The organism is Streptomyces sp. NPDC049627, from assembly GCF_044465645.1.
GTDB lineage: Bacteria > Actinomycetota > Actinomycetes > Streptomycetales > Streptomycetaceae > Streptomyces.
Window position 1 is genome coordinate 394803 of record NZ_JBITLW010000008.1, and the last position, 49206, is coordinate 444008.

The 49206-nt window shown below is 70.4% G+C and carries 38 protein-coding genes and 1 pseudogene (1 of these 39 cut by a window edge); 12 read left to right on the forward strand and 27 right to left on the reverse strand.

Annotated elements, in window-relative coordinates:
* From ACIBU0_RS23900 to ACIBU0_RS23910, 3 genes are all read right to left on the reverse strand, one after another.
* Window positions 1-320: the 5' portion of an ABC transporter permease gene (locus ACIBU0_RS23900; RefSeq protein WP_398821537.1), read on the reverse strand. The gene continues 505 nt to the left of window position 1, outside the view; only the first 320 of its 825 coding nucleotides appear in the window; the start codon lies at window positions 318-320; its stop codon lies off the left edge, out of view.
* 136 nt (window positions 321-456) lie between these two features.
* The gene (locus ACIBU0_RS23905; protein WP_398821539.1) at window positions 457-1431 is read right to left on the reverse strand and encodes an ABC transporter ATP-binding protein; all 975 of its coding nucleotides are present in this window, start codon (window positions 1429-1431) and stop codon (window positions 457-459) included.
* Between the two features lie 212 nt (window positions 1432-1643).
* Window positions 1644-2864 carry an NYN domain-containing protein gene (locus tag ACIBU0_RS23910; RefSeq protein WP_398821541.1) on the reverse strand — a complete coding sequence of 407 codons (1221 nt, stop codon included), beginning with the start codon at window positions 2862-2864 and terminating at the stop codon, window positions 1644-1646.
* Window positions 2865-3111: 247 nt separating this feature from the next.
* Between ACIBU0_RS23910 and ACIBU0_RS23915 the strand changes: the two genes are divergently transcribed.
* Entirely contained in the window at window positions 3112-3276 is a 165-nt protein-coding gene (locus ACIBU0_RS23915; protein ID WP_398821543.1) for a hypothetical protein, read from the forward strand.
* A 98-nt stretch (window positions 3277-3374) separates the two neighbouring features.
* On the opposite strand, the gene dnaE is transcribed toward ACIBU0_RS23915, so the two are convergent.
* Entirely contained in the window at window positions 3375-6914 is a 3540-nt protein-coding gene (gene dnaE / locus ACIBU0_RS23920) for a DNA polymerase III subunit alpha (protein ID WP_398821545.1), read from the reverse strand.
* 169 nt (window positions 6915-7083) lie between these two features.
* On the opposite strand from dnaE, the gene ACIBU0_RS23925 reads away from it, so the two are divergent.
* From ACIBU0_RS23925 to ACIBU0_RS23945, 5 genes are all read left to right on the forward strand, one after another.
* Window positions 7084-8409 (forward strand): DUF2252 domain-containing protein, encoded by a 1326-nt coding sequence (locus tag ACIBU0_RS23925; protein WP_398821546.1) that lies wholly within the window; start codon window positions 7084-7086, stop codon window positions 8407-8409.
* 89 nt (window positions 8410-8498) lie between these two features.
* Window positions 8499-9197: a hypothetical protein gene (locus ACIBU0_RS23930; RefSeq protein WP_398821547.1), complete on the forward strand. Its 699-nt coding sequence runs from the start codon at window positions 8499-8501 to the stop codon at window positions 9195-9197.
* Window positions 9198-9272: 75 nt separating this feature from the next.
* Window positions 9273-10112 (forward strand): thioredoxin domain-containing protein, encoded by an 840-nt coding sequence (locus ACIBU0_RS23935; RefSeq protein ID WP_398821549.1) that lies wholly within the window; start codon window positions 9273-9275, stop codon window positions 10110-10112.
* 100 nt (window positions 10113-10212) lie between these two features.
* On the forward strand, window positions 10213-11874 hold the full coding sequence (locus tag ACIBU0_RS23940; protein WP_398821551.1) for an alkaline phosphatase D family protein: 1662 nt from the start codon (window positions 10213-10215) through the stop codon (window positions 11872-11874).
* A 319-nt stretch (window positions 11875-12193) separates the two neighbouring features.
* On the forward strand, window positions 12194-13186 hold the full coding sequence (locus tag ACIBU0_RS23945) for a zinc metalloprotease (RefSeq protein WP_398821553.1): 993 nt from the start codon (window positions 12194-12196) through the stop codon (window positions 13184-13186).
* 16 nt (window positions 13187-13202) lie between these two features.
* Here the strand turns inward: ACIBU0_RS23945 and ACIBU0_RS23950 are convergent, their stop codons facing one another.
* On the reverse strand, window positions 13203-13772 hold the full coding sequence (locus tag ACIBU0_RS23950) for a dienelactone hydrolase family protein (protein ID WP_398821555.1): 570 nt from the start codon (window positions 13770-13772) through the stop codon (window positions 13203-13205).
* Between the two features lie 94 nt (window positions 13773-13866).
* Here ACIBU0_RS23950 and ACIBU0_RS23955 point away from each other — a divergent pair, with 94 nt between their 5' ends.
* Complete coding sequence (locus ACIBU0_RS23955) at window positions 13867-14997, forward strand: mechanosensitive ion channel family protein (RefSeq protein ID WP_398821557.1); 1131 nt, start codon at window positions 13867-13869, stop codon at window positions 14995-14997.
* A gap of 55 nt (window positions 14998-15052) precedes the next feature.
* Here the strand turns inward: ACIBU0_RS23955 and ACIBU0_RS23960 are convergent, their stop codons facing one another.
* The 6 genes and pseudogenes from ACIBU0_RS23960 to ACIBU0_RS23985 form a co-directional block, all read right to left on the reverse strand.
* On the reverse strand, window positions 15053-15793 hold the full coding sequence (locus ACIBU0_RS23960) for an SDR family NAD(P)-dependent oxidoreductase (protein ID WP_398821559.1): 741 nt from the start codon (window positions 15791-15793) through the stop codon (window positions 15053-15055).
* Between the two features lie 38 nt (window positions 15794-15831).
* A pseudogene (locus ACIBU0_RS23965) lies at window positions 15832-17417 on the reverse strand (Na+/H+ antiporter).
* Window positions 17418-17504: 87 nt separating this feature from the next.
* Window positions 17505-17996, reverse strand: a complete 492-nt coding sequence (locus ACIBU0_RS23970) for a GNAT family N-acetyltransferase (protein WP_398821561.1) — start codon at window positions 17994-17996, stop codon at window positions 17505-17507.
* Window positions 17993-18937: an RluA family pseudouridine synthase gene (locus ACIBU0_RS23975; RefSeq protein WP_398821563.1), complete on the reverse strand. Its 945-nt coding sequence runs from the start codon at window positions 18935-18937 to the stop codon at window positions 17993-17995. The genes ACIBU0_RS23970 and ACIBU0_RS23975 overlap by 4 nt, the downstream gene beginning before the upstream one ends.
* 43 nt (window positions 18938-18980) lie before the next feature.
* Window positions 18981-19577, reverse strand: a complete 597-nt coding sequence (gene lspA / locus ACIBU0_RS23980; RefSeq protein ID WP_398821566.1) for a signal peptidase II — start codon at window positions 19575-19577, stop codon at window positions 18981-18983.
* A 94-nt stretch (window positions 19578-19671) separates the two neighbouring features.
* Window positions 19672-21057, reverse strand: a complete 1386-nt coding sequence (locus tag ACIBU0_RS23985) for a TraR/DksA C4-type zinc finger protein (protein WP_398821568.1) — start codon at window positions 21055-21057, stop codon at window positions 19672-19674.
* Window positions 21058-21659: 602 nt separating this feature from the next.
* Between ACIBU0_RS23985 and ileS the strand changes: the two genes are divergently transcribed.
* A complete protein-coding gene (ileS, locus tag ACIBU0_RS23990; RefSeq protein ID WP_398821570.1) occupies window positions 21660-24803 on the forward strand; it encodes an isoleucine--tRNA ligase in 3144 nt (1047 codons plus the stop codon).
* Between the two features lie 314 nt (window positions 24804-25117).
* On the opposite strand, the gene ACIBU0_RS23995 is transcribed toward ileS, so the two are convergent.
* The 16 genes from ACIBU0_RS23995 to rsmH all read right to left on the reverse strand — a co-directional run bounded on the left by ACIBU0_RS23995 (window position 25118) and on the right by rsmH (window position 42994).
* Window positions 25118-26236: a DivIVA domain-containing protein gene (locus ACIBU0_RS23995; RefSeq protein WP_398821572.1), complete on the reverse strand. Its 1119-nt coding sequence runs from the start codon at window positions 26234-26236 to the stop codon at window positions 25118-25120.
* A gap of 55 nt (window positions 26237-26291) precedes the next feature.
* A complete protein-coding gene (locus ACIBU0_RS24000) occupies window positions 26292-26579 on the reverse strand; it encodes a YggT family protein (protein WP_004001943.1) in 288 nt (95 codons plus the stop codon).
* 51 nt (window positions 26580-26630) lie between these two features.
* Window positions 26631-27272 carry a cell division protein SepF gene (locus ACIBU0_RS24005; protein ID WP_031483359.1) on the reverse strand — a complete coding sequence of 214 codons (642 nt, stop codon included), beginning with the start codon at window positions 27270-27272 and terminating at the stop codon, window positions 26631-26633.
* A 128-nt stretch (window positions 27273-27400) separates the two neighbouring features.
* Window positions 27401-28120 carry a YggS family pyridoxal phosphate-dependent enzyme gene (locus ACIBU0_RS24010; protein ID WP_398821575.1) on the reverse strand — a complete coding sequence of 240 codons (720 nt, stop codon included), beginning with the start codon at window positions 28118-28120 and terminating at the stop codon, window positions 27401-27403.
* Window positions 28121-28126: 6 nt separating this feature from the next.
* Window positions 28127-28855, reverse strand: coding sequence for a peptidoglycan editing factor PgeF (pgeF, locus tag ACIBU0_RS24015; RefSeq protein WP_398821577.1), 729 nt, complete (start codon window positions 28853-28855; stop codon window positions 28127-28129).
* A 10-nt stretch (window positions 28856-28865) separates the two neighbouring features.
* On the reverse strand, window positions 28866-30065 hold the full coding sequence (gene ftsZ / locus ACIBU0_RS24020) for a cell division protein FtsZ (RefSeq protein ID WP_398821579.1): 1200 nt from the start codon (window positions 30063-30065) through the stop codon (window positions 28866-28868).
* Between the two features lie 287 nt (window positions 30066-30352).
* Window positions 30353-31147 (reverse strand): cell division protein FtsQ/DivIB, encoded by a 795-nt coding sequence (locus ACIBU0_RS24025; protein WP_398821581.1) that lies wholly within the window; start codon window positions 31145-31147, stop codon window positions 30353-30355.
* A gap of 26 nt (window positions 31148-31173) precedes the next feature.
* Complete coding sequence (gene murG, locus ACIBU0_RS24030) at window positions 31174-32265, reverse strand: undecaprenyldiphospho-muramoylpentapeptide beta-N-acetylglucosaminyltransferase (protein WP_398821583.1); 1092 nt, start codon at window positions 32263-32265, stop codon at window positions 31174-31176.
* A gap of 6 nt (window positions 32266-32271) precedes the next feature.
* Window positions 32272-33630 (reverse strand): putative lipid II flippase FtsW, encoded by a 1359-nt coding sequence (gene ftsW / locus ACIBU0_RS24035; RefSeq protein ID WP_398821585.1) that lies wholly within the window; start codon window positions 33628-33630, stop codon window positions 32272-32274.
* A 113-nt stretch (window positions 33631-33743) separates the two neighbouring features.
* Window positions 33744-35168, reverse strand: a complete 1425-nt coding sequence (murD, locus tag ACIBU0_RS24040) for a UDP-N-acetylmuramoyl-L-alanine--D-glutamate ligase (protein ID WP_398821587.1) — start codon at window positions 35166-35168, stop codon at window positions 33744-33746.
* Window positions 35150-36223: a phospho-N-acetylmuramoyl-pentapeptide-transferase gene (gene mraY, locus ACIBU0_RS24045; RefSeq protein WP_398821589.1), complete on the reverse strand. Its 1074-nt coding sequence runs from the start codon at window positions 36221-36223 to the stop codon at window positions 35150-35152. Before mraY ends, murD begins: the two co-directional genes overlap by 19 nt.
* Entirely contained in the window at window positions 36220-37635 is a 1416-nt protein-coding gene (gene murF / locus ACIBU0_RS24050) for a UDP-N-acetylmuramoyl-tripeptide--D-alanyl-D-alanine ligase (RefSeq protein ID WP_398821591.1), read from the reverse strand. The genes mraY and murF overlap by 4 nt, the downstream gene beginning before the upstream one ends.
* Before the next feature lie 4 nt (window positions 37636-37639).
* Window positions 37640-39169 (reverse strand): UDP-N-acetylmuramoyl-L-alanyl-D-glutamate--2,6-diaminopimelate ligase, encoded by a 1530-nt coding sequence (locus tag ACIBU0_RS24055; RefSeq protein WP_398821593.1) that lies wholly within the window; start codon window positions 39167-39169, stop codon window positions 37640-37642.
* Window positions 39170-39383: 214 nt separating this feature from the next.
* A complete protein-coding gene (locus ACIBU0_RS24060; protein ID WP_398821596.1) occupies window positions 39384-41360 on the reverse strand; it encodes a peptidoglycan D,D-transpeptidase FtsI family protein in 1977 nt (658 codons plus the stop codon).
* Complete coding sequence (locus ACIBU0_RS24065; protein ID WP_398821598.1) at window positions 41357-41959, reverse strand: hypothetical protein; 603 nt, start codon at window positions 41957-41959, stop codon at window positions 41357-41359. The genes ACIBU0_RS24060 and ACIBU0_RS24065 overlap by 4 nt, the downstream gene beginning before the upstream one ends.
* Before the next feature lie 78 nt (window positions 41960-42037).
* The gene (rsmH, locus tag ACIBU0_RS24070; RefSeq protein WP_398821600.1) at window positions 42038-42994 is read right to left on the reverse strand and encodes a 16S rRNA (cytosine(1402)-N(4))-methyltransferase RsmH; all 957 of its coding nucleotides are present in this window, start codon (window positions 42992-42994) and stop codon (window positions 42038-42040) included.
* A 441-nt stretch (window positions 42995-43435) separates the two neighbouring features.
* Here rsmH and ACIBU0_RS24075 point away from each other — a divergent pair, with 441 nt between their 5' ends.
* From ACIBU0_RS24075 to ACIBU0_RS24090, 4 genes are all read left to right on the forward strand, one after another.
* Complete coding sequence (locus tag ACIBU0_RS24075) at window positions 43436-43984, forward strand: beta-class carbonic anhydrase (RefSeq protein ID WP_398821602.1); 549 nt, start codon at window positions 43436-43438, stop codon at window positions 43982-43984.
* Window positions 43985-44268: 284 nt separating this feature from the next.
* Complete coding sequence (locus ACIBU0_RS24080; protein ID WP_398821604.1) at window positions 44269-45309, forward strand: AAA family ATPase; 1041 nt, start codon at window positions 44269-44271, stop codon at window positions 45307-45309.
* Window positions 45309-46682, forward strand: a complete 1374-nt coding sequence (locus ACIBU0_RS24085; protein ID WP_398821606.1) for a DUF58 domain-containing protein — start codon at window positions 45309-45311, stop codon at window positions 46680-46682. Before ACIBU0_RS24080 ends, ACIBU0_RS24085 begins: the two co-directional genes overlap by 1 nt.
* On the forward strand, window positions 46679-49063 hold the full coding sequence (locus ACIBU0_RS24090) for a DUF3488 and DUF4129 domain-containing transglutaminase family protein (RefSeq protein ID WP_398821608.1): 2385 nt from the start codon (window positions 46679-46681) through the stop codon (window positions 49061-49063). Before ACIBU0_RS24085 ends, ACIBU0_RS24090 begins: the two co-directional genes overlap by 4 nt.
* The last annotated feature ends 143 nt before the right edge of the window (window positions 49064-49206 follow it).

The window sequence follows — 49206 nt, forward strand, 5'->3', positions numbered from 1 at the left end:
AGCTGCCCGAAGTACTGCGCGAGCAGGTTCAGCGCGACAAAGGCCACGACGAGCACCGCCGACCCGGCCACCACGGCCTGTGCCTCGGCCCCGCCGTCCACGACCCCGCGCATCAGGATCATGATCCCGATCGACTGGAAGGTCGCCACGAACAGCAGCGGAATCCGCGCGACCCGCGCACGGGACAACTGCGCCCGGTACACGGCGCACAGCGACGGCCACAGCCGGGCCCGCGGCCCGAGCTCGGCCGCGGCCGGAGCGGCCGTCTCATCGCCGGCCAGGGCGCCTCCCGGCAGAACCTCGGCGGGTACGACACTCACGTGGCGCTGCTCCCTTTCACACGGCGGATCACTGGGGAGATGGCCCTGTTCCGTACGGACGCGGACACCGATACGGAGACGGAGACGGAAACGGGTACGGATACGGATACGGATACGGATACGGCAGTCTGCGCGCTCACGCCTTCACCAGCCCCTGCTGTGCGGCCCCGCCCAGCGCCAGATACACGTCCTCCAGGCTCGGCGTGGCCAGCGTGAAGTCGTCCAGCGCGGCGAAGGCGGCCCCGCCGGTGACGGTGGCGACGACCGCGCGGGCCTCCTCGGGGGCGAGCCGCAGCGTCCAGCGGCGCCCGGACTCCACGGCCCGGTCCTGCAGCGCGGCGACCTCGGGCACCTCCAGGGGCGCCCGGTCCCGCCACAGCAGCTCGACGCGGACCTCGCCCGCGACCCGTTCCTTCAGCCCGGACGGCGTGTCACAGGCGATCACGCGCCCCCGGTCGAGCACCGCTACCCGGTCGAGCACGGTCTCGGCCTCGATGACGTTGTGGGTGACGAGCAGCACGGTCGTCCCGAGCTCGGCCCGCCGCCGGTCCACGGCCGACCACACGGCCCGCCGCGCCACCGGGTCCATCGCGGTGGTCGGCTCGTCGAGCACGAGCAAGGGCCGCTCCCCCACCAGCGCGGCGGCGAAGCAGGCCAGCCGCCGCTGCCCGCCGGACAGCTTCTTCAGCGGCCGCCCGGCGATCGGCGTGAGCCCCAGCTCGTCGAGTACGGCGTCCCGCTCGGTCCGCGCCTGCCGCGCGTCCAGGCCGCGCAGCCGCCCGGTCGTCTCGGCGGCGAGCGACACGGTCAGCTCGTCGAGGGCGGTCGACTCCTGTCCGAGGTAGGCGAGGATGCGCGCGGCCCGCTCCGGGTGCCGCACGATGTCGTGCCCGAGGATCTCGACGCTGCCGCGGTCGGGCCGCATCAGCCCGGTGAGCTGCCGGACGAGGGTCGTCTTGCCGGCGCCGTTCGGTCCGAGCAGTCCGAAGATCTCGCCGCGCCGGATGTCCAGCCGTACGTCGTCGGTGGCCCGCACCTCGGGCGTCCCGGGCGCTCCGCGCCGCGCCCGCACGGCCCGGTAGGTCTTGGTCAGCCCGCGCACGGCGCACACGACATCACCACTGTGCCGAAGTGCCTGTGCCGCGCGCGTACTCACAAAGGACGAGACTACGGTGTCCGGCCCCCGGCTCCGCCCTCGGGTCGGCCACTCGGCACAAATCGCCTGGCCGCGGTCACAAATCTCGCTGTCGGGTAAATCCGCCGCGACGCGCTCGGCCAAGACGGCGAAGTCCGGCGGTGCCGGACTCACGCAACCCGCCCGATTCACTCACCCGCAGGCGCGTGCTCCGCCGCCGTCCGCACATCGATCTCCCGCCAGAACCCGGCCCGGATCGCGTACCGATCATGCTCGTCGATCTGGTCGTCCTTGTGCGCGAGCAGCCCGAACCGGGCCGCGTACCTGAGCAGCTCCCCGTCGATCCGATGCGGGATCCGCGGGTACATCCCGGACAGCCGCTGCAGGTGCCCCTGGTCCCCCAGCCGCTCCATCCACCGCCGGGCGAACACCTGCCCCACCTCGTAGGGATCGCCGCCGACCGTCGTGATGTCCTCCTCCCGGTCGGCCCACCGCTGCTCCGCCGTGGTCAGCTGCGCGAGCGTCGGCATCGAGGCGGCCTCGGGCGACTCGGCCGCGACGCCGGGCCGGTCGACCCACCCCTTGTCGGAGGACCAGCGCAGCGTCGCGCTCGCGGGGTGCTGGGCCGGCTGCACGCCGGGCGCGCGCAGGGCGGCGAGGTCCTTCGGGGTGGGCACGCCCTTGGGCGCCGGCACCCGCTCCTGCGTGCCGTTCTCCGAGGCGGCGCCCGCCGGGGCGTGCCGGCCCTCGTCGGCGGACCGCTCGGCCGGCGCGGCCAGCGCGGAGTCGGGCAGCGGCGCGGACAGGATCGCGGCGATCTCGGGGCGGGGCGCGGGCGGGGGCGCGCAGACTCCGGTGAGCTCCTTGGCGCGTACGGCCTTGGTGATCCACGTACGGTCCAGGACGCGCCGCTCGTCGGCCTCGGCGACCAGGTCCTCGGACTGGTTGTAGTCACCGTCGGCGGCCTGCACGGCCCACAGGTGTACGGCCACGCCGTGCTCCTTGGCAGCCATCATGCCCGGCAGCAGATCGCCGTCCCCGGTCACCAGCACCACGTCCGAGCAGGCACGGTTGCGGGCCAGTTCGGTCAGCTCGGCGTGCATGGCGGCGTCCACGCCCTTCTGGGCCCAGCGGCCGTCGCTGCGGGTCAGCGCGCCCAGCCGGACGGTGACCCGGGGCATCACGCGCAGCCGGCGGTGCTCGGGCTGCGGGACGCGGTCGGGGGCGCCGTCGAACCAGTAGATGCGCAGCAGGGGCTGCTGGGTGTCGGACTCGGCGCGTTCGCGCAGCCCTTGGATGAGGGCGGTGTGGTCGACGGTGATCCGGGACCGGGAGGGCTCCCCGGCGAGGAGGCTCGCGGCAGCCCCCAGCAGATACCCGGCGTCCACCAGGACGATGCAGCGGTCCACGCGACTCACCCTCTTCCTGGGAGGTTTGCTTCGGGCTTCCTTCGAGTCTGCCCGACCGCGCGGGGGTTAACGGGGCGAACTCGATCTTCGGCGTGGCGTTTCGGGGCATCGCCGCCGTGGCGCGCCATGCCTCACGCCCCGACAACCGCTGTTACACAGGGTAATTATCCGAAATGCGTTCTTTATCAGCCTATGTGAATCTGGTCGCGGCCCTGGCCCCTAGATCCCCCACAGGAGGCAGATCACCATGGCCAAGAACAAGAAGCAGGACCGAAAGCAGCCGCAGGCCGAGCGTGCCCAGCAGCAGGCCCAGCCGTCCTCGATGGAGACGCAGGTCGAGCAGCGCATCGCGCCGGCGACCCCGGGCGACATGGCCCGCAAGGGCCGGCAGAAGCGCTTCGGTCACAACTGACATCTGCATAACGGGTTGTTGAGACCCAGGCACATGAAGAGGGGCGCGTCCCGTGCGGGACGCGCCCCTCTCGCGATCGGCTCGGTGGCCGCTGCCGGTCAGCCCGCCAGGCAGGACGGTCCGAGCAGCACCTTGAGGTCACCGAACAGCGCCGGGTCCGGCTTCACGCGGTGCCGGTCGAGGCGCAGCACCGTCGTCTTGGTCGGGCCCTGGAGCTTGATGCGGACCTCGCTCTCGCCCTTGTGGTGGCTGAGGATCTCGCCGAGGCGGCTGACCATCGGCGGGGTGACCCTGGTGGCGGGGATGGTGAGGATCACGGGCGCGTTGGTGCCCGCGTTGGACAGGTCGGGGACCTGTAGCTCCATCGCGACCAGGCGCGGCACGTCCTCGCGCTTGTCGAGGCGGCCCTTGACGAACACGACGGCGTCCTCGACGAGTTGGGTCGAGACGAGCTGGTACGTCGCCGGGAAGAACATGCACTCGATGGAACCGGCGAGGTCCTCGACGGTGGCGATCGCCCAGGCGTTGCCCTGCTTGGTCATCTTGCGCTGGAGACCGGAGATGATGCCGCCGATGGTGACGACCGCGCCGTCCGCGTGCTCACCTCCGGTGAGCTGGGCGATGCCGGCGTCGGCCTTGTCGGACAGCACGTGTTCCAGGCCGAAGAGCGGGTGGTCGGAGACGTAGAGACCGAGCATCTCCCGCTCCTGGGCGAGGAGATAGGTCTTGTCCCACTCATCGTCCGTGAACTGCACGTCCAGTCCGAAGCCGGGTTCGTTGCTCTCTTCCTCGCCCATGCCACCGAAGAGGTCGAACTGGCCCTCGGCCTCCTTGCGCTTGACCGCGACCACATTGTCGATCATCGGCTCGAAGTGCGCGGTGAGGCCCTTGCGGGTGTGGCCCAGGCTGTCGAAGGCGCCCGCCTTGATCAGCGATTCCGTGGTGCGCTTGTTGCAGGCGGCCGCGTCGATCTTGTCGAGGTAGTCGGGGAAGGAGGCGTACTTGCCCTTGGCCTTGCGGGCCTTGATGATCGACTCGACCACGTTCGTGCCGACGTTGCGCACGGCTTCGAGGCCGAAGAGGATCACGTCGTCGCCCTGGGCGGCGAAGTTGTGCACCGACTCGTTGACGTTCGGCGGGAGCACCTTGATGCCCATGCGGCGGCACTCGTTGAGGTAGACGGCCGACTTGTCCTTGTCGTCCTTCACGGACGTCAGGAGCGCGGCCATGTACTCGGCCGGGTGGTTGGCCTTCAGGTAGGCGGTCCAGTAGGAGACCAGGCCGTACGCGGCCGAGTGCGCCTTGTTGAAGGCGTAGCCGGCGAAGGGCACCAGCACGTCCCACAGGGCCTGGATCGCTTCGTCGCTGTAGCCGTTCTTGCGGGCACCGGCCTGGAAGATGACGAAGTTCTTCTCCAGCTCCTCGGGCTTCTTCTTGCCCATCACACGCCGGAGGATGTCGGCTTCGCCGAGCGAGTAGCCCGCGATGATCTGGGCGGCCTTCTGCACCTGCTCCTGGTAGACGATCAGGCCGTAGGTGACGTCCAGGACTTCCTTGAGGGGCTCTTCGAGCTCCTTGTGGATGGGCGTGATCTCCTGCTGGCCGTTCTTTCGAAGGGCGTAGTTGGTGTGGGAGTTCATGCCCATCGGGCCCGGGCGGTACAGGGCCGACACGGCGGAGATGTCTTCGAAGTTGTCCGGCTTCATCAGGCGCAGCAGAGAGCGCATGGGGCCGCCGTCGAACTGGAAGACGCCGAGGGTGTCGCCGCGCTGGAGCAGTTCGAAGGTCGTGGGGTCGTCCAGCGGGAGGCTGAGGAGATCGATGTCGATCCCCTTGTTGGACTTCACCATCTTGACGGCGTCGTCCATGATCGTCAGGTTGCGCAGGCCGAGGAAGTCCATCTTCAGCAGGCCGAGCGACTCACAGCTCGGGTAGTCCCACTGCGTGATGGTCACGCCGTCGGTGTGCCTCACCCAGACCGGCACGTGCTCGGTGATGGTCTCGCTGGACATGATCACGCCGGCGGCGTGCACACCCATCTGCCTCACCAGGCCCTCCACGCCGCGTGCGGTGTCGATGACCTTCTTCACGTCCGGTTCGTTCTCGTACATCCCGCGGACCTCGCCGGCCTCGCTGTAGCGCGGGTGCTGCGGGTCGGTGATGCCGGACAGCGGGATGCCCTTGCCGAGGACGTCGGCGGGCATGGCCTTGGTGATGCGGTCGCCCATCGCGTACGGGTAGCCCAGCACGCGCGCGGAGTCCTTGATCGCGTTCTTGGCCTTGATGGTGCCGTAGGTGCCGATCATGGCGACCTTGTCGGCGCCGTACTTCTCGGTCACGTACCGGATGACCTCGACGCGCCGGCGCTCGTCGAAGTCGATGTCGACATCGGGCATCGAGATGCGCTCGGGGTTGAGGAACCGCTCGAAGATCAGGCCGTGCGGGATGGGGTCGAGGTCGGTGATGCCCATGGCGTAGGCGACGATCGAGCCGGCCGCGGAGCCTCGGCCGGGGCCGACGGCGATGCCCTGCTTCTTGGCCCACATGATGAAGTCGGCGACGACGAGGAAGTAGCCGGGGAAGCCCATCGAGATGATGGTGTCCATCTCGTAGTCGGCCTGCTTCTGGCGGTCCTCGGGGATGCCGCCGGGGAAGCGGCGCTCCATGCCGCGGCGGACCTCCTCCTTGAACCAGGTGACCTCGGTGTAGCCCTCGGGGATGTCGAACTTGGGCATGAGGTCGCGCTTCTCGAACATGCCGGTGGTGTCGACCATCTCGGCGATGAGGAGCGTGTTGCGGCAGCCCTCCTGCCAGGCGTCCGAGGAGTCGATGGCGTACATCTCGTCCGTGGACTTCAGGTAGTAGCCGGTGCCGTCGAACTTGAAGCGGTCCGGGTCGGAGAGGTTCTTGCCGGTCTGGATGCACAGCAGGGCGTCGTGGGCGCCCGCCTCGTGCGCGTACGTGTAGTGCGAGTCGTTGGTGACCAGGGGCGGGATGCCGAGCTTCTTGCCGATCTCCAGCAGGCCGTCGCGGACCCGGTGCTCGATGTCGATGCCGTGGTCCATCAGCTCCAGGAAGTAGCGGTCCTTGCCGAAGATGTCCTGGTAGTCGGCGGCCGCCTTGAGGGCCTCGTCGAACTGGCCGAGGCGCAGCCGGGTCTGGACCTCGCCGGAGGGGCAGCCGGTGGAGGCCACGATCCCCTCCGACCACTGGGAGATCGTCTCCTTGTCCATACGGGGCCACTTCTGCAGCCAGCCCTCGGCGTACGCGTCCGAGGAGAGGCGGAAGAGGTTGTGCAGGCCCGTCTTGTTCACCGCCCACATCGTCTTGTGGGTGTAACCACCGGAACCGGAGACGTCGTCGCGCTTCTGGTGCGGCTGGCCCCACTGGATCTTGCGCTTGTTGCGGCGCGACTCGGGGGCGACATACGCCTCGATCCCGATGATCGGGGTGATTCCGGCCTTCTGCGCGGAGTGGAAGAAGTCGTACGCGCCGTGGAGGTTGCCGTGGTCGGACATGGCGATGTGCGTCATGCCCATCTCGTTGCACGCGTTGAACATGTCCTTCAGCCGCGCGGCACCGTCCAGCAGCGAGTACTGGGTGTGGACGTGCAGGTGCGTGAACGGCGGCTTTGACACGGTGAGTCCTCCAAGGGAAACGCTCGGCGACGGGGTGGCGGACACTTCTGGGATCAGCGTCGAAGTCTATGCCTCGGGACTGACACACGACGGGCACTAGCGCGTACCTTCATGCGTTGGACACGGCAGAGAGCTGTCGTACATGTACTGCACCAGGAGGCACCCAGCGATGTCGGTCCCCCAGCTCAACGACGAGCAGCGCGGCGACGAGATCCTCGCCGTCTTCGACACCGCCTTCGGCGAGCTCCTGGCCGCCGACCCGGCCGCGTTCCGCGTGAAGTTCCGGAAGATGGCGGCCTCGGCCTTCGCGTTCTACCGCGGCACGGCGTGCCTCTTCTACCACGACCTGGACGCGGAGAAACGGGGCGGCCCGTACCTGGACGAGCGCACCTCGCGCGTGTGGATCCATGGTGATCTGCACGCGGAGAACTTCGGCACGTACATGGACGCCACCGGCCGGCTGATCTTCAACGTCAACGACTTCGACGAGGCGTACGTCGGCCCCTTCACCTGGGACCTCAAGCGCTTCGCCGCCTCGATCGCCCTCATCGGCTACGCCAAGGCGCTGGGCGACGAGCAGATCTCCGAGCTGGTGCGGATCTACGCGGGCGCGTACCGCGAGCGCGTGCACGCCCTGGCGACCGGCGCCAAGAGCGACGAGGTGCCGCCCTTCACCCTGGACACCGCCCAGGGCCCGCTCCTGGACGCCCTGCGGGACGCCCGCGCGCTGACCCGCTTCGGGCTGCTGGACTCGATGACCGAGATCCGCGACTTCGAGCGCCGCTTCGCACCGGGCGGCGGCTCCATCGAGCTGGACGCGGCCACCCGCTACAAGGTGCTCGCGGCCTTCGACGGCTACCTGGAGACACTCCCGGACTCGTCGCTGGCCCGCCCGGACTCGTACCGGGTGAAGGACGTGGTCGGCCGCCGCGGCATCGGCATCGGGTCGGCCGGGCTGCCGTCGTACAACATCCTTCTGGAGGGCCACACGGACGCCCTCGAGAACGACGTCGTGATCTACATCAAGCAGGCCCAGACCCCGGCCGTCTCCCGGCACATCACGGACCAGGCGCTGCGCGACTACTTCCAGCACGAGGGTCACCGCACGGTGATCTCCCAGCGCGCCCTGCAGGCGAACGCCGACCCGTGGCTCGGCTGGACCGAGCTGGACGGCGCGGGCCAGCTGGTCGCCGAGGTCTCGCCGTACGCCGTGGACCTGGACTGGGGCGACATCGACGACCCGGAGGAGATCGCCGCGGTCGTCGCCGACCTCGGCCGGGCCACGGCCACGATGCACGCGGCGGCGGACGACACCTCCGGCGAGTCCCTGGTGCCGTTCTCCACCGAGCGGGCCATCGACGCGGCGATCGCCTCCGACGAGGAGGGCTTCGCGGAGCTCCTGGTCGACTTCGCGCACGGCTACGGCGCACGCGCGCGTGCCGACCACCAGATCTTCGTGGACCTGTTCCGCAACGGCCGGATCCCGGGGCTGTGACGGAAAGGCCACTCACGGTCGGTCCGTGGCCGGTCTCAGGCACCCTTTAAGGGTCTCTTACAGGACTACGTGACACACTCTCCTCCGCTATGGACATATCCGGGACCCAGCTGCGAGCCGTTCGCGCGGCGCTGTTCACGTCGCTCGTCGTGACGCTCAGCACCGCGTCGCACGTGCTGCTGTCCCGCGCGCCCCTGCCGCTGAACACGGTGGCCCTGCTCATGGCCGCCGTGTTCGCCGTCGCCTACGCCCTGGCCGGACGGGAGCGGACCTTCGGGCGGATCGCCGCCCTGCTGATCCCGCTGGAACTGGCCGCAGACACGATCCTCACCACCGGCCAGCGGGTCTGTTACGGCAGGGCGGGCGGCCCGGTCGCCGGTCCGCTGCGGTCCGTCGGCTTCGACGTGCTGTGCGGCGACAACACCGCTGTGAGCACTCCCCTGACCGGGGTGACCGGTGCCGACCCGCACCGTCTGGCCGCCGCCCTCGCCCAGGCCGATCCGGCGACGCCCTGGCTCCTGCTCGGCGCGCACATCGGCGTCGGCCTCCTCGCCGCCGCCTGGCTGCGGCGCGGCGAGCGTGCCCTGGCCCAGCTGCTGCGGGCGGTGACGGCGACCACGTTCCGCCCGCTGCTGCTGGCGGTCGCCGCGGTGACGGTGCGCCGGACCGCGCCGGTCCGCCGCCTGCCGCGCCCCGCCCGCCGTACGGCCGGCGCCCGCAGCCTCCTCCTCGTGCACTCCCTGGGACGGCGTGGACCGCCGTGCTCGCCCGCCCTCACCTTCGCGTGAACGGCACCTGAGCACCACAGCCCACCCTTACGTATCCCGCACACGACGTGTGCGGTCCCTATGGAGATCACCAATATGAGCAAGCGGAACAGCCAGTCGGCGAAGACGGCGGCCCGGGAGCGGCTGCGCATCGAGCGCGAGCGCGAGGCCAAGCGGGCCAAGGTCAGGCGGCAGATCATCGTCGCCTGCTCGGTCGTCGGCGTCCTGGCGGCGGCGGGCGGCATAGGTTACGCCGTCGTGCAGGCCAACAAGCCCGGCCAATGGGAGGCGGCGAAGGACGACAAGGTCGTCGCCCCGGCCCACACCACGGGCACGAACGGCACGACCGTCATCATCGGCAAGGACAGCGCCAAGAAGACGCTCAAGGTCTACGAGGACCCGCGCTGCCCGGTCTGCGCCTCGTTCGAGCAGGCCGCCGGGTCGGTCGTCGACAAGGACATCGAGGCCGGCAAGTACAAGATCCAGTTCATCGGTGGCACGTTCCTCGACGGCGACCAGCTGGAGGACGGCAAGATCGGCGCCAACGCCGAGGGCTCCAAGAACGCGATGAGCGCCATGGGCGCCGCGCTGAACGTGAGCACGGATGCGTTCCTCGAGTACAAGACCGCGCTCTACTCGGCGAAGTACCACCCCGAGGAGACGGACGACAAGTTCAAGGACGACGACTACCTCATCGAGATCGCGAACACCGTCCCCGCGCTCAAGAACAACGCCAAGTTCCAGAACGCCGTGAAGAACGGCACGTACGACGCCTGGGCGCTGGCCATGTCGAAGGCCTTCGACACCAACAAGGACGGTGTGAAGGGGACCCCCAACTTCGTCATGGACGGCAAGCAGCTGAAGACCTCGGGCCCCAACCAGCCGTGGACGGCGGAGGAGTTCACCAAGGCGGTGGACGCGGCCCTCAAGGGCTGACCCGGCCTTCGGCAAGCTGACCCGGCCTTCGGCAAAAGGGCGGGCGAACTTTCGCCTGTTCGCCCGCTCTTGTTCATACCGATCAGTAACCTGATCGGCTGTGACCAGTCGATACAGAGCATCCGAGCAGTTCAATTCCCTTACCCCGCGCCGCCGTACGGTCGTCAAGGCCGCGGCGGCGACGGCTGTCCTGGCCGGCCCGCTCGCCGCCGGCCTGCCCGCGGGCGCCGCCGAGGCGGCCCCCGCCTTCCTGCACGGCGTCGCGTCCGGCGACCCGCTGCCCGACGGCGTCCTGCTGTGGACCCGGGTGACGCCCATGCCAGAGGCCACCCCCGGCTCCGGGCTCGGCCCGGACACCGAGGTCAGCTGGGTCGTCGCGCGGGACAAGGCGCTGACGACGATCGTCGCCAAGGGCTCGACCACCGCGACCGCCGCCTCCGACCACACCGTCAAGGCCGACATACGCGGCCTGGAGCCGGCCACCGACTACTGGTTCCGCTTCTCGGCGGGCGGCACGGACTCCCCGGTGGCGCGCACCCGTACCGCGCCGGCGGCGGACGCGTCCGTGGCGGGCCTGCGCTTCGGCGTGGTCTCCTGCGCCAGCTGGGAGGCCGGCTACTTCGCCTCGTACCGCCATCTCGCGGCCCGCGGCGACCTGGACGCCTGGCTCCACCTGGGCGACTACATCTACGAGTACGGCACGGGTGAGTACGGCACGCGTGGCACGGTCGTACGGCAGACCGCGCCCACCCACGAGACCCTCACGCTCGCCGACTACCGCGTCCGGCACGGCAAGTACAAGACGGACCCCGATCTGCAGGCGCTGCACACCAAGGCGCCCGTCATCGCGATCTGGGACGACCACGAGATCGCCAACGACGCCTGGTCGGGCGGCGCCGAGAACCACACCGAGGGCGCCGAGGGCACCTGGGCCGCGCGCCAGGCCGCCGCCAAGCAGGCCTACTTCGAGTGGATGCCGGTGCGCCCGGCCATCGCCGGCACGACCTACCGCCGGCTGCGCTTCGGCAAGCTCGCCGACCTCTCCCTGCTCGACCTGCGCTCCTTCCGCTCGCAGCAGGTGAAGGTCGGCAACGGCGAGGTCGACGACCCGGACCGCACGCTCACCGGCCGGGCCCAACTGGACTGGCTGAAGGCGGGGCTGAAGTCCTCCGACACCACCTGGCGGCTGGTCGGCAACTCGGTGATGATCTCGCCGTTCGCGATCGGCTCCCTCACCGCGGACCTCCTCAAGCCGCTCGCCAAGCTGATGGGCCTGCCGCAGGAGGGCCTCGCCCTCAACCCCGACCAGTGGGACGGCTACACGGACGACCGCCGCGAGCTGCTGGCCCATCTGCGCTCGAACGCGATCCGCAACACCGTGTTCCTGACCGGCGACATCCACATGGCGTGGGCCAACGACGTGCCCGTGGACGCCGGCACGTACCCGCTGTCGGCCTCGGCCGCCACGGAGTTCGTCGTCACCTCGGTCACCTCGGACAACCTCGACGACATCGTCAAGGTCCCCGAGGGCACCGTCTCCACGATCGCCGCGCCGATCATCAAGGCCGCCAACCGGCACGTCCACTGGGTCGACACCGACCGCCACGGCTACGGCGTCCTGGACATCACCGCCGACCGCGCGCAGATGGACTACTACGTCCTGTCCGACAAGACGAAGCAGGACGCCACCGCGAAGTGGACCCGCTCGTACCGCACGCGCAGCGGCACGCAGAAGGTCGAGCGGACGTACGACCCCGTGTAAGAGCGGTGCCCCAGGGTCGTTTTCCAGCCAACCCTGGCCCGTTTGAGGGGCGTTAACCGGAGATCACATCGCTACGGCGGGTGGTGCGAGTCGCGGTCCGAATCCGGACACACCACCCGCCCGGGCGGCGGAACCCGTTACGCCGCGATCTCGAACTCCGGACGGTTGATCTTTCACGTACCCCGATCGCCCCTGTTTGCCGGGTCGTTGATTGGGCCTGAACGATTCTCTTCGGACATGAACATGTCCACGTAATGTCCGGGCGGCGGCCAGGAAGACCCCTGCGCCCCTCTCCCCAACGCATCAGCTAGGAGTCGGCATGCGTGCGCTTGCCCGGATATCACCCCATACGCGCAGACGCGTTCTCGCCACGACCGCGGTGGCCGGAACCCTGATGTTCGCTCCCCTCTCGGCGCCCACCACAGTCGTAGCGGCCCAGGCTCCGGCCGCCGACTGCGTCGAGGAGACCGGCAACTCCGCGGCCCGCGAGGCCCACCCCGGACACAGCGGCGAAACCGTCGCCGAACCGAACGAGGTCAGCGCCGCCAAGGCCAAGGCCATGGACGCCGACCTGCGCGCGAAGCTCGGCAAGCTGCCCGCCTCGGGCAGCCGCAGCCTCGCCGCGGCCGCCTCCACCACCATCCCGGTCTACGTGCACGTCATCCACGACGGCGCGACCGGCCAGCTCAGCTCCTCCGACATCAACGCCCAGTTGAACGTCCTGAACGCGGCCTACGCCGGCCAGGGAACCGGAAACGTCGACTCCGGCTACCAGTTCACGCTGGCCGGCACCGACTACACCGACAACGCGGCCTGGTACAACGTCGCTTACGGCTCCGCGGAGGAGAAGGCGATGAAGTCCGCCCTGCGCAAGGGCGGCGCGAACGCGCTGAACATCTACACCGCCAACCTCGGCGACGGCCTCCTCGGCTGGGCGACCTTCCCCAGCTCCTACAAGTCCAGCCCGTCCATGGACGGCGTGGTCATCCTCGACGCCTCGCTGCCGGGCGGCTCGGCCGCCAACTACAACGAGGGCGACACGGCGACGCACGAGGTCGGCCACTGGATGGGCCTGTACCACACCTTCCAGGGCGGCTGTAACGGCAACGGCGACTACGTCAGCGACACCCCTGCCGAGAAGAGCGCCGCCTACCAGTGCCCGACCGGCCGCGACACCTGCACCAACAAGACGGGCGTCGACCCGATCCACAACTTCATGGACTACACGTACGACTCCTGCATGTACCAGTTCACCGCGGGCCAGGTGACGCGCATGCAGCAGAGCTGGGCGTCGTACCGGGCCGCCGGCTGAGCCGTGCGGTGAGCCGCTAGAGCGAGTCGAGGAAGCCGAGCGCCACCCGCCAGGTGGCCTCGGCGGCCTCCTCGTCGTAGTCCGGCAGGCCGGGGTCGGTGTAGAGGTGGCCGGCCCCGGCGTATCTGTACACCTCGACGTCGGCGCCCGCTCTCCCCATCTGCAGATACCAGGCGCTCAGCCAGTCGTCCGTCTCGAACGGGTCCGGCTCGGCGACATGCAGCTGGACCGGCAGGTCGTCCACCGAGGCGTTCGGCGCGATGTCCGACGTGCCGTGCAGGAGCAGCAGGCCGCGGGCCTTCTCGTCGCCGAGCGCGAGGGTCTGGGCGATGGAGGCGCCGAGCGAGAACCCGGCGTAGACCAGCCCGCGCTCCGAGTAGGGCGCGGCGGCGAGCACGGCCCGCTTCAGCAGCTCGTCCTTGCCGACCTGCTCGTTGAACTCCATGCCCTCCTCGACCGTCTCGAACGTGCGCCCCTCGAAGAGGTCCGGCGTCCACACCTCGTGTCCGGCGGCGCGCAGCCGGTCCGCGGCCTGGCGCACCGCGGGCCTGAGGCCATGGGTCGAGTGAAAGAGCATGATGTTCATGAGGCCATCGTGCCAGCCGGGTACGACAACGCCGTGACCAGCGCCTCAGTAGCGCACATGTTCATGACCCCCCTCGGGTGGTTACGTTCGGGGGATGGAGACGATACTCCGACCGCTGATCGTGATCGGTGGCTCGGTCCTGCTCACCCTGATCATCGGGTGGGCCACCGACCGCCTGATGCGCAAGGCCGACGAACGGCACAGCGAGACGCCGCTGTGGGGTCTGCTGCGCCGCGCCCGCATCCCCTACCAGCTCGTGCTCTGCGCGGCCCTGCTCAGAGGGTCGTACGACGAGGCGGAGCTGCTGGAGGAGCACGAGGTCGGCATCGGCCGGGTGCTGACGCTGGTGCTGATCGGGGCGGCGGCCTGGCTGGCGATCCGCATCGCAGCTGCCGTCGTCGAGACCTCGTACAGCCGCTACGCGCGCATGCACCGCGATCCGGCCCGGGTGCGGCGGGTGCGCACGCAGGTGACGTTGATCATGCGCGTGGTGTCGGCGGTCGTCGGCGTGGTGGCCGTGGCGGCGATGCTGCTGACGTTCCCGGCGTTCCGCGCGGCCGGCGCCTCGCTGCTGGCCTCGGCCGGCATCCTCGGCATCGTCGCCGGTGTCGCCGCCCAGTCCACGCTGAGCAACATGTTCGCCGGGCTGCAGATCGCCTTCGGCGACATGGTGCGCATCGGGGACACGGTCGTGGTGGACGGCGAGTGGGGCACGGTCGAGGAGATCACGCTGACGTTCCTGACGGTGCGGACGTGGGACGAGCGCCGGATCACGATGCCGGTGTCGTACTTCACCGCGAAGGCCTTCGAGAACTGGTCGCGCGGCGGCGCCCAGATGACCGGCACCGTCTTCCTCCACGTCGACCACTCGGCGCCCATGGAGAAGATGCGCGAGCAGCTGCGTGACATCCTGCGCGCGTGCCCGGCCTGGGACGGCCGCGACTACGGGCTGGTCGTCACCGACTCCACGCCGAGCACCATGGAGGTGCGCGCCCTGGTCACGGCCAAGGACGCGGACGACCTGTGGACGGTCCGGGTCACCGTGCGCGAGCAGCTGCTCCGCTGGCTGGTCGAGCGGCACCCGTACGCGCTGCCGCGCGTCAACGCGGCGGACGCGGCGCTGCCGCCCGGCTTCCCCGTCCCTGGCTCCGTCTCCGGCCGCATCCCGGCCCGCCGCACCCATCAGCACGACCATCAGCCGGCGGCGCGCCCGGACCGTGCCTGACCTCCACCGACCGCCTCCGGACGTCCTTGACCGGCCTTGACCGCTCCTGGGCGTCTCAGTGACCGCGCTCGGCTCCGCCGTTGACCTGGATGATCTGAGAGGTGATGTGCCCCGCCGCGTGGGACGCCAGCCAGTGCAGGGTCGCGGCGACGTCCCCCGGCGTACCGGCCCGTCCGGTCGAGGTCTCGGCGATGAGCCGCGCGCGCCGCTGCTCGTCCATCCCGTCGCCGAAGAACTCGGTGTCCTCGACATAGCCGGGCGCGACCGCGTTCACGGTGATGCCGCGCGGCCCCAGCCTGCGGGCCAGATCATGGACGTACGGATGCAGCGCCGCCTTGGACGCCGCGTACGCCCCGCTGCCCGACCCCCGGAAGGCGGCGATCGAGCTGAGGAACAGCACCCGCCCGCCGGGGTCGGCGAGCCGGTCCTTGAGTGCCTCGGTGAGCAGGGCCGCGGTCAGGGTGTTGAGGCCGAAGTTGAGGGTCCAGTTGTGCAGGACGACGTCGAGGGGCTCGTCGCTGTCCACCTTGGGCTCGAGGTACCCGGAGCCTCCGGCGCTGTGGATCAGTACGTCCACGGTGCCGAACTCGGTCGCCACGAAGCGCTCCACCCCGCGCACGCCGCTCACCTTGCTCAGGTCGGCCGCGTAGGTGAGCGCCCCGGGCACGGCGGCCGCTTCCAGCACCTCGGCGCGCCGCCCGAGCAGCAGCACCTGATCCCCCTCCGCCGCGAACAGCTGCGCCGCCGCGAGCCCGATTCCCGTACCGCCACCACTGATCACCACATTGCGAGCCATGATCAGATCGTACGAAGAGACGGTGGCCGGCGGCACGATCACCGCATACTGCGCACGTCCAAATGCCGCAGCACCCGGTCCACCACCTCCGGATCGGCGCCCGGCTCACTGCGTGCCGCCAGCACCTCGTGGCGCGCCGCGCTCAGCAGCTCCCCCTGGATCCGCCGTACCCGCTTCAAGCGCCGCACCCGCTGCTGATGCGCCTCCCTGCGCTCCTCCTCGCCCATCTCCGGGCTGATCCGCACCCCGATCTCGAACGCCCGGCGCAGCATCTGCTCGGACAGCTCCTCCGGCAGCTCCTCGACGGCCTCGATCTCCTTCAGCCGCCGCTTCGCCGCCTTGGCCGCCCGCACCGCCAGTTGCCTCTCCAGCTCCTTCTCGCGCTCGCTGTCGGCGCGCACCCCGAGCCGTTTCACCAGCCAGGGCAAGGTCAGGCCCTGGGCCACCAGCGTCGCCATGATCACGCCGAACGCGATGAACACGATCTCGTCCCGGTCGGGGAAGGCGGCGCCCGAGTCCGTCTCCAGCGGAACGGCCAGCGCGAGGGCCACCGAGGCGACGCCGCGCATGCCCGACCACCACATCACGACGGTCTCGCGCCGGCTCACGGGGATTTCCTCGTCGTAGTCCCGTTTCGCGTGCATCCGCTGGGTGAGCCAGGTGGCCGGCAGCAGCCACAGCAGCCGCACCAGGACGACGACCCCGACCACCGTGGCCGCCCAGCCGAGCATCTCGCCCCACCGCCCGGACGCCGTCCGCACGGCGTTGTGCAGTTCGAGCCCGATCAGCCCGAACGCGACACCGGTGACCAGCGTGTCGACGATGTCCCAGAAGGCGTGCCCGGCCAGCCGCGTCATCACGTCGTCGGCGTCGGTGGCGTACTCGGCGAGGAACAGGGCGGTCGTCAGCACGGCGAGCACACCCGAGCCGTGGAGCTCCTCGGCCAGCACGTACGAGGCGTACGGCACGAGCAGGGTCAGCCCGATCTGCAGGGTGGCGTCCCCGAGCAGGTCCATCAGCTTGTTGGCGCCCCAGCCCAGGGCGAGCCCGACGGCCAGGGCCACCACGGCGGACAGCACCAGGTCGAGTCCGGCCTGCCACGGCGAGAACGTGCCGCTCACGGCGGCCGCGATCGCCACGTGGTACAGCACGATGGCCGTCACGTCGTTGAAGAGCCCCTCGCCCTCCAGGATGGACACCAGCCGCCGCGGCAGCCCGAGCTGCCCGGCGACGGCGGTCGCCGCGACCGGATCGGGCGGCGCGACGAGGGCGCCCAGCGCCACGGCGGCGGCGATCGGCAGCCCCGGCACGATCGCGTGGGCGACCGCGGCCACGCACACCGTCGTGACGAACACCAGCGCCACGGCCAGCAGGAAGATGGGTCGTACATTGGCCGCGAACTGCCGCCACGAGGTCCGCCGTACGGCGGCGTAGAGCAGCGGCGGCAACAGCAGCGGCAGGATCAGATCCGGCGGGACATCGACGTTCGGCACGAAGTCGAGCAAGGCGAGCACGACCCGAGCAACGTCATCAGCACCGGCGCCGGCAACCGGAGCCGGTCCCCCACCGGGACACTCACCAGGGCGCCGAGCAACAGCACGAAGAACAGGGCCAACTGATCCACGGTCAGCGCTCCGGTGCTAGCGGCGTCCACAGGGCAGACCTCAAGCCTGCCACGGCACCCTTCTCACCAGCGCCTACGGGCCCTCGCCTACAGAGCGCGCCGCATCGCCCGGTGCGGTATCCCCGCATCCGGGAACTCCGGTCCGTACGCCACGTACCCCAGCCGCTCGTAGAAGCCCAGCGCATGCGTCTGCGCGTGCAGGTCCACGGCCGTGAGGCCACGCACGCGTGCCGCCTCCTCGATGGCCCGCACCAAGGCCGCCCCGACGCCGAGTCCGCGCGCCTCCTGGGTCACGGCGAGCCGCCCCAGCGACCCCACGGACGGGTCACCGCCGACCTTGGACGCCGCCGCCTCCCCGTGCAACAGCCGCCCGGTCCCGAGCGGCACGCCGTCCTCCCGGACGGCCAGCACATGCACGGCACCGGCGTCGTAGGCGTCGTACTCGATCTCCTGCGGGACGCCCTGCTCGACGACGAAGACCTCCTTGCGCACGGCGAAGCACGCCTCGCGGTCGGCGGGGTCCTCGGCCACGCGCACGACGTACGACGAATCGGCCGCGACATGCGACGGAGCGCTCATGCCCAGGTCTCCTCGCGGACCTGGTCCAGGGCCTTCTGCAGGTCGGCGGGGTAGTCGCTCTCGAACTCGGCCCACTGGCCGTCCCCGGGGTGCTCGAAGCCGAGGCGTACCGCGTGCAGCCACTGGCGGGTCAGCCGCAGGCGCTTGGCGAGCGTCGGGTCGGCGCCGTAGGTCAGGTCGCCGACGCAGGGGTGGCGGTGGGCCGCCATGTGGACGCGGATCTGGTGGGTGCGGCCGGTCTCCAGCTTCACGTCGAGCAGCGAGGCCGCGCGGAACGCCTCGATGAGGTCGTAGTGCGTGACGGACGGCTTGCCTTCGGCCGTGACCGCCCACTTGTAGTCGTGGTTGGGGTGGCGGCCGATGGGCGCGTCGATGGTGCCGCTGGTGGGGTCGGGGTGGCCCTGGACCAGCGTGTGGTACCGCTTGTCGACCGTGCGCTCCTTGAACTGGCGCTTGAGCGACGTGTACGCGTACTCCGACTTGGCGACGACCATCAGCCCGGAGGTGCCCACGTCGAGCCGGTGCACGATGCCCTGGCGCTCGGCCGCACCGGACGTGGAGATCCGGTACCCGGCCGCGGCCAGCCCGCCGATGACCGTCGGTCCGCTCCAGCCCGGCGACGGGTGCGCGGCGACGCCGACCGGCTTGACGATCACCACCACGTCATCGTCGTCGTGCACGATCTCCATGCCCTCGACCGGCTCGGCGACGACCTGCACCGGCGCGGGCGCCTGCGGCATCTCCACCTCGAGCCAGGCCCCGCCGCTCACCCGCTCGGACTTGCCGACCACCGACCCGTCGACCGTGACCTTCCCCGCGGCGGCGAGCTCGGCCGCCTTGGTGCGGGAGAAGCCGAACATGCGGGAGATGGCGGCGTCGACGCGCTCGCCCTCCAGGCCGTCGGGCACGGGCAGGGTACGGATCTCGGGAATCGTGCTCACCCGTCGAGTATGCCGGACGGGTGAGACAGTCCCGAACGCGCGCTCAGTCCTTGTGGACGGTGCCGTCGGGGTCCAGCCCCCTGAACGACAGCAGCACGATCAGGATGCCGCCGCACACGATCGCCGAGTCGGCCAGGTTGAACACGGCGAAGTGCTTGGGCGCGATGAAGTCCACGACCGCGCCCTCGAAGACGCCCGGCGAGCGGAAGATCCGGTCGGTGAGGTTGCCGAGCGCACCGCCGAGCAGCAGGCCGAGCGCGATCGCCCAGGGCAGGCTGTACAGCTTGCGGGCGAGCCGGGCGATCACCACGATCACGGCCGCGGCGATCAGCGTGAAGATCACGGTGAACGCCTCACCGAAGCCGAAGGCCGCGCCCGCGTTGCGGATCGCCTCGAACTTCAGCCAGTCCCCGATGATCTCGATCGGCGGGTGGTGCTCCAGCTTGGCGACCACGATCATCTTGCTGACCAGGTCGAGGACGTACGCGAAGGCGGCGACCCCGAACAGCACGGCGATCCGGCGCCTGCCCCGGGGCCGCTCGGCCCCGGCGTCCTTCGCCTTCTCGTCGGACTGCTCCGGCTCGGCTCCCGCCGCCTCTGGGGTATTCGGCGTACCGATGATGCGCTCCGCCTCTGCCACGTGAGTCCTTCGACCTAGGTACCTGACTGAGGACGAGAGTACGACACGTCCGGCGGCACCCGGATGCCGGTCGGCACCGGCCTTCTTGTCACGGTCAGTACCGGCGTTCTTGCTTCTGCTTGCACTCGACGCACAGGGTCGCGCGCGGGAAGGCCTGCATCCGCGCCTTGCCGATCGGGTTGCCGCAGTTCTCGCACAGGCCGTAGGTGCCCGCGTCGAGCCGCTCCAGGGCGCGCTCGGCCTGAGTGAGCATCTCGCGCGCGTTGGCGGCGAGTGCCAGCTCGTGCTCACGCGTGATGTTCTTGGCACCGGTGTCCGCCTGGTCGTCGCCGGCGCCGTCCCCGGAGTCCCGCATCAGGCCGACGAGCGACTGCTCGGACGACGTGATCTCGTCGCGCAGCCGCATCACCTCGGACAGCAGCTCCGCCCGTGCCTCCTCGACCTCTTCCGCGGTCCAGGGGTCCTCGCCGGGGCGTACCGCGAGCTCGCCGGGCTCCACCGCCGCGGCGATGCGTGCCTTGGGAACGGCGGTCTTCGCCGCCGTGGCCGTGCCAGGAGTCTTCTTCGCAACCACTGTCGTGGCTCCCGTCTGCTCCGCGGCCTGCGCCGCGCCCGCCTTCTTGGACGTGCTCTTGGCGACCGCCTTCTCGGCCGCCCGATCCGCGGCCGCGCTCTTCCTGGCCGCGCTCCTCTTGGAGGTGCTCTTCTCCACAGCGCCGCCTTCCTCGACGCCCCCCGTCACACCGACGCCCTTCTCCCCGGCCGCCTTCCCGGGCACCGCTTCCTCGGCGACGGCCTTCTTGGCCGCACCTTCCTCGGCCGCCCTGCCCTTGGACACGGTCTTCGCCGCCTTCACGCTCGTCGCGGCCTTGGCGGTCTTCGCCGCCTTCACGGTCTTGGCCGCCTTCGCGGTCTTCTTGCTCGCCGCCTTCCTGGCGGCCGCCCCCTCGGCCGCCCTCTTCGAAGGGGCCCCCTTGGCAGCGGCCGGCTTCTTGGACGTGGCTTTCTCAGCGGCACCCTTCCCGGTGGCGCCCTTCCCGGTGGCGCCCTTTTCGGCGGCGCCCTCCTTGGCGGCGCCCTCCTTGGCGGCGCCCTCCCTGGCGGCGCCCTCCTTGGCGGCGGTCCTCGATACGGCCGCCTTCCCGCCGGCTGCCTTGAGAGCCGAGGTCCTGGTCGCCGAGGCCTTGGCAACGACCGCCTTCTTCGCACCTTCCTTGGTGGCCGCCTCCGCCGCCTTCTTGACCCCCGCCTTGACCCCCTCCTTGGCTCCCGCCCGCGCCCCTGTCCTCTTCTCGGCGTTCTTCGCCGCCGACTCGGCGGCCCCTGGCACCGTCTTCACCGGCTTACCGTCCCGCGCCCCCGCGGAGCCCCCCTGCGCACTCTTCTTCCCGCCCACGTCCTTGGCCGCACCGCCGGAGGCACTCGCATGGGTGGACCGGCCCGACGCCGACTGCTGTACGGCGGTCTTCTTCGCCACCATGCCGCGGCCCCTTCACATATTGTGATCTTGCTCGCGAATCGTGCTGGGACGATAAATCGACTTGAGTCCCGCGGCAACGGGGCACACCGCCCGATTCGCCCGCCTCGCGCATGTCGCGCGGCCGACCTGCATGCGTTGTGCCCAGCTCCCCGCGGGGTATGCCGCCGAGCCGGACGTCCCAGAATCCGAACACGCGTACCGCACCATTCGGGTCATCGCGGCCCGAACACGATCCGCGCCTCCATGCCCCGGAAATCCGGTCGGCCGCTGTCGGCGCGGCGCCGTACACTGGGCGGAGCGAACAGCGTGGATGGGGACGAGTAGCGACGTACGCAGCCCAGAGCGACCCGGGGACGGTGGAAGCCCGGGGGCGAGCGCGACGTGAAGATCACCCCGGAGCCGCCGGAAGAACACCGCAGCCGTAGGCCGCGGCCAGTAGAACCGGCATCGCGACCCCAATGAGGGGGCTCACCGACGCAGACCCGGCGTCGGAGGGCCAAGGAGGGTGGTACCGCGGGAGCGCGCCGAAACCGGCGTACGGAAAGACACGGCTCTCGTCCCTCCGGACGGAAGGCAGCAAGTCCGCCGGAGGAAGCTCGCTGATGACAACGCCGACGTACCGCCAGGTGCCCGCCCAGGTCGACCTGCCCGCGCTGGAGCACGCCGTGCTCGACTTCTGGCGCGAGCAGAAGGTCTTCGCCAAGAGCCTGGAGCAGTCCGAGGGCCGCCCCGAGTGGGTGTTCTACGAGGGCCCGCCCACCGCCAACGGCATGCCCGGCGCCCACCACATCGAGGCCCGCGTCTTCAAGGACGTCTTTCCCCGCTTCCGCACGATGCGCGGCTACCACGTGGCCCGCAAGGCCGGCTGGGACTGCCACGGCCTCCCGGTGGAGCTGACGGTCGAGAAGGAGCTCGGCTTCAGCGGCAAGAAGGACATCGAGGAATACGGCATCGCCGAGTTCAACGCCAAGTGCCGCGAGTCCGTGCTCCGCCACACCGACGCCTTCGAAGCGCTCACGACCCGCATGGGCTACTGGGTCGACCTGGGCGACGCCTACGTCACGATGGACCCCGAGTACATCGAGTCCGTCTGGTGGTCGCTCAAGGAGATCTTCCACAAGCGCCTGCTGGTCCAGGACCACCGCGTCGCCCCCTGGTGCCCGCGCTGCGGCACCGGCCTGTCCGACCACGAGCTGGCGCAGGGCTACGAAACGGTCGTCGACCCCTCGGTGTACGTCCGTTTCCCGCTCACCTCCGGTCCGCTCGCCGGCGAAGCCGCGCTCCTGGTCTGGACGACGACGCCCTGGACCCTCGTCTCCAACACGGCCGTGGCCGCGCACCCCGAGGTCACCTACGTCGTCGCGACCGACGGCGAGGAGAAGCTCGTCGTGGCCGAGCCGCTCGTCGCCAAGGCCCTCGGTGAGGGCTGGGAGACCACCGGCCAGACCTTCACCGGCGCCGAAATGGAGCGCTGGACGTATCAACGACCGTTCGAGCTGGTCGAGTTCCCGGCACCGGCCCATTTCGTCGTCAACGCCGAGTACGTCACGACCGAGGACGGCACGGGTCTGGTCCACCAGTCCCCCGCCTTCGGTGAGGACGACCTCAAGGTCTGCCGCGCGTACGACCTGCCCGTCGTGAACCCCGTCCGCCCCGACGGCACCTTCGCCGAGGACGTGCCCCTGGTCGGCGGCGTCTTCTTCAAGAAGGCGGACGAAAAGCTCACCGAGGACCTCCAGCAGCGCGGTCTGCTCTTCAAGCACATCCCGTACGAGCACAGCTACCCGCACTGCTGGCGCTGCCACACCGCGCTCCTCTACTACGCACAGCCGTCCTGGTACATCCGCACGACGGCGGTCAAGGACCGTCTCCTCGAAGAGAACGAGAAGACGAACTGGTACCCGGAGACCGTGAAGCACGGCCGCTTCGGCGACTGGCTGCAGAACAACATCGACTGGGCGCTGTCCCGCAACCGCTACTGGGGCACCCCGCTGCCGATCTGGCGCTGCGAGGACGACCACCTCACCTGCGTCGGCTCGCGCGCGGAGCTCACCGAGCTGACCGGCACCGACCAGTCGGGCCTCGACCCGCACCGCCCGTACATCGACGACGTCACCTTCGCCTGCCGCCACGACGGCTGCGGCAAGACGGCCACGCGCGTGCCGGAGGTCATCGACGCCTGGTACGACTCGGGCTCGATGCCGTTCGCACAGTGGGGCTACCCGCACAAGAACAAGGAGCTCTTCGAGAGCCGCTACCCCGCGCAGTTCATCAGCGAGGCCATCGACCAGACCCGCGGCTGGTTCTACACGCTGATGGCGGTCGGCACGCTGGTCTTCGACAAGTCGTCGTACGAGAACGTCGTCTGCCTCGGCCACATCCTGGCCGAGGACGGCCGCAAGATGTCCAAGCACCTGGGCAACACCCTGGACCCGATCCCGCTGATGGACCGGCACGGCGCCGACGCGGTGCGGTGGTTCATGGCGGCCGGCGGCTCGCCTTGGGCGGCCCGCCGCGTGGGCCACGGCACGATCCAGGAGGTCGTCCGCAAGACGCTCCTCACGTACTGGAACACGGTCGCCTTCCAGGCCCTGTACGCCCGTACGTCGGGGTGGGCGCCGAGCGCGGCCGACCCGGCTCCGGCCGACCGCCCGGTCCTTGACCGCTGGCTGCTGTCCGAACTGCACGCGCTGGTCGACCAGGTGACCCAGTCCCTGGAGGCGTACGACACCCAGCGCGCCGGCAAGCTGCTGTCGGCGTTCGTCGACGACCTGTCGAACTGGTACGTGCGCCGCTCGCGTCGCCGCTTCTGGCAGGGCGACAAGGCGGCGCTGCGCACCCTGCACGAGGTCGTCGAGACGGTCACCAAGCTGATGGCTCCGCTGACCCCGTTCATCACCGAGCGGGTCTGGCAGGACCTGATCGTCCCCGTCACGCCGGGCGCCCCGGAGTCGGTGCATCTGGCGTCGTGGCCGGAGGCGGACCTGTCGTCGATCGACCCGGAGCTGTCGAAGCAGATGGTTCTGGTCCGCCGACTGGTCGAGCTGGGCCGCGCCACGCGCGCGGAGTCGGGCGTCAAGACGCGCCAGCCGCTGTCCCGTGCCCTGGTCGCGGCCGCGGGCTTCGAGGCCCTCGACCCCGAGCTGCACACGCAGATCACCGAGGAGCTGAACGTCTCGTCGCTGGCGTCGCTGTCCGAGGTGGGCGGCAGCCTGGTGGACACCACCGCCAAGGCCAACTTCCGCGCCCTGGGCAAGCGGTTCGGAAAGCGCGTCCAGGACGTGGCGAAGGCGATCGCGAACGCGGACGCGGCGGCCCTCTCCCTCGCCCTGCGCGAGGGCACGGCGGCCGTGGAGGTCGACGGCGAGACGATCACGCTCGCTCCGGACGAGGTGATCATCACCGAGACCCCGCGCGAGGGCTGGTCGGTCGCCTCCGACTCCGGCGCCACGGTCGCCCTCGACCTCGAGATCACGGAGGAGCTCCGTCGCGCGGGCCTGGCCCGTGACGCGATCCGCCTGATCCAGGAGGCCCGCAAGAACAGCGGCCTCGACGTGGCCGACCGGATCGCCCTGCGCTGGACGGCGACGGACGCGGCGACGATCGCTGCGCTTGCCGAGCACAGTGGGTTGATCGCCGAGGAGGTCCTCGCCACAGACTTCGCCCAGGGCGAGGCGGACGAGACGTACGGTTCCCCGTTCACGGACGAGGGCCTGGCCCTGACGTTCCGCCTGCGCAAGGCGTAGCGCTCCGCTGGATTGCGCCGTCGCGGCTGCCGGGACACGTCTGCCTGGCGACTGCGGGTAGTCAGTGGCTGGTCGCGCAGTTCCCCGCGCCCCTCAGGGCGCGGCACGCGCCCCAAAGAGGCCCGGGCCCCAAGAAAATCTTGGTCGGCCCGGGCCTTCGGCGTTGTGTGCGTCGTACACCGCACCCAACCCCGAACAAACACCGCAAACCCCGTGAACACGCGTAGCAAAAGGGCGGGGCCCCGGATCGAAATCCGGGGCCCCGCCCTGAACGCTGCCGACGCCTACGGCGTACTACTGGCCGTGCGGGCCCGTCAGTTGTCGTCCTCGTCGATCAGGAACCCACGCATCGGCGAGGGAGCCTGACCCATCGGGGACGGACCCTGCGGCCGCACCGGTGCCATCGGCTGGGTCATCGCCGGGGACATCTGCTGCTGACCACCGTAGGACGGAGCAGCCGGAGACGGGGCGCCGCCCATCGTCTGGTTGCCGCCGTACGACGGGGCACTCGCGCCGGCCGGTGCCATGGAGGGCGCCGGGGACGGCGGGAGGGACGCCGTGGCCGGGGTGCGCGGCGGGGCGAGCGAGTCGTCCGACTGGGTCTCCAGCTGGCGCAGCTGGGACTCGAGGTAGGACTTCAGCCGCGTGCGGTACTCGCGCTCGAAGCCACGCAGGTCCTCGACCTTGCGCTCCAGCGTGGCGCGGGCGGACTCCAGGGAGCCCATCGCGACGCGGTGCTTCTCCTGCGCGTCCCGCTCCAGGGCGTCAGCCTTGGCGCGGGCGTCCCGCTCGAGACCCTCGGCACGCGAACGCGCCTCGCCGACGATCTTGTTGGCCTCGGAACGGGCCTCGGCGATCGCCTGGTCGGCGGTCTGCTGGGCAAGCGACAGAACGCGCGCGGCGCTGTCGCCACCGGGGCCGCCCTGACCGGGGCCACCCATGGGGCCACCCATCGGACCGCCCATCGGGCCACCCATCTGCTGCATAGGGGGCTGGCCCATCGGCCCCGGACCCTGGCCCATCGGACCGGGACCCTGCGGGCCACCCTGACCGCCGGGACCGGCGGGCAGCTGCGGGGCACCGCTCGGCAGCTGGGGCGGACCACCCATGGGGCCACCCATCTGCTGCTGCGGCGGGCCCGATATCCCGGCGGGGACAGGAGCCCCGGGACCGCGCATGCCCTGCTGCGGCATGCCGCCCTGCTGCTGGTCCTGCTGCTGCTCGGGAGGCTTGCGCATGTTCTGCTGGTTCTGGGCAGCAGCACGCGTGGCCGCGGCCAGCTTGGCGCGCAGGTCCTCGTTCTCGCGGAGCAGGCGGGTCAGTTCGGCTTCGACCTCGTCGAGGAAGGCATCGACCTCGTCCTCGTCATAGCCTTCTCGGAGGCGGACGGTCGTGAACTGCTTGTTCCGCACGTCCTCGGGGGTCAACGGCATCTCTTCACCTCAACGTAGTCGTCGGCAGTCGGCAAGACCGTATCTGTCACATCGCTCACATCGCGCTCCGCACGAGCGTGATCAGGATGTAGACGATGATCATCAGTACGAAGAAGGACAGGTCGAGCGCCACGCCCCCGAGACGCAGCGGCGGGATGACCCGCCGCAGAAGCTTCAACGGTGGATCAGTGACAGTGTAGGTGGCCTCCAGAACGACCACCATCGCCTTGCCGGGTTGCCATGAGCGGGCGAACTGGAAGACGTAGTCCATGACCAACCGGAAGATGAGCACGATGAGGAACACCATCAGCGCGATGTAAAGAACCTGCAGGACCACGCTCATGTCCGGTGCTTCCCTCTCCCCTGTTTCGTGCGGTCTTTCCGGTGGTGCGTCTCAGCTCTGGTTGAAGAACCCGCCCTCTGCGATGCGGGCCTTGTCCTCCGCCGTGACATCGACGTTAGCAGGAGACAACAGGAACACCTTCTGGGTCACCCGCTCGATGCTTCCGTGAAGACCAAACACCAAACCTGCCGCAAAGTCGACAAGTCGCTTCGCGTCTGTGTCATCCATCTCAGTCAGATTCATGATCACCGGGGTGCCTTCACGGAAGTGTTCCCCGATGGTACGGGCCTCGTTGTAGGTCCGCGGGTGAAGCGTGGTGATCCGGTAAGGCTCTCGTTCCGACACGACCTTGGGCATGATCACCGGTGCGTTCTTCTCCAGGCTTGCGCGTTCTTGTGTGATGGACGCCACGGGCGCGATGCGCGCCGGGCGGCTGGATTCCGCGGGTAGCGAAGTCGATCGGGCCACGGGTTCACGCGGCGCGGGCGGCTGCACGATTCGCACCTCTTCGTCCCTTTGGGACTGATGTGCGCTGTGCGACTGGTGCGACGGCTCGTGCCGTCGGTGGTCCCGCTCGGGCTCCGGGTCCAGTTCGGGCTCGAAGTCGTCATCGGGGTCGAACCCCCGGCCGTCGTACCCATCGTCCTCCACGAGGCCGAGGTAGACCGCCATCTTGCGCATCGCGCCGGCCATTCTCTGAGTCCTCCGCTCTGTGGTGGATCGACTGACGACTGCCAATGCCCGCGATCCACGTGGTCGTTACGCCCGCCTTTCGGCGACATTGACCATATTTTCTGCTGTGGTCCGACTTCTTGGCGACGTTACCCGAGCCTGGGGCGGACTCCGAGTACCGCAGTGCCGACGCGCACATGTGTCGCACCGGCCGCCACGGCCTCTTCGAGATCCGCACTCATCCCTGCCGACACCATGTTCGCAGCCGGATGGGCTCGGCGCAGGTCGGTCGACAAATCCATCAACCGCTCGAACGCCGCCTGTTGGCGCCCCGCGTACTCCCCGGTGAGCGGAGCGACGGTCATCAGCCCGTCGAGCCGCAGCCCCGGAGCCAGCGCTACGAGATCGGCCAACTCCTCGACCCCGCCCGGCGCCACACCACCTCTCGCGCCCCGCTCCTTCTCCGCCGCGTCCAGCGCCACCTGGATGAGACAGCCCACCTCGCGCTCCTGTCGTACGGCCTCCTTCGACAGCGCCGTCACGAGCTTGGAACGATCGACGGACTGCACGAGATCCGCATAACCGACCACGGACCGCACCTTGTTGGTCTGCAGCTGGCCGACAAAATGCCAAGCAAGGGGCAGATCCGAGCATTCCGCGGCCTTCGGCGCCGCATCCTGATCGCGGTTCTCGGCGACGTGGCGCACCCCGAGTTCCGACAGGAACCGCACATCGCTCGCGGGATAGGTCTTGGTGACCACGATCAGGGTCACCTCCTCGCGGGGGCGCCCGGCGGCCGCGCAGGCCGCGGCGATCCGGTCTTCCACTTTCGCCAGGTTCGCGGCGAGTTCGCCCTTACGGTCCGTCATGTCCATTCAGTCCAGCCAGACATAGCTCGCCAGCCGACCGGTCGTGCGGTCGCGGCGGTAGGAGAAGTGGTCGTCCGACTCCCGCGTGCACACCGGCGACTGCTCCCGGTCGCGCACGCCGAGCCGCGCGAGCTGCGCGTGCACCCCGGCGGCCACATCCACGGCGGGTGTGCCCCAACGCGTCTCGGCGTACGCCGCCGGCTCGACGGCGGCCACCTCGGCGCGCATCGCCTCCGGCACCTCGTAGCACCGGCCGCAGACGGCGGGGCCGGTGCGGGCGACGATCCGGGCGGGGTCGGCCCCCAGTTCGGTCATCGCGCGTAGCGCTGCCGGGACGACCCCCGCGACCATGCCGGGCCGCCCCGCGTGCGCGGCCGCGACGACCCCGGCGACCGGGTCGGCCAGCAGGACCGGCACGCAGTCGGCCGTGAGGACGGCGAGGGCGAGACCCCGGCGCGCCGTGACGATCGCGTCGACGTCGGGCACCGGACGATCACGCCACGGTCCGTCGGTCACCGCGACGTCCGAGCCGTGCACCTGGTTCATCCAGACCACGTCGGCCGGGTCGAGCCCGAGCGACTTGGCGGCGAGCTCGCGATTGGTCAGGACGGCGTCGGTGTCGTCGCCGACCGCCCCGCCGAGATTGAGCTGCTCATACGGAGCGGCGCTCACCCCGCCCCACCGGTCGGTGAAGGCGAAGTGCGCGCCGCTCACGGTGTCGCGCTGTCCTATCACGTCAGAAGGATCACTTAAGGAAGTCCGGGACGTCCAGTTCCTCCGCCGCGCTGTCGGCGTAGGTCCGCGACGGCGGGACCGGCGGGGCGACCGGAAGGTCGGCCACCGGCTCGGGCTCCGGCTCCGGCTCCTCCTTCGGCTTGACGCTGCCGAGCGAGCCGAAGGACGGACGGCTCTCGGGCTGCCGTACCGGAGTGGGCTCTTCGCGGCGCCCCGAGGAGGACGAGGTCGAGCCGAGCACGGTGTCCCGGCGGGCCGGCGGCTGGCCCCCGTCGAAGCCGGCCGCGATCACGGTGACCCGGACCTCGTCGCCGAGGGCGTCGTCGATGACGGCGCCGAAGATGATGTTGGCCTCCGGGTGGGCGGCCTCGCTCACCAGCTGGGCGGCCTCGTTGATCTCGAACAGGCCGAGGTCGGAGCCACCGGAGATGGAGAGCAGCACGCCCCGGGCGCCGTCGATGGACGCCTCCAGGAGCGGCGAGGAGATGGCCATCTCGGCGGCGGCCACCGCGCGGTCGTCGCCGCGGGCCGAGCCGATGCCCATGAGGGCCGAACCGGCTTCCGACATGACCGACTTGACGTCGGCGAAGTCGAGGTTGATGAGGCCCGGGGTGGTGATGAGGTCGGTGATGCCCTGGACACCGGAGAGGAGGACCTGGTCGGCCGACTTGAACGCGTCGAGCACCGAAACCTGGCGGTCCGAGATGGACAGCAGCCGGTCGTTCGGGATGACGATGAGGGTGTCGACCTCTTCGCGGAGCTCGGCGATGCCGTCCTCGGCCTGGTTGGCGCGGCGGCGCCCCTCGAAGGTGAACGGGCGCGTGACCACACCGATGGTGAGGGCGCCGAGGGAGCGTGCGATGTTGGCCACGACGGGCGCCCCGCCGGTGCCGGTGCCGCCGCCTTCACCGGCCGTCACGAAGACCATGTCGGCCCCCTTGAGGACCTCCTCGATCTCCTCACGGTGGTCCTCGGCGGCCTTGCGGCCGACGGCCGGGTTGGCTCCGGCGCCGAGTCCGCGGGTGAGTTCACGGCCGACGTCGAGCTTGACGTCGGCGTCGCTCATCAACAGAGCTTGCGCGTCGGTGTTGATAGCGATGAACTCGACGCCCTTGAGACCGACCTCGATCATCCGGTTGATGGCATTGACACCACCGCCGCCGACACCGATGACTTTGATGACTGCGAGGTAGTTCTGCGGTGCTGCCACGTCGAAGGCCTCTCGCCTCGAGTTACGGGTCGTCGGATCACGGGAAGCGGTGTGCTTCGTGAACCGGCGACTGATGCCGAATGGGACGGTCCGTAGCGCCGACCCGAACCCTAACCCTGAAGTTTAGGGTTACCAGTGTGTCTGTTCCTTGAAGTCTTCTGAACAGGACACTAAGTCGACAAGTGGCGCACGTTCAACGAACACGCCGAACCTCCCGTTTTTCTTTTCACCCTATGTGATCAGCCGTGTCGCTGCCCAACCAGGGTGCTGGCCTGCGCGGATGTGCGTCAACTCCCCGCTGACGCAGGGGCGGTGGGAACGCTGATGTCGAAGTACCGCGCATCGGGCGAGGCTTTCATGAGAGCGGTGAGTGCGCGAGCCTTCGCTGCGCCCTTCTCGCCACTCCCCCACCGGACGGTCCGGCCGTCGGCCAACTCCAGTGAGATGTCGTCGTAGGAACGGACCTTGACGACCTCGGCGGTACGCGCGACGGCGGCCGGAATGGCGCGCGCGACCCGCACCGCCTCGCGCACCAGACGGTCCTCGTCGAAGCGGCGCAGGCTCGCGGCGGCGGACCTCGACCGGGACACCGTCAATTCCAGAGCGGGGACGCCTTTCGGGGCCTCAGAAACCGTGGCGAATCGGACGCCTTCATCGTCCACTTCGATGAAGTTTCTGCCCTTTTGGACAATCAGAACCGGAGTACGCTCCGTCACTTTCAGGCCGATTCCATGCGGCCAGGCACGGACCACGTCAACCACGTCAATTCGGGGCAATTTCCGGCGCAGTCGTGCCTCAATCGCATCGGTGTCGACGGAAATCAGCGGCGCCCCGACCGGGACATCGGCGGCCTCCCGCACCTGCGCGGGCGTCAGAACCCGGGTTCCGGAGACCGATACGCGCTCGACGCGCAGCCACTGGGAGCCGAACAACGCCCAGACGGAGCCCGCGCCGAGGAGCACAAGGGTGACGGCAAGGATGATGATCGTACGAAGGCGCAGCCTCAACCGCCGCCGGACGGGGGGCGGGTCGGACGACTCCTGCTGGCGTTCACCGCGCTCGGCGGTCGTCGGTCCGGCCACGCTCCCTGCCCTCTCGTCATACGGTCCTATCGACGGTGCGAGGCGATCGCCTCGTACACCATGCCGACGAGCAGGTCGTCGGCATCCCGGCGGCCGAACTCGGCGGCGGCGCGGGACATCTCGTACAGCCGGTGCGGGTCGGCGAGCACGGGCAGGACGTTCTGCTGCACCCACTCGGGGGTGAGTTCCGCGTCGTCGACCAGCAGCCCGCCGCCGGCCTTGACCACCGGCTGGGCGTTCAGCCGCTGTTCGCCGTTGCCGATGGGCAGCGGGACATAGGCGGCCGGGAGTCCGACGGCGGAGAGTTCGGCGACGGTCATCGCGCCCGCGCGGCAGAGCATCATGTCGGCCGCGGCGTACGCGAGGTCCATCCGGTCCAGGTAACTTACCGGGATATAGGGGGGCATCCCCGGCATCTGGTGCACTTGCGGCAGTTCGTTCTTCGGGCCGACCGCGTGCAGGATCTGGATACCGGCCTGCTGGAGCCACGGCGCGACCTGCTGGACGACCTCGTTGAGGCGCCGGGCGCCCTGCGAGCCGCCGGAGACCAGCAGCGTCGGCAGGTTCGGGTCGAGCCCGAACATCGCGCGGGCCTCGGGGCGGGCGGCGGCCCGGTCGAGGGTGGCGATGGTGTGGCGCAGCGGGATGCCGATGTAGCGGGAGTTGCGCAGCTTGCTGTCCGGAGTGGCGACGGCGACCTGGGCGGCGTACCGCGAACCGATCTTGTTGGCGAGGCCCGGACGGGCGTTGGCCTCATGGATGACGATCGGCACCCCGAGGCGCTTGGCGGCGAGGTAGCCGGGCAGGGCGACATAGCCGCCGAAGCCGACGACGCAGTCCGCCTTGGTGCGCTCCAGGATCTGCTCGGTCGCCTTGATCGTGCCGCGCAGCCGGCCCGGGACGGTGATCAGCTCGGGCGTCGGCTTGCGCGGCAGGGGTACGGCGGGGATCAGCGCCAGCTCGTAGCCCCGCTCGGGCACGAGCCGGGTCTCCAGGCCGCGCTCCGTGCCCAGGGCCGTGATCCCCACGGTCGGGTCCTGCCTGCGCAGGGCGTCCGCGAGGGCGAGCGCGGGCTCGATGTGGCCGGCGGTCCCCCCACCGGCGAGTACGACATGCACCGAAATTCACCGCTCTCCGGACGAACGCGCCGCCGAGGCACGCCGTCGCATCGTGTTCCATCTCCGAGGCTCCCGGCCGCGACCGGCGCCTCCCGCACGCTTTCTACCAAAGCGGGGTTGCCGCGCAGAAAGCGCCGCCCGCGCAGCGGGCTCGTCGCGTGCGAAGGCGATCAGCAGCCCGATGGCGAACATGGTCGGCAGCAGGGCTGACCCTCCGTAGGAGAACAGCGGGAGGGGGACGCCGGCGATCGGCAGCAGGCCGAGCACCGCACCGATGTTGATCACTGCTTGCGCGGTGATCCAGGTGGTCACACCTCCCGCGGCGTACCTCACGAAGGGGTCCTCCGTGCGTCCGGCCACGCGGATACCCGCATAGCCTAGAGCCGCGAAGAGACCGAGCACCGACAGCGTCCCCGCCAGGCCCAGTTCCTCACCGGTGACGGCGAAGATGAAGTCGGTGTGGGCTTCGGGGAGTTGGCCCCATTTCTCCACACTCGCCCCCAGCCCGGAACCGAAGATTCCGCCCGAGGCGAGCGCATAGATGCCGTGTACGGCCTGCCAGCAGGTGTCACCCGGACCGGGGTCGGAGGCGCCGAGACACTGCAGGCGGGCCATGCGGTTCTCGCTGCTCTTGATGAGGGCCACCCCGATCAGCGCGGCGAACGACAGGACCCCCACGAACAACCGGGTCGGCGCCCCCGCCAGCCACAGCAGGCCGAAGAGGATCGCCGCCAGGATGATCGCCGTGCCCATGTCGCCGCCGAGCATGATCAGTCCGAGCAGCATGAAGGCGACCGGAACGAGCGGCACCAGCATGTGCTTCCACTGTGTCAGCAGCTTCTTGTCCTGCTTGCGGGCGATCAGGTCGGCGCCCCACAGCACCAGGGCGAGCTTGCCGAACTCGCTGGGCTGGATCTGGAAGGAGCCGCCGAGGGCGATCCAGTTCTGGTTGCCGTTGACCGCGACTCCTATCCCGGGCACCTGCACCAGCGCCATCAGGAAGACGGCACCGGCGATGATCGGGTAGGCGAGCGCCCGGTGCAGCTTCACGGGCATCCGGGAGGCGGCGAGCAACAGCCCGGCGCCGATCGCCGCGGCCAGCAGCTGCTTGCGGAAGAAGTACGACCCCGGCAGCGACATCTGCAGCGCGGTGATCTGGGAGGCCGAGTAGACCATCACCAGACCGAGCACCGTGATCAGCAGGCTGCCGCCGAGGATCAGGTAGTACGCGGTCAGCGGCCGGTCCCACGCCCGCTGCACGCGCGTGTACAGCCGCCGCACGGCGTTGTCGTGCGGCGGCCGGGCCGGGGCGGGACGGCGAACGGCCCGCTGTACGGGAGGCCGTCCCGTACGGCTACCGGGCATCGGCGCTCACCGCCTCGCCGTGGGCGTAGGTACTGGCCGGCCACATCCGAGTCACGCGTCCCTCCACATCACGGCGGGGGTCCCGAAGCACCCGCAGTGGCCGAGACCCGGCGTCAGGCGCCCGCGCCGAGTTCGCGAACCGCCTCCGCGAACGCGTCACCGCGCTGGTTGTAGTTGGCGAACATGTCCATCGAGGCGCAGGCCGGGGCAAGGAGCACCGTGTCACCGGGCTGTGCGAGCCGCTTGGCCTCCTGGACTGCCGCGAGCATCGCCCCAGTGTCGGTCCGGTCGAGGTCGACGACGGGTACTTCCGGCGCGTGTCGCGCGAGGGCTTCCCGGATCAGGCCACGATCGGCGCCGATGAGCACGGCGGCGCGAAGGCGCTGTGCCGACTTGGCGACCAGCTCCTCGAAGACGGCGCCCTTCGCGAGTCCGCCCGCGATCCACACGATGGACTCGTAGGCGGCCAACGACGCTTCCGCCGCGTGCGTGTTGGTGGCCTTGGAGTCGTCGACGTACGCGACCCCGTCCACGTCCGCCACGTGCGCGATGCGGTGGGCGTCCGGGGTGAAGGCCCGCAGACCGTCCCGTACGGCCTTGGGGGGCACGCCGTAGGCCCGGGCGAGGGCCGCCGCCGCGAGGGCGTTGGCGATGTTGTGCGGGGCCGGCGGGTTGACGTCGGCGACCTCGGCGAGCTCCTGGGCGTTCTTCTGCCGGTTCTCGACGAAGGCGCGGTCGACGAGGATGCCCTCGACGACGCCGAGTTGGGAGGGGGCCGGGGTGCCGAGGGTGAAACCGATGGCCCGGCAGCCCTCCTCGACGTCGGCCTCGCGGACCAGGTCCTCGGTGGCCTTGTCGGCGACGTTGTAGACGCAGGCGACGCGATTGCCCTCGTAGATACGGCCCTTGTCGCGCGCGTACGCCTCCATGGAGCCGTGCCAGTCGAGGTGGTCGGGGGCGAGGTTGAGCACGGCGGCCGAGTAGGCGCGCAGGGAGGGCGCCCAGTGGAGCTGGTAGCTGGACAGCTCCACGGCGAGGACGTCGTACTGCTCCTCGCCGAGCACGGCGTCGAGGAGCGAGATGCCGATGTTGCCGACGGCGGCCGTACGCAGGCCCGCCGCCTTCAGGATCGAGGCGAGCATCTGGACGGTCGTGGTCTTGCCGTTGGTGCCGGTGACGGCGAGCCAGGGCGCGGCGTCCGGGCCGCGCAGCTGCCAGGCGAGTTCGACGTCGCCCCAGACCGGCACGCCGGCTTCCCGGGCTGCCGCGAACAGCGGCTTGTCCGGCTTCCAGCCGGGCGAGGTGACGATCAGCTCGGTGCCGTCGGGCAGGGTGTCTCCGTCACCGAGGCGGACCGCGATGCCCAGGGCCTGAAGCTCCTCGGCCTGGGCACGCGCGCGTGCGTCGTCGCCGTCGTTGACGACCGTGACGTTCGCCCCGCGCGCGTGCAGCACCTTGGCCGCCGGGATGCCGGAGACGCCGAGCCCGGCGACGGTGACGTTCTTGCCCTGCCAGTCGGTCACTTGTCCGCTGCCCATCCTGCGTAGAAGAGGCCCAGTCCGACGATCACACAGATGCCCTGAATGATCCAGAAACGGACCACGACGAGCACTTCTGACCAGCCCTTGAGTTCGAAGTGGTGCTGGAGTGGCGCCATGCGGAAGACGCGCTTGCCGGTGAGGCGGAAGGAGCCGACCTGGATGACCACCGACATGGTGATCAGCACGAAGAGGCCGCCGAGGATGGCGAGCAGCAGCTCGGTCCGCGAGCAGATGGCGAGACCCGCGAGCGCGCCGCCCAGGGCCAGCGAACCGGTGTCGCCCATGAAGATCTTGGCGGGCGACGTGTTCCACCACAGGAAGCCGAGGCAGGCGCCCATCAGCGCGGAGGAGACGACGGCGAGGTCGAGGGGATCGCGCACCTCGTAACAGGCGCCCGGGTTGGTGAGGGTCTGCGCGTTGGCGCAGGACTCCTGGAACTGCCAGACGCCGATGAACGTGTAGGCGCCGAAGACCAGCACGGAGGCGCCGGTGGCCAGGCCGTCCAGACCGTCCGTCAGGTTCACGCCGTTGGACATGGCGAGGATCATGAACAGCGCCCAGACCACGAACAGCACCGGGCCGATGGACCAGCCGAAGTCCTGCACGAAGGACAGCTTGGTGGACGCCGGGGTGTTGCCGCGGTTGTCCGCGAACTGCAGTGAGAGCACCGCGAAGGCGATACCGCCGAGCAGCTGGCCGGCCATCTTGGCCTTGGCCCGCAGACCCAGCGAGCGACGCTTGACGATCTTGATGTAGTCGTCCAGGAAGCCGACCAGACCCATGCCGGCCATCAGACCGATCACCAGCACGCCGGAGAACGTCGGCGGCTTGCCCGTGATCAGCTTGGACAGGAAGTAGGCGGCGATCGTCGCCAGGATGAAGGCGATACCACCCATGGTCGGCGTACCGCGCTTGCTGTGGTGCTCGCGCGGGCCGTCGTCCCGGATGTACTGGCCGTAGCCCTTGCGGGCCAGCAGCTTGATCAGCAGCGGGGTGCCGACCAGGGTCAGGAACAGACCGATGACACCCGAGAACAGGATCTGATTCATCATCGGGCTGCAACCTCACCCTCGGTACCGCCCGCGAGCAGCGCCTCGGCGACGCTCTCCAGGCCGACCGAACGGGACGCCTTCACGAGTACGACGTCCCCCGGGCGCAGCTCGCTGCGCAACAGGTCGACCGCCGCCTGTGCGTCGGACACGTGCACCGACTCCTCACCCCACGAACCCTCGTTATATGCGCCCAGTTGCAGCCAGGACGCTTCCCTGCCCCCGACCGCGACGAGCTTGCTGACGTTGAGCCGGACGGCGAGCCGTCCGACCGCGTCGTGCTCGGCGAGCGCCTCGTCCCCGAGCTCGGCCATCTTGCCGAGCACCGCCCAGGTCCGCCGCCCCTTGCCCATGGCTGCAAGCGCCCGGAGGGCGGCCCGCATGGACTCGGGGTTCGCGTTGTAGGCGTCGTTGACGACCGTCACGCCGTCCGGGCGCTCGGTGACCTCCATCCGCCAGCGGGAGAGGGAGCCCGCCTCGGAGAGCGCGGTGGCGATCTCTTCCGCGGACATGCCCAGCTCATGGGCGACGGCGGCCGCGGCGAGCGCGTTCGACACGTGGTGCTCACCGTACAGGCGCATGGTCACATCGCTTGCACCGGAGGGTGTGCGAAGGGTGAAAGCAGGCTGTCCGCTGTCCGTGAGTCTCACGTTCTCGGCGCGTACGTCCGCTTCGCCGGACTCTCCGAAAAGGATCACCTTCGCCTTCGTACGGGACGCCATGGCCCGTACGAGGGGATCGTCGGCGTTGAGGATCGCGGCACCGCCGTCTTCCGCCGTCGGCAGTCCCTCGACGAGCTCCCCCTTGGCCTGGGCGATCTGCTCGCGGCCGCCGAACTCACCGATGTGGGCGGTGCCGACGTTGAGCACGAGGCCGATCTTCGGGGGCGTCAGATCCGTGAGGTAGCGGATGTGGCCGATGCCGCGGGCGCCCATCTCCAGGACGAGGAACCGGGTCTCCTCGGTGGCGCTGAGGGCCGTCAGCGGGAGGCCGATCTCGTTGTTGAGCGAGCCCGGCGTCCACACGGTGGGCGCCTTGTGCTGGAGCACCTGGGCGATCAGGTCCTTGGTGCTGGTCTTGCCCGCCGAGCCGGTGAGGGCCACGAGGGTCGCGCCGAGCCGTCGTACGACATGGCGGGCGAGCGCGCCGAGGGCCTTCTGGACGTCGGCCACCACGATCGCGGGCACGCCCACGGGACGCGAGGCGAGGACGGCGACGGCGCCCGCCGCCACGACCGCTTCAGCGAAGTCGTGGCCGTCCACGCGCTCGCCGACGAAGGCGACGAAGAGACTGCCGGCCTCCACCTCGCGGGAGTCCCGGACGACGGATCCGGTGACCTCGACGGACGGATCCGGTATGTCGTACGTCTGCCCGCCGACGACTTCTGCGATCTCGGCGAGAGAGAGGGCGATCACAAGTTCATCCCTGGGTCTTCTGGATAGCTTCGCGAAGCACCTGGCGGTCGTCGAAGGGACGCACCACCCCGGCGATGTCCTGGCCCTGCTCATGCCCCTTGCCCGCGACCAGCACGGTGTCGCCGGGCTGTGCGCGGGCGACGGCTGCGGCGATCGCGGCGGCCCGGTCCTCGAAGACCTGGACCTCGCCGCGCTCGTGTACTGGCACGGACGCCGCGCCCTGGAGCATGGTTGCGAGAATCGCCAGCGGGTCCTCGGAGCGGGGGTTGTCGGACGTCAGTACGGCGGTGTCGGCGAGCCGGGCCGCGGCGGCGCCCATCGGGGCGCGCTTGGTCTGGTCCCGGTCCCCGCCGCAGCCGAGCACGACGTGCAGCCTGCCCTCGGTGACCTTGCGCAGCGCCTTGAGCACCGACTCGACGGCGTCGGTCTTGTGGGCGTAGTCCACGACCGCGAGATACGGCTGGCCCGCGTCCACCCGCTCCAGCCGGCCCGGCACGCCCGGCACCGCGGCGATCCCGTCGGCCGCGGTCTGCGGGTCCAGTCCGGCCGCGGCCAGGGCGACGATCGCGGCGAGGGTGTTCGCCACGTTGAAGGGGCCCGCGATCGGCGACCGGGCGGCGATCCGCTCACCCTTGGGGCCGATCACGGTGAACGTCGAGTCCATGGGGCCGATTTCCACGTCCTCGGCGCGCCAGTCGGCGTCGGGGTGGCCCTCGGCGGAGAAGGTGACGACCGGGACGGTGGCCTCCTTGGCGAGCCGGCGGCCGTACTCGTCGTCGAGGTTGACGACGCCGAGTTTGCTGCGTTTCGGCGTGAACAGCTGCGCCTTGGCCCGGAAGTAGTCCTCCATGTCGGAGTGGAACTCCATGTGTTCCGGGCTGAGGTTGGTGAACACGGCGATGTCGAAGACGCAGCCGTCGACGCGGCCGAGCACGAGCGCGTGACTGGAGACCTCCATGGCGACCGCCTCGACGCCGCGTTCGCGCATGACGGCGAACAGGGCCTGGAGGTCGGTGGCCTCGGGGGTGGTGCGCTCGGACTTGATGCGCTCGTCGCCGATGCGCATCTCGACCGTGCCGATCAGGCCGGTGGAACGGGCCGACTTCAGGCCGCCTTCGACCAGATACGCGGTCGTGGTCTTGCCGGAGGTGCCGGTGATGCCGATCTGCAGCAGGTCACGGCCGGGGTGGCCGTAGATCGTGGCCGCCAGTTCGCCCATCCGGCCCCGCGGGTCCTCGACGACCAGGACCGGGAGGCCGGTCTCGGCGGCGCGCTCGGCGCCGGTCGGATCGGTCAGCACGGCGGCCGCGCCGAGGCCGGCGGCCTGCGTGACGAAGTCGGCGCCGTGCAGGCGGGCACCCGGGAGGGCGGCGTACAGGTCGCCGGGGCGGACGGCGCGCGAGTCATGGGTGATGCCCGTGACCTCGGCGGCGCCCTCGGTGTGTTCCGGCGCGGGGACACCCAACTGACCGGCGAGTTCCGCGAGGGGTGTGGCGGAGACCTGCACTGGCCTGGGCGGTCCCGGATACGTCACGGGATGCCCCTTCTGGGTGGTTTGGGACTGATCAGCGTGTGGCACGGCGGTGAGCGTACCGGGCGCACCCGCTTCGGAGCGAAGTGAGGGGCGGGGCGTGCTCTGGTTTCCGGAGTCGGGAGTGATCGTTGTCACGAGGTGGTTCCTGGCTGCTCGGTGCTGATCAGTGGGTCAGTCGGTTTCAGTCGGGTCGGTCGGGTCGGGTCGGGTCGGGTCAGGGCTTGTAGCCGACGGGGAGCTTCGCGGCCTTGGCGCCGGTCGGCGGGACCTGGAGGGTCTTCAGCGCGAACTCCATGACCTTCTTGTAGATGGGTCCGCAGATCTGGCCGCCGAAGTAGTTGCCGGCGGTGGCGTTCTGGATCGCGCAGTAGACCGTCACACGGGGCTTGTCGGCGGGCGCGAATCCGGCGAACGACGAGGTGTAGCCGCGGTACCTGCCGGTGGCCGGATCCACGCGGTTCGCCGTACCCGTCTTGCCCGCGACGCGGTAGCCGGGGATGCGTGCCTTGGTGCCGGTGCCCTCCTCGTCGTCCACGACCGACTCCAGCATCTGGGCCAGGGTCTTGGCCGTCTTGGCGCTGATGACCCTGCTCTTCTTGGGCTTCGGAGCGGGCGTGAACTGTCCGTCGGGTCCCTTGGTGCCGCGCACGAGCGTGGGCTCGACGCGCACGCCGCCGTTGGCGACCGTCGAGTAGACGGAGGCCGCCTGCATCGCGTTGATGGACACGCCCTGGCCGAAAGGAATCGTGTACTGCTGCGAGGTCGACCAGGTGTTCGGGGCGGCGAGGATGCCCGGGGTCTCGCCCGGGAAGCCGAGGCCGGTGGGGCTGCCGAAGCCGAACTTGCGCAGGTAGCTGTAGAGGATCCGGTTGGACTGCTTCTGTGTCTTGCCCAGCTGGCCGGTGGCCAGGATGGTGCCGATGTTGCTGGACTTGGCGAGCACGCCGTTGAGCGTCAGGTACCAGGTGGGGTGGTCGATGTCGTCCTTGAAGAGCCGGTCGCCGCGGTGCAGCCGGTTGGGCACGACGACGTTGGTGAGCGGCGTGGCCACCCCTTCCTCCAGTACGGCGGCCATCGAGATGACCTTCGCGGTGGAGCCGGGCTCGTAGGCGTCCTGCACGGCCGCGTTGCCCATGTTCGCGGCGCTGGCCTCGGAGAGGTCGTTCGGGTCGAAGCCGGGCGAGTTGGCCATGGCGAGGATCTGGCCGGTTCGGGTGTCCTGGACGATCACATAGCCGCGGTCCGCCTTGGACTCCGCCACCTGATCGCTGATCGCCTTCTGCGCGGCCCACTGGATGTCGCGGTCGATGGTGAGCTCCACGTCGCTGCCGGGGACGGCGGGCGTCTCGGTGGAGTTCACGGTGGGGACCTGACGGCCGCCGGACTGGGCGTAGCGGATCTCGCCGTCCTTGCCGGACAGCTGCTTGTTCAGCTGCTGCTCGACACCGCCGCCGCCCTTGCCGTCGGTGTTGACCCAGCCCAGTATCCCGGCGGCGAGCTCGCCGTTCGGGTACACGCGCTTGCTGCTGGCGACCGAGAGGACGCCCGCGAGGACGTTGACCGTGCTCTTGTCCTTCTCGGCCTTGGTGGCCAGCGCGGTCTTCAGGTCCTTGATCTGCTTCCAGACCTGCGGGGTCTGGCGGCTCGCCAGCAGGGTGTAGCGCAGGTTCCTGTTCTCCGGCCGCAGCTTCCGGACGATCTTGTCCTGCGGCTGCCCGAGGATCGGCGCGAGCAGGGCGGCCGCCTGCTCGGGGCCGTCGTCGATCTTCAGCTGCTCACGGCTGAACAGCGTGGGGTCGGCCGTGATGTCGTACGCGTCCACGCTGGTCGCCAGCTCGACGCCGTTGCGGTCGGTGATGCCGCCGCGCTCGGCGGCCAGGGTGTAGCCGACGTACCGGTTCTTCTCGGCCTTGGCCGCGTAGGTGCTCGCGTCAACGCCCTGCACCTGGAGCAGCCGTACGACGAAGGCGAGCAGGACGAGCGTCAGGGCGAGGCTGACCATGCGCAGCCGGGGGCGGGGGCTGCCGAGCCGGATCGTGCGGACCCCGGGGCGGGGCGGTGCCGGGCGGCGGGCCGGGCGGGCGCCGGAGCCCGGGCGCCGCTGGGCGCCGCTGGAGCGGGCGGGTTTCGCGGGTCCGGGCACGCGGCGGCGCGGCGATTGCCTCGGTGAATTGTCGACCACTTCCGTCACCTGCCGGAATTCGCGTACGGGGAGGACTGGGCGAACGGGGTGGATGGTGGAGCGGGGGGCGTGTACTGCGGTGTGGTGGCCGTGGCCCCGGGCGACGCGGACTGCGGCTCGGCGGGAGCGGTCCCGGCGGTGGGCAGCGGGCTGGGGGGCGCGCCGGCGGGCGGGGGCGCCGGGGGTTCGTCGGCGAGCGACTCGGGGGCGAGGATGAGCGGGGTGTACGCGGAGGTCTGGTCCCCGGGCGCGGGGCTGGGGACGCCCTTGACCTTGCCGTCCGGGTCGAGGAAGGCGGGATCACCGCCGGGGACCATGCCGAGTTCGCGGGCGCGGCGCTGGAGGGCGTCGGGGGCGGAGTAGGCGTCGATGTCCCGCTGGAGGGACTGCTCCTCGTCGGTGAGGGACTTGGTGTCCTTCCTCAGGTCGTCGAGTTTGAACGCACCCTCGCTGAGGGCGGAGTTCAGCACGAGGAGCCCGATGAGACCGCCGCCGAGGAGAAGGACGACGAGGAGGACGAAGGGCGTACGGGCGGCTCGTGCGCGCCCTGCGGGGATGAGCCGCGCGAGCCGGGCGGCACGCCCCTTCAGTTCGGGTTTCCTACTCACTCACCCTCCCCCGGGTCCGGTTCTCCAACTCACGGGTTTGAATTTCGGACCCGGGTGCCCGCCCCTGCCGCACAGCCGTCATTCGATGGACTCCCTGATGCGCTCGGCCCCACGCAGGCGCGCAGGTGCCGCGCGCCGGTTCTCGGCGACCTCTTCCTCGGTGGGAAGTTCGGCACCCCGGGTCAGCAGCTTGAGCCGTGGCTGGTAGCGCTCGGGGACGACGGGCAGCCCGGGCGGGGCGGTGCTGGCGGCGCCGGCCGCGAACACGTGCTTGACCAGCCGGTCCTCCAGTGAGTGGTACGACAGGACGGCGATCCGCCCGCCGACGTCGAGGGCCTCCACGGCGGCCGGGATCGCCCGCTCCAGGACGGAGAGCTCGCCGTTGACCTCGATGCGCAGCGCCTGGAAGGTGCGCTTGGCCGGGTTGCCGCCGGTGCGCTTGGCGGCCTGCGGAAGGGCGTCGCGGATCAGCTCCACGAGGCGGGCGCTGTTGCTGAACGGCTCCTTCTCGCGCTCGCGCACGATCGCCGCCACGATCCGCTTGGCCTGCTTCTCCTCACCGTAGGCGCGCAGGATCCGGACCAGTTCGCCGGCCGGGTAGGTGTTGAGGACCTCGGCGGCGCTGACGCCGGTCGTCTGGTCCATGCGCATGTCGAGGGGGGCGTCCTGGGCGTAGGCGAAACCGCGGTCGGCCTCGTCGAGCTGCATGGAGGACACGCCCAGGTCGAACAGGACGCCCTGCACGCGCGCGATGCCGAGCCTGTCCAGGACCTCCGGGAGCTCGTCGTACACGGCGTGCACGAGGGTCGCGCGCTCGCCGTACGGCGCGAGCCGCTCGCCGGACAGACGCAGGGCCTCCTTGTCGCGGTCGAGGGCGACGAGCCGGGCCTCGGGGAACTGCGTCAGGAGAGCCTCGCTGTGGCCGCCGAGCCCGAGCGTGCAGTCGACGACCACCGCTCCCGGCCGCTGCAGGGCGGGGGCCAACAGGTCCAGGCACCGCTGGAGCATCACCGGGACGTGTCGACTCTGACTCAAGGGGCCCTCTCAGATCCGACGGGCCCGTACGCACAGCCGGGTCCCCGCCCTCCCCCGACAATCCGGGGGCCCCAGTGAAGGGGAGGCAGGCCTGCCGGCGCCGAGAGCGTCAGCCGACCGGGAGCGGGAGGAGGCCGAGCCGTACGTACGCGCCGCGCACGCGGGGAGATCTCCGGAAAATCGCCGGGGTCTCCAGGAAAATCACAGCAGGAAGAGCCACCCCTCCCGCCTCGCGTCACTTTAGTCCACCGTGTCGCGCGGTCAATCAACCGGCCTGCGCGTCGCCGATTCGGGTTCGGACGAAGCCGCCCGGCCCGGAAAATCGCCCGTATGGGCGCACTCACGCCACCCCTGTGGGTTAGCTCACAACAAGGCGCGATGGCGTTCTTTGTCCCCTCTCACAACGGGACGGCCCCGGCCGTGACCAGTACCGTCATGGGTATGACGACTTCTGCATCGGTCCCCGCTGGTCCTGAAGGCGCGATAGTCCCCGACGGCACGGTCATCGACCGTCTCGTCGAGGCGAACGAGCGATACGCCGCCGCCTTCGCCGACCCCGGCATGGACGCCCGCCCCGTGCTCCACGTCGCCATCGTCGCCTGCATGGACGCCCGACTCGACCTGCACGCCGCGCTCGGTCTGGAGCTCGGCGACTGCCACACCATCCGCAACGCCGGCGGCGTCGTCACCGACGACGTGATCCGCTCGCTCACCATCAGCCAGCGCAAGCTCGGCACCCGCAGCATCGTTCTGATCCACCACACCGGCTGCGGTCTGGAGGCGATCACCGAGGACTTCCGCACCGACCTGGAGATGGAGGTCGGCCAGCGGCCCGCCTGGGCGGTGGAGGCCTTCCGGGACGTCGACCAGGACGTGCGGCAGTCGATGCAGCGCGTGCGCACCTCGCCGTTCCTGCTGCACACCGACGACGTGCGGGGCTTCGTGTTCGATGTGAAGACGGGCCTGCTGCGCGAGATCGACCCCGCGTGAGTGTGCGTGCCGCCCGCCCCTGCATGACCTCGCACCGAGCGGCGTGACCATGCGCCGTAGCTGTCGTTTCGCTGTCAATCCGGGCTCGGGCATGCCCAAAAGGCCGTAAGACCCGACATATCGCAGGCAGTTGTCCACAGGCGAGTGACACGAATCGGTAACGGCAGCAAGAATGCGGGTGTGACAACACGCGGAACCTTTCACGCGTGGTGTCCGTGTTCCAGGGGTGGGCCGGTCCGCGTGGTAGAGCGTCGGCCCGGATAGAACGGGCCGAGGAGGGCCGGGTGACGACCTATGACGATCGAGCGAGCCTCACTGATCTGACCGCCACTGTGGAGCGTGTCCGCAGTTCGGTGGAAGGAGTGATCGAGGGCAAGCCCGAGGTCGTACGGCTTTCGCTGACCGTACTGCTCGCCGAGGGACATCTTCTGATCGAGGATGTTCCCGGCGTGGGCAAGACAATGCTCGCCAAGGCGCTGGCGCGGTCCATCGACTGTTCGGTGCGGCGGATCCAGTTCACGCCCGACCTGCTGCCGTCGGACATCACCGGTGTGTCCATCTGGGACCAGCAGCGCAAGGACTTCGAGTTCAAGCCCGGCGCGATCTTCGCGCAGATCGTGATCGGCGACGAGATCAACCGCGCGTCGCCGAAGACGCAGTCCGCGCTCCTGGAATCCATGGAGGAGCGGCAGGTCACGATCGACGGGCAGACCTACGAGCTGCCGAGCCCCTTCATGGTGGTGGCCACGCAGAACCCGGTCGAGATGGAGGGCACCTACCCGCTGCCCGAGGCCCAGCGCGACCGCTTCATGGCCCGCGTCTCCGTCGGCTACCCCAGCGTGGAGGCGGAACTGCAGATGCTGGACGTGCACGGCGGGGTGTCCCCGCTGGAGGACCTCCAGCCGGTGGCGCACGCCCACGACATCGTGAAGCTGGTGGAGGCCGTGCGCGGCGTCCACGTCGCCGAGCCGGTCCGGCGGTACGTGGTGGACCTGGTCGCCGCCACGCGCACCCACCCCGACCTCAGACTCGGCGCCTCCCCGCGCGCGACGCTGCATCTGCTGCGCGCGGCGAAGGCATCGGCAGCCCTGAGCGGCCGGGAGTACGCGCTGCCGGACGACGTGCAGGCCCTCGCCGTGGCCGTCCTGGCCCACCGTCTGCTGCCCACCGCACAGGCCCAGCTCAACCGCCGTACGTCCGAGCAGGTCGTCCAGGAGATCCTGCAGCACACCCCGGTGCCCGCCGCGCCCCAGCAGCAGAGCGGCTTCGGCGGTCTGGGCCGCGGCACGGCGGCCTACGGCCAGCAGCCGCCCCGGAGGCTGTGATGACCTCCGGCAGTACGGGCCGGGCCGAGGCGGAGCCGGGTGAGAAGGGCGGACTGCGCACGGCACTGGCCGGTCTGACCACCCGCGGCCGGTCCTTCCTGGCCGCCGGCGTCGCGGCCGCCGTCTGCGCCTATGTCCTCGGCCAGTCCGACCTGCTGCGCGTCGGGCTGCTGCTCGCCGTGCTGCCCCTGGTCTGCGCGACCGTGCTGTACCGCACCCGCTACCGGGTCGCGGGCAGCCGCCGGCTCTCCCCCGCGCGCGTGCCCGCCGGCAGCGAGGCACGCGTGCATCTGCGGATGGACAACGTCTCGCGACTGCCCACGGGCCTGCTGATGCTGCAGGACCGGGTGCCGTACGTCCTCGGCCCGCGTCCCCGGTTCGTGCTGGACCGGGTGGAGCCGGGCGGCCGCCGCGAGGTGTCCTACCGGGTCCGCTCCGACCTGCGCGGCCGCTATCCGCTGGGCCCGTTGCAGCTGCGCCTGACCGACCCGTTCGGCATGTGCGAACTGACCCGGTCCTTCTCGACGTACGACACCCTCACCGTCATCCCGCGGGTGGAGCCGCTGCCGCCGGTCCGCTTCAGCGGGGAGGCGAAGGGGTACGGCGACGGGCGGCAGCGCTCGCTCGCGCTGGCCGGCGAGGACGACGTGATCCCGCGCGGGTACCGCTATGGCGACGACCTGCGCCGCGTGCACTGGCGCTCCACCGCGCGCTACGGCGAGCTGATGGTGCGCCGCGAGGAGCAGCCGCAGCGCTCCCGCTGCACGGTGCTGCTGGACACCCGCGGCCCGGCCTACCAAGGGGCGGGTCCGGACTCGGCCTTCGAGTGGGCCGTGTCGGGCACGGCCTCCGTGCTGGTCCACATGCTCGAACGGGGCTTCTCCGTACGGCTGCTGACCGACACCGGAAGCTCGGTGCCCGGCGAGGGCGCCGACGGCTTCGCGGGCGCGAGCCAGGAGTCGGCGGACGCCGCCGGGCTGATGATGGACACCCTCGCGGTGATCGACCACTCCGACGGTACGGGTCTGTCGCGGGCGTACGACGTGCTGCGCGGCGGCAACGAGGGTTTGCTGGTCGCCTTCTTCGGCGACCTCGACGAGGAGCAGGCGGCGGTGGCCGCCAAGATGCGGCAGCGCAGCGGGGGCGCGGTGGCCTTCGTGCTGGACGGCGACGGCTGGGGGCGGGAACCGACCGATGTGGCCGGTGCGTTGGACAGGAGCGAGGAGCGGCTGCGGATGCTGCGGGAGGCGGGCTGGACGGCCCTGAGCGTGCCGCGGGGCGCTTCGCTGAACGAGCTGTGGCGCCAGGCGGACCGGGCGCGTACGGACGCCGCCGCGATCAGTGGCGCACGCGGTGAGGGGGGACCGGCATGAGCGGGCGGACACGGATGGCGCTGAGCGCCGCGGCGGCCACGCTGATGGCGTCGTGCGCGCTGCTGCCGCTGGTCTCCCCGGCCACCTGGCTGCTGCAGGCGATCTTCCTGCTGGCGATCCAGACGGGCGTGGGCATGGCGACCCGCCGGGTACCGCTGGCGCGGCCCCTGACGGTGGCGGCGCAGGCCCTCGTCGCCCTGATGCTGCTGACCCTGACCTTCGCCAACCAGCAGGCGATCCTCGGAGTGCTCCCCGGCCCGGAGGCCTTCCGCCACTTCGCCGACCTGCTGCAGGCGGGCGCGGACGACGTCAACCGGTATTCGATCCCGGCGCCGCTGTCGGACGGCATCCGCCTCATGCTCATCGGCGGTGTCCTGACCATAGGCCTCGCGGTCGACGCCCTGGCGGTGACCTTCCGCAGCGCCGCCCCGGCCGGGCTGCCGCTGCTCGCGCTGTACTCCGTGGCCGCGGGGCTGTCCGAGGGCGGCGCCGACTGGCTGTGGTTCCTGCTCGCCGCCGCGGGCTATCTGATGCTGCTCCTGACCGAAGGGCGCGACCGGCTCTCGCAGTGGGGCCGGGTCTTCGGCGGGGCGCCGCGGACGCCGGGCGGGGAACCGAGCGGCGCGGTGGCGCCGGTCCGCACCGGGCGGCGTATCGGCGTGGTCGCCCTGGGCGTGGCCCTGGTGGTGCCGCTCGCCCTGCCCGCCATGAACGGCGGTCTGCTGGACGCGGCGGGCACGGGCGTGGGCTCGGGAGGCGGCAGCGGAGGCACGATCAACGCGGTGAACCCGCTGGTGTCGCTGCGCGACAGTCTGAACGTGGACGAGGACCGCCAGGTCATGTCCCTGAAGACCAACACGAAAGACCTCTCCGACCTGTATCTGCGGATCGTCTCGCTGGACGACTTCGACGGCACCACCTGGCAGCCGTCCAAGCGCAGCATCGAGGCCGTACCGGGCGAGTTCCCGACGCCCATCGGTCTCGGCCCCGACGTGCGGAGGACGGAGATCGAGACGACGATCTCGGCCGCGGACTGGTACGCCCAGAACTGGCTGCCGATGCCGTACCCGCCGAGCGGCGTGGACATCGACGGCAACTGGCGGTACGAACCGCTGGGCATGACCGTCGTCGGCGACCGCCGCCAGACCACGCGCGGGGCCACGTACACGGTGCGCAGCCTCGATGTGCAGCCGACGGCCGCACAGCTGGCGAACGCTCCGGAGCCGCCCGCCGCCCTGAAGCGCGATTTCACCGAGCTGCCCGACTCGATGCCCGCGGTGGTGGCCGAGACCGCACGTGCGGTCACCAAAGGCGCGACCAGCCACTACGAGCAGGCGGTCAAGCTGCAGGAGTACTTCGCCGTGACGGGCGGCTTCCAGTACGACACCAGCGTCAAGGTCGGCAGCGGGCGGCAGGCGATCGCCCGCTTCCTGAAGGACAAGCAGGGCTTCTGCGTCCACTTCTCCTTCGCGATGGCGGCGATGGCCCGCTCGCTGGACATACCGGCCCGGGTCGCGGTGGGCTTCGCGCCCGGCACTCCGCAGGGCGACAGTTCGGTCTCCGTGGGGTTGAGGGACGCGCACGCCTGGCCCGAGCTGTACTTCGAGGGCGTGGGCTGGACCCGCTTCGAGCCGACGCCGACCCGTGGCTCGGTTCCGTCGTACACCCAGTCCGACACCACCGGGTCCACGCTTCCCGACGTGCCACGGCCCTCGCAGTCGGCGAGCACGGGGCCCTCCGCCTCGCCCTCGACGAGCGAGGGCTGCGTGGGCCGCAACCGGGAGCTGTGTGCGAGCCAGTCCCCTCAGGCCGTGCTGCCCACGGGCGACGACGGGCCGAAGTGGTACGCCGTGTTGGCCTGGACACTCGGCGGGCTTGCGGCGCTGCTGCTCCCGTTGGCGCCGATGCTGTGGCGGCTGCGCACACGGGCGGTACGGCTGGGAGCGCACGGCCGCACGGAAGCGGGCACATCGCTGCACACCTTGGCGGTCTGGCAGGAACTGACCGACATCGCCTGGGACTTCGGCATCCCCCCGGACGACTCCCAGACCCCCCGCAAGACGGCCGCCCGCATCGTCCGCCTCGGCCACCTCGACCCACCGGCCGCGGCCTCCGTGCACCGCGTCGCCGACGCGGTGGAACAGGTCCTCTACGCCCCCAGCCCCCGCCCGGTGGCCGGCCTGGCGGAGGACGTCCGCCGCGTCCTGTCCGACCTGGAGTCCAAGGTCAGCCGGCCGACGCGGATGCGCGCCCTGTTGGTCCCGCGGTCCAGCGTGCGGGTGACGTGGGCCCTGTCGGAGTGGTGGAGCAGCCTCCAGCAACGCGCTGCCGCCGCCCGACCGGCGTGGCGCAAGCCGTCCACGACCGGTCAGCGGGGGTGACTCCGCCGGGGCGCTGGTCATGATCGGCGACGACGCCACCCGAACCCGCGCCGGGGGCCCCCCCCGGGGGGCCCCGCGGGGGGGGGGGGGGGCCCGCGCGGGGGGGGGGGCCCCGGGGGGCCCCCCGGGGGGGCGCGAGGGGC

Bases quoted from the DNA above. Each gene is read 5' to 3' on its own strand.
- ACIBU0_RS23955 (WP_398821557.1), top strand. From the start codon at position 13,867: ATGGAGACGATACTCCGACCGCTGATCGTGATCGGTGGCTCGGTCCTG.
- ACIBU0_RS23995 (WP_398821572.1), bottom strand. From the start codon at position 26,236: ATGCCGTTGACCCCCGAGGACGTGCGGAACAAGCAGTTCACGACCGTC.
- ACIBU0_RS24000 (WP_004001943.1), bottom strand. From the start codon at position 26,579: ATGAGCGTGGTCCTGCAGGTTCTTTACATCGCGCTGATGGTGTTCCTC.
- ACIBU0_RS23930 (WP_398821547.1), top strand. From the start codon at position 8,499: ATGGACATATCCGGGACCCAGCTGCGAGCCGTTCGCGCGGCGCTGTTC.
- ftsW (WP_398821585.1), bottom strand. From the start codon at position 33,630: ATGCCCGGTAGCCGTACGGGACGGCCTCCCGTACAGCGGGCCGTTCGC.
- ACIBU0_RS23945 (WP_398821553.1), top strand. From the start codon at position 12,194: ATGCGTGCGCTTGCCCGGATATCACCCCATACGCGCAGACGCGTTCTC.
- ACIBU0_RS23915 (WP_398821543.1), top strand. From the start codon at position 3,112: ATGGCCAAGAACAAGAAGCAGGACCGAAAGCAGCCGCAGGCCGAGCGT.
- ACIBU0_RS24075 (WP_398821602.1), top strand. From the start codon at position 43,436: ATGACGACTTCTGCATCGGTCCCCGCTGGTCCTGAAGGCGCGATAGTC.
- ileS (WP_398821570.1), top strand. From the start codon at position 21,660: ATGACAACGCCGACGTACCGCCAGGTGCCCGCCCAGGTCGACCTGCCC.
- ACIBU0_RS23985 (WP_398821568.1), bottom strand. From the start codon at position 21,057: ATGGTGGCGAAGAAGACCGCCGTACAGCAGTCGGCGTCGGGCCGGTCC.
- ACIBU0_RS24085 (WP_398821606.1), top strand. From the start codon at position 45,309: ATGACCTCCGGCAGTACGGGCCGGGCCGAGGCGGAGCCGGGTGAGAAG.
- ACIBU0_RS23925 (WP_398821546.1), top strand. From the start codon at position 7,084: ATGTCGGTCCCCCAGCTCAACGACGAGCAGCGCGGCGACGAGATCCTC.
- ACIBU0_RS24090 (WP_398821608.1), top strand. From the start codon at position 46,679: ATGAGCGGGCGGACACGGATGGCGCTGAGCGCCGCGGCGGCCACGCTG.
- ACIBU0_RS23950 (WP_398821555.1), bottom strand. From the start codon at position 13,772: ATGAACATCATGCTCTTTCACTCGACCCATGGCCTCAGGCCCGCGGTG.
- ACIBU0_RS23935 (WP_398821549.1), top strand. From the start codon at position 9,273: ATGAGCAAGCGGAACAGCCAGTCGGCGAAGACGGCGGCCCGGGAGCGG.
- ACIBU0_RS23960 (WP_398821559.1), bottom strand. From the start codon at position 15,793: ATGGCTCGCAATGTGGTGATCAGTGGTGGCGGTACGGGAATCGGGCTC.
- mraY (WP_398821589.1), bottom strand. From the start codon at position 36,223: ATGATGAATCAGATCCTGTTCTCGGGTGTCATCGGTCTGTTCCTGACC.
- murD (WP_398821587.1), bottom strand. From the start codon at position 35,168: ATGGGCAGCGGACAAGTGACCGACTGGCAGGGCAAGAACGTCACCGTC.
- ACIBU0_RS24010 (WP_398821575.1), bottom strand. From the start codon at position 28,120: ATGACGGACCGTAAGGGCGAACTCGCCGCGAACCTGGCGAAAGTGGAA.
- ACIBU0_RS24005 (WP_031483359.1), bottom strand. From the start codon at position 27,272: ATGGCCGGCGCGATGCGCAAGATGGCGGTCTACCTCGGCCTCGTGGAG.
- ACIBU0_RS23970 (WP_398821561.1), bottom strand. From the start codon at position 17,996: ATGAGCGCTCCGTCGCATGTCGCGGCCGATTCGTCGTACGTCGTGCGC.